This is a genomic window from Nonomuraea sp. NPDC050227, assembly GCF_044459705.1.
In the GTDB taxonomy this organism is placed as follows: Bacteria; Actinomycetota; Actinomycetes; order Streptosporangiales; family Streptosporangiaceae; genus Nonomuraea.
Genome location: NZ_JBITJF010000003.1, coordinates 1 through 53,644, shown reverse-complemented (window position 1 = coordinate 53,644; position 53,644 = coordinate 1). Strand labels below are relative to the sequence as shown.

The 53,644-nt window shown below is 74.2% G+C and carries 57 protein-coding genes (1 of these 57 cut by a window edge); 30 read left to right on the top strand and 27 right to left on the bottom strand.

Going from position 1 to position 53,644, the window contains the following annotated elements; translation table 11 throughout:
- Nucleotides 1-83, bottom strand: the 5' portion of a protein-coding gene (locus ACIBK9_RS12685) for a hypothetical protein (protein ID WP_397157690.1). Its footprint begins 394 nt before the window's first position; the window shows 83 of its 477 coding nt (coding positions 1-83); its start codon is at nt 81-83; its stop codon lies beyond the left edge, outside the window.
- 156 nt (nt 84-239) lie between these two features.
- A complete protein-coding gene (locus tag ACIBK9_RS12680) occupies nt 240-569 on the bottom strand; it encodes a cupin domain-containing protein (RefSeq protein WP_397157688.1) in 330 nt (109 codons plus the stop codon).
- Between the two features lie 112 nt (nt 570-681).
- Between ACIBK9_RS12680 and ACIBK9_RS12675 the strand changes: the two genes are divergently transcribed.
- Genes ACIBK9_RS12675 through ACIBK9_RS12665 form a run of 3 tightly spaced genes read left to right on the top strand, consistent with a single transcriptional unit; the run spans nt 682 to nt 2,354 of the window.
- Entirely contained in the window at nt 682-1,281 is a 600-nt protein-coding gene (locus ACIBK9_RS12675; RefSeq protein WP_397157686.1) for an aromatic acid exporter family protein, read from the top strand.
- 17 nt (nt 1,282-1,298) lie between these two features.
- A complete protein-coding gene (locus tag ACIBK9_RS12670; RefSeq protein ID WP_397157684.1) occupies nt 1,299-1,679 on the top strand; it encodes a hypothetical protein in 381 nt (126 codons plus the stop codon).
- 57 nt (nt 1,680-1,736) lie between these two features.
- Complete coding sequence (locus tag ACIBK9_RS12665; RefSeq protein WP_397157682.1) at nt 1,737-2,354, top strand: GNAT family N-acetyltransferase; 618 nt, start codon at nt 1,737-1,739, stop codon at nt 2,352-2,354.
- Nucleotides 2,355-2,361: 7 nt separating this feature from the next.
- Here the strand turns inward: ACIBK9_RS12665 and ACIBK9_RS12660 are convergent, their stop codons facing one another.
- Nucleotides 2,362-2,958, bottom strand: coding sequence for a TetR/AcrR family transcriptional regulator (locus tag ACIBK9_RS12660; protein ID WP_397157680.1), 597 nt, complete (start codon nt 2,956-2,958; stop codon nt 2,362-2,364).
- Between the two features lie 85 nt (nt 2,959-3,043).
- Here ACIBK9_RS12660 and ACIBK9_RS12655 point away from each other — a divergent pair, with 85 nt between their 5' ends.
- Nucleotides 3,044-4,069, top strand: a complete 1,026-nt coding sequence (locus ACIBK9_RS12655) for a hypothetical protein (RefSeq protein ID WP_397157678.1) — start codon at nt 3,044-3,046, stop codon at nt 4,067-4,069.
- A 1-nt stretch (nt 4,070) separates the two neighbouring features.
- Nucleotides 4,071-4,973: an aldo/keto reductase gene (locus ACIBK9_RS12650; protein ID WP_397157676.1), complete on the top strand. Its 903-nt coding sequence runs from the start codon at nt 4,071-4,073 to the stop codon at nt 4,971-4,973.
- Nucleotides 4,974-4,983: 10 nt separating this feature from the next.
- Here the strand turns inward: ACIBK9_RS12650 and ACIBK9_RS12645 are convergent, their stop codons facing one another.
- The 5 genes from ACIBK9_RS12645 to ACIBK9_RS12625 are packed head-to-tail and all read right to left on the bottom strand — an operon-like array spanning nt 4,984 to nt 10,228.
- Nucleotides 4,984-5,625 (bottom strand): response regulator, encoded by a 642-nt coding sequence (locus ACIBK9_RS12645; RefSeq protein ID WP_387682178.1) that lies wholly within the window; start codon nt 5,623-5,625, stop codon nt 4,984-4,986.
- Nucleotides 5,613-6,803 (bottom strand): histidine kinase, encoded by a 1,191-nt coding sequence (locus ACIBK9_RS12640; RefSeq protein ID WP_397157674.1) that lies wholly within the window; start codon nt 6,801-6,803, stop codon nt 5,613-5,615. The genes ACIBK9_RS12645 and ACIBK9_RS12640 overlap by 13 nt, the downstream gene beginning before the upstream one ends.
- Nucleotides 6,804-6,843: 40 nt before the next feature.
- Complete coding sequence (locus ACIBK9_RS12635) at nt 6,844-9,243, bottom strand: FtsX-like permease family protein (RefSeq protein ID WP_397157672.1); 2,400 nt, start codon at nt 9,241-9,243, stop codon at nt 6,844-6,846.
- Nucleotides 9,240-9,989, bottom strand: a complete 750-nt coding sequence (locus tag ACIBK9_RS12630; protein WP_397157670.1) for an ABC transporter ATP-binding protein — start codon at nt 9,987-9,989, stop codon at nt 9,240-9,242. Before ACIBK9_RS12630 ends, ACIBK9_RS12635 begins: the two co-directional genes overlap by 4 nt.
- Nucleotides 9,986-10,228 carry a hypothetical protein gene (locus ACIBK9_RS12625; RefSeq protein ID WP_397157668.1) on the bottom strand — a complete coding sequence of 81 codons (243 nt, stop codon included), beginning with the start codon at nt 10,226-10,228 and terminating at the stop codon, nt 9,986-9,988. The genes ACIBK9_RS12630 and ACIBK9_RS12625 overlap by 4 nt, the downstream gene beginning before the upstream one ends.
- A gap of 107 nt (nt 10,229-10,335) precedes the next feature.
- Between ACIBK9_RS12625 and ACIBK9_RS12620 the strand changes: the two genes are divergently transcribed.
- The gene (locus ACIBK9_RS12620) at nt 10,336-11,100 is read left to right on the top strand and encodes an NAD(P)-binding domain-containing protein (RefSeq protein WP_397157666.1); all 765 of its coding nucleotides are present in this window, start codon (nt 10,336-10,338) and stop codon (nt 11,098-11,100) included.
- 22 nt (nt 11,101-11,122) lie between these two features.
- Here the strand turns inward: ACIBK9_RS12620 and ACIBK9_RS12615 are convergent, their stop codons facing one another.
- Genes ACIBK9_RS12615 through ACIBK9_RS12590 form a run of 6 tightly spaced genes read right to left on the bottom strand, consistent with a single transcriptional unit; the run spans nt 11,123 to nt 16,747 of the window.
- A complete protein-coding gene (locus ACIBK9_RS12615) occupies nt 11,123-12,328 on the bottom strand; it encodes an alpha/beta hydrolase family protein (RefSeq protein ID WP_397157664.1) in 1,206 nt (401 codons plus the stop codon).
- A gap of 32 nt (nt 12,329-12,360) precedes the next feature.
- Complete coding sequence (locus tag ACIBK9_RS12610) at nt 12,361-13,794, bottom strand: S41 family peptidase (RefSeq protein WP_397157662.1); 1,434 nt, start codon at nt 13,792-13,794, stop codon at nt 12,361-12,363.
- On the bottom strand, nt 13,791-14,861 hold the full coding sequence (locus tag ACIBK9_RS12605) for an ABC transporter permease (RefSeq protein WP_397157660.1): 1,071 nt from the start codon (nt 14,859-14,861) through the stop codon (nt 13,791-13,793). The genes ACIBK9_RS12610 and ACIBK9_RS12605 overlap by 4 nt, the downstream gene beginning before the upstream one ends.
- Entirely contained in the window at nt 14,858-15,745 is an 888-nt protein-coding gene (locus ACIBK9_RS12600; RefSeq protein ID WP_397157658.1) for an ABC transporter ATP-binding protein, read from the bottom strand. Before ACIBK9_RS12600 ends, ACIBK9_RS12605 begins: the two co-directional genes overlap by 4 nt.
- A complete protein-coding gene (locus ACIBK9_RS12595; protein ID WP_397157656.1) occupies nt 15,742-16,146 on the bottom strand; it encodes a GntR family transcriptional regulator in 405 nt (134 codons plus the stop codon). Before ACIBK9_RS12595 ends, ACIBK9_RS12600 begins: the two co-directional genes overlap by 4 nt.
- 55 nt (nt 16,147-16,201) lie before the next feature.
- Nucleotides 16,202-16,747 (bottom strand): class I SAM-dependent methyltransferase, encoded by a 546-nt coding sequence (locus ACIBK9_RS12590; RefSeq protein WP_397157654.1) that lies wholly within the window; start codon nt 16,745-16,747, stop codon nt 16,202-16,204.
- 99 nt (nt 16,748-16,846) lie between these two features.
- Here ACIBK9_RS12590 and ACIBK9_RS12585 point away from each other — a divergent pair, with 99 nt between their 5' ends.
- Genes ACIBK9_RS12585 through ACIBK9_RS12575 form a run of 3 tightly spaced genes read left to right on the top strand, consistent with a single transcriptional unit; the run spans nt 16,847 to nt 18,453 of the window.
- Nucleotides 16,847-17,236, top strand: coding sequence for a hypothetical protein (locus ACIBK9_RS12585; RefSeq protein WP_352330754.1), 390 nt, complete (start codon nt 16,847-16,849; stop codon nt 17,234-17,236).
- Between the two features lies 1 nt (nt 17,237).
- Nucleotides 17,238-17,834, top strand: coding sequence for a TetR/AcrR family transcriptional regulator (locus ACIBK9_RS12580; protein WP_358297399.1), 597 nt, complete (start codon nt 17,238-17,240; stop codon nt 17,832-17,834).
- A 25-nt stretch (nt 17,835-17,859) separates the two neighbouring features.
- Nucleotides 17,860-18,453, top strand: coding sequence for a GNAT family N-acetyltransferase (locus ACIBK9_RS12575; protein WP_397157652.1), 594 nt, complete (start codon nt 17,860-17,862; stop codon nt 18,451-18,453).
- On the opposite strand, the gene ACIBK9_RS12570 is transcribed toward ACIBK9_RS12575, so the two are convergent.
- Entirely contained in the window at nt 18,398-19,294 is an 897-nt protein-coding gene (locus ACIBK9_RS12570) for a polysaccharide deacetylase family protein (RefSeq protein WP_397157650.1), read from the bottom strand. The two genes, ACIBK9_RS12575 and ACIBK9_RS12570, sit on opposite strands and share 56 nt — an antisense overlap.
- A gap of 74 nt (nt 19,295-19,368) precedes the next feature.
- Nucleotides 19,369-20,286 (bottom strand): sigma-70 family RNA polymerase sigma factor, encoded by a 918-nt coding sequence (locus ACIBK9_RS12565; RefSeq protein WP_397157648.1) that lies wholly within the window; start codon nt 20,284-20,286, stop codon nt 19,369-19,371.
- Between the two features lie 118 nt (nt 20,287-20,404).
- Here ACIBK9_RS12565 and ACIBK9_RS12560 point away from each other — a divergent pair, with 118 nt between their 5' ends.
- Both ACIBK9_RS12560 and ACIBK9_RS12555 read left to right on the top strand, forming a co-directional pair.
- Nucleotides 20,405-21,691, top strand: a complete 1,287-nt coding sequence (locus ACIBK9_RS12560) for a cytochrome P450 (RefSeq protein ID WP_397157646.1) — start codon at nt 20,405-20,407, stop codon at nt 21,689-21,691.
- A gap of 105 nt (nt 21,692-21,796) precedes the next feature.
- Complete coding sequence (locus ACIBK9_RS12555) at nt 21,797-23,632, top strand: CocE/NonD family hydrolase (RefSeq protein WP_397157644.1); 1,836 nt, start codon at nt 21,797-21,799, stop codon at nt 23,630-23,632.
- A 73-nt stretch (nt 23,633-23,705) separates the two neighbouring features.
- Here ACIBK9_RS12555 and ACIBK9_RS12550 read toward each other — a convergent pair whose 3' ends face one another.
- Nucleotides 23,706-24,737, bottom strand: a complete 1,032-nt coding sequence (locus ACIBK9_RS12550; protein WP_397157642.1) for a M20 family metallopeptidase — start codon at nt 24,735-24,737, stop codon at nt 23,706-23,708.
- A gap of 90 nt (nt 24,738-24,827) precedes the next feature.
- On the opposite strand from ACIBK9_RS12550, the gene ACIBK9_RS12545 reads away from it, so the two are divergent.
- Nucleotides 24,828-25,217, top strand: a complete 390-nt coding sequence (locus ACIBK9_RS12545; RefSeq protein ID WP_397157640.1) for a PPOX class F420-dependent oxidoreductase — start codon at nt 24,828-24,830, stop codon at nt 25,215-25,217.
- A gap of 22 nt (nt 25,218-25,239) precedes the next feature.
- Here the strand turns inward: ACIBK9_RS12545 and ACIBK9_RS12540 are convergent, their stop codons facing one another.
- Nucleotides 25,240-25,821, bottom strand: coding sequence for a TetR/AcrR family transcriptional regulator (locus tag ACIBK9_RS12540; protein ID WP_397157638.1), 582 nt, complete (start codon nt 25,819-25,821; stop codon nt 25,240-25,242).
- 128 nt (nt 25,822-25,949) lie between these two features.
- Between ACIBK9_RS12540 and ACIBK9_RS12535 the strand changes: the two genes are divergently transcribed.
- On the top strand, nt 25,950-27,098 hold the full coding sequence (locus ACIBK9_RS12535) for an FAD-dependent oxidoreductase (RefSeq protein WP_397157636.1): 1,149 nt from the start codon (nt 25,950-25,952) through the stop codon (nt 27,096-27,098).
- A gap of 44 nt (nt 27,099-27,142) precedes the next feature.
- Here the strand turns inward: ACIBK9_RS12535 and ACIBK9_RS12530 are convergent, their stop codons facing one another.
- Complete coding sequence (locus ACIBK9_RS12530) at nt 27,143-27,913, bottom strand: methyltransferase domain-containing protein (protein ID WP_397157634.1); 771 nt, start codon at nt 27,911-27,913, stop codon at nt 27,143-27,145.
- 157 nt (nt 27,914-28,070) lie between these two features.
- Between ACIBK9_RS12530 and ACIBK9_RS12525 the strand changes: the two genes are divergently transcribed.
- On the top strand, nt 28,071-28,988 hold the full coding sequence (locus tag ACIBK9_RS12525; RefSeq protein ID WP_397157632.1) for an NADP-dependent oxidoreductase: 918 nt from the start codon (nt 28,071-28,073) through the stop codon (nt 28,986-28,988).
- A 92-nt stretch (nt 28,989-29,080) separates the two neighbouring features.
- On the opposite strand, the gene ACIBK9_RS12520 is transcribed toward ACIBK9_RS12525, so the two are convergent.
- Entirely contained in the window at nt 29,081-29,725 is a 645-nt protein-coding gene (locus ACIBK9_RS12520) for a class I SAM-dependent methyltransferase (RefSeq protein ID WP_387683050.1), read from the bottom strand.
- Between the two features lie 119 nt (nt 29,726-29,844).
- Between ACIBK9_RS12520 and ACIBK9_RS12515 the strand changes: the two genes are divergently transcribed.
- From ACIBK9_RS12515 to ACIBK9_RS12495, 5 genes are all read left to right on the top strand, one after another.
- Nucleotides 29,845-30,417: a TetR/AcrR family transcriptional regulator gene (locus ACIBK9_RS12515; RefSeq protein ID WP_397157630.1), complete on the top strand. Its 573-nt coding sequence runs from the start codon at nt 29,845-29,847 to the stop codon at nt 30,415-30,417.
- A gap of 202 nt (nt 30,418-30,619) precedes the next feature.
- A complete protein-coding gene (locus ACIBK9_RS12510) occupies nt 30,620-32,329 on the top strand; it encodes an ABC-F family ATP-binding cassette domain-containing protein (RefSeq protein WP_397157628.1) in 1,710 nt (569 codons plus the stop codon).
- 113 nt (nt 32,330-32,442) lie between these two features.
- Complete coding sequence (locus ACIBK9_RS12505; RefSeq protein ID WP_397157626.1) at nt 32,443-33,405, top strand: alpha/beta hydrolase; 963 nt, start codon at nt 32,443-32,445, stop codon at nt 33,403-33,405.
- Nucleotides 33,402-34,709, top strand: a complete 1,308-nt coding sequence (locus tag ACIBK9_RS12500; protein ID WP_397157624.1) for a sensor histidine kinase — start codon at nt 33,402-33,404, stop codon at nt 34,707-34,709. Before ACIBK9_RS12505 ends, ACIBK9_RS12500 begins: the two co-directional genes overlap by 4 nt.
- Nucleotides 34,706-35,377 carry a response regulator transcription factor gene (locus ACIBK9_RS12495; protein ID WP_358297365.1) on the top strand — a complete coding sequence of 224 codons (672 nt, stop codon included), beginning with the start codon at nt 34,706-34,708 and terminating at the stop codon, nt 35,375-35,377. The genes ACIBK9_RS12500 and ACIBK9_RS12495 overlap by 4 nt, the downstream gene beginning before the upstream one ends.
- A gap of 2 nt (nt 35,378-35,379) precedes the next feature.
- Here the strand turns inward: ACIBK9_RS12495 and ACIBK9_RS12490 are convergent, their stop codons facing one another.
- Nucleotides 35,380-35,685, bottom strand: coding sequence for an antibiotic biosynthesis monooxygenase family protein (locus ACIBK9_RS12490; RefSeq protein WP_397157621.1), 306 nt, complete (start codon nt 35,683-35,685; stop codon nt 35,380-35,382).
- Between the two features lie 31 nt (nt 35,686-35,716).
- Here ACIBK9_RS12490 and ACIBK9_RS12485 point away from each other — a divergent pair, with 31 nt between their 5' ends.
- Both ACIBK9_RS12485 and ACIBK9_RS12480 read left to right on the top strand, forming a co-directional pair.
- Nucleotides 35,717-36,301, top strand: a complete 585-nt coding sequence (locus ACIBK9_RS12485; RefSeq protein ID WP_397157619.1) for a TetR/AcrR family transcriptional regulator — start codon at nt 35,717-35,719, stop codon at nt 36,299-36,301.
- A 167-nt stretch (nt 36,302-36,468) separates the two neighbouring features.
- Nucleotides 36,469-37,212, top strand: a complete 744-nt coding sequence (locus ACIBK9_RS12480) for an SDR family oxidoreductase (RefSeq protein ID WP_397157617.1) — start codon at nt 36,469-36,471, stop codon at nt 37,210-37,212.
- 21 nt (nt 37,213-37,233) lie between these two features.
- Here ACIBK9_RS12480 and ACIBK9_RS12475 read toward each other — a convergent pair whose 3' ends face one another.
- Nucleotides 37,234-38,724, bottom strand: coding sequence for an FAD-dependent oxidoreductase (locus ACIBK9_RS12475; RefSeq protein WP_397157615.1), 1,491 nt, complete (start codon nt 38,722-38,724; stop codon nt 37,234-37,236).
- A gap of 47 nt (nt 38,725-38,771) precedes the next feature.
- Here ACIBK9_RS12475 and ACIBK9_RS12470 point away from each other — a divergent pair, with 47 nt between their 5' ends.
- The 3 genes from ACIBK9_RS12470 to ACIBK9_RS12460 all read left to right on the top strand — a co-directional run bounded on the left by ACIBK9_RS12470 (nt 38,772) and on the right by ACIBK9_RS12460 (nt 42,721).
- Nucleotides 38,772-39,428: a TetR family transcriptional regulator gene (locus ACIBK9_RS12470; RefSeq protein WP_358297351.1), complete on the top strand. Its 657-nt coding sequence runs from the start codon at nt 38,772-38,774 to the stop codon at nt 39,426-39,428.
- A 78-nt stretch (nt 39,429-39,506) separates the two neighbouring features.
- The gene (locus ACIBK9_RS12465) at nt 39,507-41,894 is read left to right on the top strand and encodes an ATP-binding cassette domain-containing protein (protein WP_397157613.1); all 2,388 of its coding nucleotides are present in this window, start codon (nt 39,507-39,509) and stop codon (nt 41,892-41,894) included.
- Nucleotides 41,891-42,721 carry a sugar nucleotide-binding protein gene (locus ACIBK9_RS12460; RefSeq protein ID WP_397157611.1) on the top strand — a complete coding sequence of 277 codons (831 nt, stop codon included), beginning with the start codon at nt 41,891-41,893 and terminating at the stop codon, nt 42,719-42,721. Before ACIBK9_RS12465 ends, ACIBK9_RS12460 begins: the two co-directional genes overlap by 4 nt.
- Nucleotides 42,722-42,732: 11 nt before the next feature.
- Here the strand turns inward: ACIBK9_RS12460 and ACIBK9_RS12455 are convergent, their stop codons facing one another.
- The 3 genes from ACIBK9_RS12455 to ACIBK9_RS12445 form a co-directional block, all read right to left on the bottom strand.
- Nucleotides 42,733-43,146 carry a VOC family protein gene (locus tag ACIBK9_RS12455; RefSeq protein WP_387683073.1) on the bottom strand — a complete coding sequence of 138 codons (414 nt, stop codon included), beginning with the start codon at nt 43,144-43,146 and terminating at the stop codon, nt 42,733-42,735.
- Nucleotides 43,147-43,223: 77 nt separating this feature from the next.
- Complete coding sequence (locus tag ACIBK9_RS12450) at nt 43,224-43,772, bottom strand: copper chaperone PCu(A)C (protein WP_397157609.1); 549 nt, start codon at nt 43,770-43,772, stop codon at nt 43,224-43,226.
- 130 nt (nt 43,773-43,902) lie between these two features.
- The gene (locus ACIBK9_RS12445; RefSeq protein ID WP_387683077.1) at nt 43,903-44,217 is read right to left on the bottom strand and encodes a hypothetical protein; all 315 of its coding nucleotides are present in this window, start codon (nt 44,215-44,217) and stop codon (nt 43,903-43,905) included.
- A gap of 246 nt (nt 44,218-44,463) precedes the next feature.
- Between ACIBK9_RS12445 and ACIBK9_RS12440 the strand changes: the two genes are divergently transcribed.
- From ACIBK9_RS12440 to ACIBK9_RS12425, 4 genes are all read left to right on the top strand, one after another.
- On the top strand, nt 44,464-45,621 hold the full coding sequence (locus ACIBK9_RS12440; RefSeq protein WP_387683079.1) for an AI-2E family transporter: 1,158 nt from the start codon (nt 44,464-44,466) through the stop codon (nt 45,619-45,621).
- Nucleotides 45,622-45,721: 100 nt separating this feature from the next.
- Entirely contained in the window at nt 45,722-46,195 is a 474-nt protein-coding gene (locus tag ACIBK9_RS12435; protein ID WP_358297330.1) for a hemerythrin domain-containing protein, read from the top strand.
- Between the two features lie 74 nt (nt 46,196-46,269).
- Entirely contained in the window at nt 46,270-46,575 is a 306-nt protein-coding gene (locus ACIBK9_RS12430) for a hypothetical protein (RefSeq protein WP_397157606.1), read from the top strand.
- 124 nt (nt 46,576-46,699) lie between these two features.
- Nucleotides 46,700-48,895: a SulP family inorganic anion transporter gene (locus ACIBK9_RS12425; protein WP_397157604.1), complete on the top strand. Its 2,196-nt coding sequence runs from the start codon at nt 46,700-46,702 to the stop codon at nt 48,893-48,895.
- Between the two features lie 40 nt (nt 48,896-48,935).
- Here ACIBK9_RS12425 and ACIBK9_RS12420 read toward each other — a convergent pair whose 3' ends face one another.
- A complete protein-coding gene (locus tag ACIBK9_RS12420) occupies nt 48,936-49,895 on the bottom strand; it encodes a YbgA family protein (RefSeq protein ID WP_387683091.1) in 960 nt (319 codons plus the stop codon).
- 73 nt (nt 49,896-49,968) lie between these two features.
- Between ACIBK9_RS12420 and ACIBK9_RS12415 the strand changes: the two genes are divergently transcribed.
- The gene (locus tag ACIBK9_RS12415; protein ID WP_387683085.1) at nt 49,969-50,490 is read left to right on the top strand and encodes a hypothetical protein; all 522 of its coding nucleotides are present in this window, start codon (nt 49,969-49,971) and stop codon (nt 50,488-50,490) included.
- A gap of 37 nt (nt 50,491-50,527) precedes the next feature.
- On the opposite strand, the gene ACIBK9_RS12410 is transcribed toward ACIBK9_RS12415, so the two are convergent.
- On the bottom strand, nt 50,528-50,935 hold the full coding sequence (locus ACIBK9_RS12410) for an ATP-binding protein (RefSeq protein WP_397157601.1): 408 nt from the start codon (nt 50,933-50,935) through the stop codon (nt 50,528-50,530).
- 313 nt (nt 50,936-51,248) lie between these two features.
- On the opposite strand from ACIBK9_RS12410, the gene ACIBK9_RS12405 reads away from it, so the two are divergent.
- Nucleotides 51,249-53,249 carry an endo-1,3-alpha-glucanase family glycosylhydrolase gene (locus ACIBK9_RS12405; protein WP_397157599.1) on the top strand — a complete coding sequence of 667 codons (2,001 nt, stop codon included), beginning with the start codon at nt 51,249-51,251 and terminating at the stop codon, nt 53,247-53,249.
- The last annotated feature ends 395 nt before the right edge of the window (nt 53,250-53,644 follow it).

The window sequence follows — 53,644 nt, the reverse complement described above, 5'->3', positions numbered from 1 at the left end:
GTGTCGCACAGCGAGCGCACCTCGGCGGCGAGGTCCTGAGCGCGGCGCGCGAGGTCGCGCAGCTGGGCGGGGGTGACAGTCATGAGGGCTCTCATCTCGTCAGGGCCGGGCGGCAACGGTGGGCGACGGTCACGCGACGGGACGGCCGGCCGGCCGCTCCCGCCCTCCAGTCTCCTCAGCGCGGCGCGCTCGTGGCGCGCTCGCGGCCCGCGAGTTCGCCAGCCTGACGGCGGGGGGCGTCAGGACGTGGGGACGCCGCTGTAGGCGGGCCCGAAGAACACCAGCGTCACCAGGTCCTCGGTGACGTCGTGGAAGCGGTGCTCCTCGCGGGCCGGGACGAACAGGCTGCTGCCGGGGCCGACCTCGATGGTGACGCCGCCCGAGGTGAAGGAGGCGCGCCCGCTGGTGACGACGTAGATCTCGTCCTCGGCGTGCGGCGACTGGCCGTCGACGGCGCCGGCCGGGATGGAGTACGTGCCGAAGCTGAGCGCGGGCACGCTCAGGTGCTCGGCGAAGTTGGCGGAACCGTCCGGGGCGGGCTCGAACCGGCCGCTGTCGATGATCTCCATGGCCCGTGATCCTCTCATGCCGGCGCGGGCGGGCTCTCCGGCGTGGAGATGCTTGCGGCTTGCCCTAAATGTGAGTAAATGTCACGTCATGTGGCGTGGCTGGAGTGGCCGGTTGTCCGCGGCCGTCAGGCGTGAGCTGTCGTACGTGCGCGGGCAGGCCGCCGGGCTGGCCAAGCCGGGGTCGTACCAGCGGTTGCAGGCGTTGCAGATCGCCAAGGCGACGCTGGCGGCGGTGCTGGCCTGGCTGACGGCCAGCCGGCTGCTGGCGCTCGGCGCCACCTGGATCGCCCCCGCCACCGCGGTGATCATGGTGCACGCCACCGTGTACCGCACGCTCACCAACGGCCTGCGCCGGGTCGCCGCGGTCGGCGCCGGGGTCATCCTGGCCGGCAGCATCGGGCACCTGCTCGGCCTGGGCGTGCTCAGCCTGGTCCTGGTCGTGCCGCCCGCGCTGGTCGCCGCCCGCTGGCACCGCATGGGCAACCACGGCTCCGACGTCGCCACCACCGCCGTGCTGCTGCTCTCCTTCGCCGCCGCCTCCCAGGAGCGCTACCTGCTGGCGTACGTGCTGGCCACGGCCATCGGCGCGCTGAGCGGGGCGCTGGTCAACAGCGTGCTGTGGCCGCCGCTGTACCGCGACCGGCCCGACGCGGCCGTGCGCCGCCTGGCCCGCGAGCCGCGCAGGACCACGAGCAGCTGCTGCGCCGGCTGACCACGCTGGCCGCGCACGTGCACACGATCGTGCACGCCCTGGCCCACCTGGAACACCACGACGGGCCCTCGACCGACGTCAGCCCCGACTACGCCCGCGACTACGCCGACCTCCTGGACGTCCTGGGCGACGCCCTGACCGCCACCGTACGCCGCGACCCGGACCTCGGGAGGGCCCGCACCCTGCTCGGCCGGGCGGAGGCGCAGGCGAGCCGCATCCACGACCAGATGACGACGGAGATCCAGAAGGGCGAGGTCGCCCACCCGGCCGGCTGGGCGCTGAGCGGCAGCCTGCTCACCGACGCCGAACGCATCCTGACGGTCCTGACCGACATCCTGGCGGCCACGCCCGGCGGCCAGGACGACGACAACCGCCCCTCGCCCGCCACCCACCCCTGACCCGTCCGACCGGCCCCCGTTTGCCCGGAGAGCCGTCGCACGGCACACTCGGGAACCATGCCCATCAGGTCGTTCCCCGAGCCGGACGTGCCCGCGCACCTGCTGGCCCAGGTGCGCGACCTGCAACGGGAGGCCTGGCCCGGCCACGACTTCCCCGCGCCCGACGGCGGCGGCCCCGCGCACGACCCCGCCCTTGCCCCCCGCACCATGCTCCTCCTCGACGAGCGCGACGGGCGGGACGAGGGCGACCGGCGCGACGAGGGGACGGTCCTGGCCGCCCTGGACATCCTGTCCAAGACCCTCACCCATGCCGGCCACCGGTTCCGCGCCGCGGGCCTGAGCACCGTGGTGACCAGGAAGGCCGCCCGCGGCCGGGGGCACGGCCGCCGCCTGGTGGGCGCCGCGCGCGCGGCCATCGCCGAAGCGGGCTTCGACGTCGCCCTGTTCACCTGCGACCGGCCGCTCCAGGGCTTCTACGAGAGCGCCGGCTGGTCGGCGATCCCCGGCGCGGTGCTGGTCGGCGGCACCCCGCAGGCGCCCTTCCCCAGCGACCTGCCCGGGTTCGACAAGGTCACGATGGGCGACTTCCCCTCACCCCACGGCCGGGCGCACCGGCTGTCGTTCCACCACGCGCGCATCGCGCTCCATCCCGGGGAGATCGACCGGCTCTGGTGAGCCCGCCTCAGGCGTCCCGACCTCGCCGGACCAGCGGCAGGAAGACCTCGTCCACGATCTCCACGAGGACGTCGTCAGGCGCGCTGGGCGCCCCTCGCACCACGAACTCGTTGCGCAGCAGCACGATGGCCACCGTGGCGACCCTCGGGCGCAGCGACTCGGGTGCGGCCTCGCCGCGGGCCACCGCCCGTTCGAGGACGGCCAGCCAGGGCGCGGCCACCGCGTCGTGCGACTGCTCCTGGAGCTGGGCCAGCAGCTCGGCGGCGCCGCCCGCGGCGGCGATCAGGTCGCGCAGGATCGCGCCGAGCGGCGAGCTCCAGTAGCGGTTGGCCCGGCGCAGCAGCTCCAGGGCGTCGCCGCGCAGCTCGCCGGTGTCGGGCGGCGAGACCGTCGTGGCCAGCCGTTTGTAGGCGGCGACGCCGAGGGCCAGGCGGCCCGGCCAGCGGCGGTAGATGGCGTTCTTGTTGGTGCCGGCGCGGGCGGCGACCTTGTCCATGGTCAGCCCGGCGAAGCCCGACTCGGTGAGCTCGTCGGCCGCCGCGCTCAGGATCGCCTCCTCCAGCGCCACCCCGCGCCGCCGTGTCCGCCCGCCTGCCTCGGCCATCGCCACCCTCCTCGATCTGAGGGTACCGACCGTACCTCATATAGGCTAAGGTACGGTCAGTACCGTAAATGAGAAGGGAACGCCCATGCGTGCCAAAGGCATCAGCTACGACACCGGGTTCGTCGTCAACGGGACGATCGGCCACCCGGGGTTCGACCCCGACGTGGTGGCGCGCGAGATGCGCGTCATCCGGGACGACCTGCACTGCACGGCCGTCCGCGTCATGGGCGGCGACCCCGACCGCCTGGAGATCGCCGCCGGTCATGCCGCCGACCTCGGGCTGGAGGTCTGGTTCTCGCCCTATCCGCTGGAGCTGACCGAGGAGGAGATGCTGGCGCTGTTCGCCGACTGCGCCGAGCGCGCCGAACGGCTCAGGCGGCGCGGCGCCGAGGTGGTCTTCGTCACCGGCGCCGAGCTGTGCCTGATGAGCAAGGGCTTCCTGCCCGGGGACGACATCGACGAGCGGGTCGCCCTGCTGAGCCGTCCGGAACGGGTGCGCGAGCTGGTCGGCGGCGTGCGCACGCGGGTCAACGACTTCCTCGGGCGGGCGGTGGCCGTCGTGCGCGAGCGGTTCGGCGGCCGGGTGACGTACGCCTCCGTGCCGCTCGAAGGCGTCGACTGGACGCCGTTCGACCTCGTCTCCGTGGACCTCTACCGGTCGGCCGAGATCGTGGACGTGTTCGAGCAGGGCGTGCGCGGCCTCGTCGCGGAGGGCAGGCCGGTCGCGATCACCGAGTTCGGCTCGGCGACCTACCGCGGCGCGGGCGACCGGGGCGCGCTCGGCCTGGAGATCGTCGAGTACGCACCGGGCACCCGCGAGCCCCTCCGGCTGACCGGCGAGCACGTCCGCGACGAGGAGGGCCAGGCCGCGTACGTGCGCGAGCTGCTGGAGCTCTTCGAGGCCGCCGGCGTGGACAGCACCTTCGTGTTCACCTTCGCGCTGCGCGACCACCCGCATCGCCCCGACGGCGACCCCCGCGACGACCTGGACCTGGCCAGCTACGGCGTCGTCAAGGTCTACGAGGACCGCTCCGGCGCCGCCTACCCCGGCCTGCCCTGGGACCCCAAGGCCGCCTTCGCCGCCGTCGCCGGCCACTACGCCAAGCACTGACATGACGCTCCCTGCCACCACACTGGGCCGCACCGGCCTGCGCGTGAGCCGCCTCGGCTACGGCGCCATGGAGCTGCGCGGCCCTCGCGCCTGGGGCCCGCCGGTGTCCGACGACGCGGCCCGCGCCGTGCTGAACGAGGCCCTCGACGCCGGCGTGAACCTCATCGACACCGCGCCCGACTACGGCGACGCCGAGGAGCACATCGGCCGCTGGATCGCGCACCGCCGCGACGAGTTCGTCCTGGCGGGCAAGTGCGGCTGTTCCCTCACGGACGGCGACCCCGCGCACGACTACACGAGGGCGAACGTGCGCGCGGGCGTCGAGCGGAGCCTGCGCCGGATGCGCACCGGCCATCTCGACGTCCTGATGGTGCACCTCAGCCCGAGCGTCTCGGTGATGGCGGCCGAGGACACCGTCGCCGGGATGCGGGAACTCCAGGACGAGGGCCTGATCCGCTTCACCGGCATGTCGGGGGAGCTGCCGCACCTCCCCGAGCACATCGCGACGGGCGCGTTCGACGTGTTCCTGCTGCCCTACTCGGCGCTCGACCGCTCCCACGAAGGGCTCGTCGGGGCCGCCGCGGCGAGCGGGGCGGGCACGATCGCCCGCGGGGCGGTGGCCCGCTCGCTCGCGCCGCCGCCCGAGGCCGTGCCCGAGCCGGTGCGCCGGCCGCTGGCGCAGCGCCACGCCCGGCTCGCCGCCGCCCGCCTGGAGGAGCTGGCGGACGGCGCGCCGGTGACCGAACTGCTGCTCCGGTTCATCCTCGGCCATCCGGAGCTGCACTCGGTGATCGTCGGCTCGGCCCGGCCGGAACACCTGCGGGCCAACGTCGCCGCCGCCCGCAAGGGCCCCCTGCCGCCCGACGTGGAGGCGGCCGTCCGCGCCCGCCTGGGCCCGGCGTAGGGGAGGCGGGTCACTGGTCGTCGAGGAAGGTGAGCACGGCCATGACCCGGCGGTGGCCGCCGTCGGAGACGGCCAGGCCGAGCTTGGCGAAGATGCTGCCGATGTGCTTGTGCACCGCGTTGTCGGTGATCGTCAGCCGTTCGCCGATCTCGGTGTTGCTCAGGCCCTGGGCCATCCAGGACAACACCTCCCGCTCCCGGCCGGTGAGGCTGTCCAGGCCGTGGCCCCGCCCGACCATGAGCTGGGCGATGACCTCGGGGTCCATGACCGTGCCGCCCGCGGCCACCCGGCGGACGTCCTCGACGAACTGGCTCACCCGGCTGACCCGGTCCTTCAGCAGGTAGCCGACGCCGCCGGAGCCGTGCGCCAGCAGTTCGCGGGCGTAGATGCGCTCGACGTACTGGGACAGGACCAGGATGGGCAGGGCGGGGTCGGCGCGCCGGAGGGCGACGGCGGCCCTGATGCCCTCGTCGCGGAACGACGGCGGCAGCCGCACGTCGGCGATCACCAGGTCGGGCCGGTGCTCGGTGACGGCGTCCAGCAGGGCGCCGGCGTCCGGCACGACCGCGGCCACCTCGATGTCCTTGCTGGTCAGGAGCAGTTCCAGCCCCGTGGACAGCAGGACGTTGTCCTCAGCGATCACGACGCGCACGGCAGCTCCACGACGAGACGGGTGGGCCCTCCTGGAGGGCTGTCGATGGACAAGGTACCGTCGAGCGCGGCGGCCCTCCTGCGGATGCCGGTGACGCCGGTGCCGCGGCTCTCGTCCACGCCGCCCCTGCCGTCGTCGCAGACCTCGATGCGCAGCACGCGTCCGGACGCCAGCCGTACGGTGACGTGGCCGGCGCCGCTGTGCTTGGTGGCGTTCGTGACCGCCTCGGCCACGATGAAGTAGGCCGCCGTCTCGACCGCGGCGGGCACGGCGCCGAGGCCGCTCACGTCCGTCTCGACGGGCAGGCCGGCCTTGGCCGTCACGGCGGCCACCGCGCCGGCCAGCCCCCTGTCGGCCAGGACGGGCGGGTACATCGTGCGGATCACCTGCCGCAACTCGGTCATCGCCTCCTCGGTGCCCTCGTGCGCGTCCTTCAGCAGCCGGCCGACGGGCCCGCCGTCGTCGTCGAGCGCCTCGCGGGCCATGGCCAGCCGCATCGCGATGGCGACCAGCCGGGCCTGGGTGCCGTCGTGCAGGTCGCGCTCGATGCGGCGCAGCTCGGCGGCGTGCGCGTCGAGGACGTTCGACCTGCTCTCGGTCAGCTCGCCGACCCGCTCGGCCAGCCGGTCGGCCTCCGAGGGGGCGAGCGCGGCCAGGCAGGCGCGGGCGTGCAGCCGGGCCAGCCGCGGCAGCGCCCACCAGGCCAGCGGCGCGGCCAGCACGATTTGCGCGACGCCCATGCCGATCGCCTGCTCCCATCCGGTGACCGGCAGGGCCACCAGCAGCCGCAGCGGGTCGTCCGCGGGGAACAACCACCACAGCGGGGCCTCCAGCACGGGGTTCACCAGCAGCCCGGCCACTCCGAGCGCGGCCAGCGCGGCGGGCAGGCCCACGACGACGTGCAGCGCCGTCCAGCGCAGGTCACGCCTGGCCCGCGTGCCCATCAGGAGCTGCCGCCACTGGTCGCGCACTCCGGTCACGGCGGGCGGCGCCGGACGCGCCGGCACGGCGACCCCCAGCACCGCGCCGGCCTGCACGCGCTGCCACTCGGTCCACCGGTGGAGCACCGCCATCATGCGCGGCACCAGGACCAGCCCCGCCCCGCCCACCGGGACGAGCGCGATGCCCACGGCCAGCAGCGCCAGCGAGACCATCGCCGCCAGGGCCGACGCGAACACGATCAAGTGATACCGAACGAACCGCCACAGAGCTTTCACGTCACGTCATGATCTTCCGGGCGGGTAGCTCCATGGCGAGGGACACAATCGTCATCACTGCCAGGATAGAGGCCGGGACCAGCCACAACGGCCCGGCAGGCAGCGGGCGGGCCAGGAAGCCCACGCTCAGCAGCACCAGCGGCACCGCCGACAGCACCAGCCCCGACAGCGACGCCCCGGCGCCCACGAGCAGCGCCTCCCAGCGCACCACGCGCCGGAGCTGACGCGGGGTCAGGCCGATCGCGCGCAGCCCGGCGAACTCCTCCCGGCGCGCGGTCGTCGTCGCCACCAGCCGGTTGGCGACCGCCACCAGCACGTAGCCCAGCAGCACGGCCAGCACGGCCACGTTCACCAGCGTCTGGGCCGAGGCCATGGCGGCCTGCGGTCCGGCGGCGTGGTCGTCGAAGTGCAGCCCGGGGCGGCTCGCGAGGTCGCCGAAGTCGGCAGGACGGGCCAGCACCGCGCTGTCCAGGCCGGTCGTCGTGTGCGCGGCGGCCAGGTCGCGGGAGACCACGATCGGGCCGAACCCGAGGCCGCGCCGGTAGGTGGCGGCCACCCGAGCCCGCACCCGCGCGCCGTCGCCCATGATCATGTTGATGCTTCCGCCGACCCGGCCCAGGCCCTCCTCCACCGCGACGGCCGCGCCCTTGAGGCCGGACAGGCCGCCGTCGGCGAGGTCCAGGTCGACCAGGCCCTCGGCGTCCGGGCCGAGCGCCATGGCGGGCGTGGCCATCAGAGCGGGGCTGTCGCCGGTCAGCATCGGCTCGGTCACCACGGTCGTCATCGCCATGCCCGCCGCCTTCGTCCGCGAGCGTACGTCGGCCAGCAGGCCGCGCGGGACGCCGCCGAGCTCAGGAGCGGTGATCGTGACGAGACCGCGCAGGCCCGAAGCGACCTCGTCGGCGCGCGCCTTGGCCATCGTGGTCTGGGAGAGCACCACGCTGAGGCCGAGCGTGAGGACCATGCCGAGCGCGGCCACGGCCCCGGCGGTGCGCAGCGCGTACCCGTGGGAGTTGTGCACCGCCATCCACAGCGAGCCGGGCAGCCGCGTCATGAGCCGCGAACCGGCCACCGCCCCGGCCGCCCCCTGAACCAGCCGCGGACCGGCCAGCGCCAGGCCGATCACCGCGACGATCGACGCGATGCCCGGACCGATCATGCCCGCCTCGCCCCGCATGAACAGCGGCGTCACGGACAGCGCCAGCGCGCCGAGCATGAGCACCAGCCCCGCCCGGGTCCGCCCCGGCGACGGCATGCGCGGCTCGGGCAGCCCGGAGACCACCGGCATGCGCGAGACCCGCAACGACCCCGCCCAGGCGGCCACCCGCGTGACGCCGAGCAGCAGCAGCGTCGCGGCCACGGCCGGCAGCGGCCCGTACACCAGCGGCTGGTCCGCGCGCACCAGCCCGATCCCGGCCAGCAGCTCACCGAAGCGGGCGGCCAGGAAGTAGCCGAGCGCGGCCCCGAACGGCACAGCGGGCAGCGCCGCCGCCGCGGCCTGGATGGTCACCAGCCTGCGCACCTGACGCGGCGTCGCGCCGGCCGCGCGCAGCAGGGCGAGGTCGCGGCGCTGCCGGTTGACCGACAGCGCCAGGCCGCCGCCCACCACGAACCCGACCACCAGCAGGCTGACCCCGCCGATCGAGGAGGGCAGGACCAGCAGCAGCCCGCGGCCGGCCGCCGCGCCCGGCGACTCCGCGTCGGCCCGGTCCAGGCCCGTGGCGTACGCGTAGCCGTCGCCCAGGCGGGCCTTCAACCGGGCGGCCAGCGTCTCGGGGGAGACGCCGGGCTCCGCGCGGACCGCGACGAGGTCCACCGTCCGCGCCCGGCCCGCCGTCCTGGCGGCCAGGGCGGTGGCGACGGCGTCGGTGAAGTACACGCCGGGGGCGTCCACCACGGCGCTCACCCGGTAGGTGCCCGGCGTGCCGGCCGCCGTCAGGCGCAGCCGGTCGCCGACCCGCGCGCCGCTCACCGCGATCTCGTCGGCGGCGCGCGGCGCCCGTCCGGCGGTGATGCGGCCGCTCAGCGCCAGGGACGACCAGCCGTGCCCGGCGGTGGCCGGGTCGGCGGTCCGCCCGGCCGTCCCGGACCCGACGGCGGCGGGAAAGGCGACGTCACCGGCCACGGCCGCGACGCCGGGCACCCCGGACGCCGAGGCGACCAGCGAGCCGGGGATCCTGGCGCGTTCGGGGAGCGCGATGTCCGGCTCCTCCTTCAGCGGGATCGTCTGCGGGGCCGAGACCAGCACGTCCGCGCCCGACAGCCGCAGGGGCGGCTGCGCGCGGAAGGCCGAGTCCACCAGCACGCCGGTCCCGGTCACCAGCGCCATCCCGCCCAGCACCGCCGCGAACACCACGACCAGCCCGCCCGCCTTGGCGAGCGCAAGTGCGAGCCTGATCATGCGACCCGCTCCGCGCTCAGCCGCGCCAGCCGTACGGCCAGGTCCTCGGCGGTCGGGGCGGGCAGGATGTCAAGGACCCGCCCGTCGGCCATGAGCACGGTGTCGTGCGCGCGGGCCGCGGCGGCCGGGTCGTGGGTGACCATGACGACGGTCTGGCCCAGGTCGTCGACCAGCTCGCGCAGCAGGTCCAGCACGTGGGCGGCGCTGCGCAGGTCGAGGGCGCCGGTGGGCTCGTCGGCGAACACCACGTCCGGGCGCGCGGCCAGGGCCCGGACGATCGCCGCCCGCTGCTGCTGGCCGCCCGACAACTCCGTGGGCAGGTGCCGCATCCGGTCGCGCAGGCCCATCCGGTCGACCAGCTCGCCGAGCCAGGCCCGGTCCGGGCGCACCCCGGCCATCCGCAGCGGCAGCGTGACGTTGTCCTCGACGGTCACGGTGGGCAGCAGGTTGTAGGACTGGAACACGTAGCCCAGGTGCTTCCTGCGCCACTCCGTGCGCCGGGTCTCCGACATGCGGGTGACCTCGACGCCGCAGATGGTGATCTCGCCGGAGGTCGGCGGCTCCAGGGCCGCGGCGGCCTGCAGGAGGGTGCTCTTCCCCGAGCCCGACGGCCCCATCACGGCCACGAACCGGCCGCGCGGGAAGGCCAGCGAGACGTCGTCGAGGGCGACCACGTCACCGTAGGTCTTGCTCACGCGCTCCAGCGTGACGACGGCCTCCATGACGGGCCTCGCGACCGCGCTCATGACCGGCCCCCGGCGAAGCGCAGGATCAGCAGCCCGGCGATGCCCGCCACGCCCACCACGCCCGACGCCAGCCCGACGGCGGTCAGATCGCCCCGCATGACGATGTTGGCCGCCACGTTCACCGACGCGCCGCACACCGCCATGATCCACAGCAGGGGGCGCGACGCCGATCGCCGCGGCCGGGTCCGCGGGCTGTGCGCCGCCCGCTCATATGTGTCAATTCTGTACGGATCGCTCATGAGGACAACGCTATGGACGCAGGTCTCCGCGCTGAATCCCGCCAGCAACCGAAGTAACGGTACAGACTGCTGTAGTACGGACGACCACGGATCGGGAGGAAGACTTGGTGCAGCGGATCGGGGTCATCGGGGTGGGCGAGATCGGCCGGGCCATCGTGACGGGCCTGTGCGAGGGGCCCGGCGAGCGTCCCGAGGTGTTCCTCTCCCCGCGGGGCGCCCGCGCGGCGGCGGAGTTGTCGCAGCGCTACGCCGACGTGCACGTGTGCGCCTCCAACCAGGAGGTGGCGGACCGCGCCGAGCTGGTCGTCATCGCCGTGCGCCCGCCGGACCGGCACGACGCGCTGGCCGGCCTGCGGGTGGCCGACGACACGATCGTGGTCAACGTGATGGCCGGCGTCGCCGTCGAGGAGCTGCGCAAGCTCCTGGACACCCGGGCCGCCCTGGTGCGGGCCATCCCGCTGCCCGCCGTCCGCGACCGCGACTCCGTCACGGTGACCTGGCCGTCCCACCCGGTGACCGACGCCCTGTTCGAACGGCTGGGCGGCGTGCTCGCGGCCGAGGACGAGGCGGCCTTCAACGTCTTCTCCGCGCTGACCGCCACGCTCACCACCCACCTGTCCTACCTGGCCACGCTCAGCACGTGGGCCGCCGGGCACGGCGTGCCGCCCGAGGTGGCGGAGGGCTACGTCCGCGGCCTGTTCCAGGGGCTCGGGCGGGCCCTGGGCGACGAGAGCCGTTCGCTGGCGCGGCTCGCGGCCGACCACGAGACCCCGAACGGCAGCAACGAACGCGTCCGCACCACCTGGTTCACCCCGGCCAGCTCGCAGGCCCTCGCCGGGACGCTCGACGACCTGCTCGACCGCCTCAGCTGACCGCGGGCTCCCGGCCGGGCGGTCACCGGCAGTCCTTGCTCGCGGGCGCGCAGAACCGCACCTCCGGGTAGCGCGCCGACGGCCCGTCCAGCAACGGTTGCGGCCTGCCGCGCAGGTGCAGGTCGAGGAAGGCCAGGACGTACGCGCGGACGATCTGCGTGGGCCGGGGCGCGTCCGGGGAGCCCGGCGCGCCCAGGCCGAGCGCCCGGGCCAGCAGCGGCACGTCGGTGAAGGACTGGTGGTCCGCGCCGGGCAGCGTCAGCCACCGCTTCCAGCCGGACAGCAGCTTCCAGTCGCGGTCCCAGGAGGTGTCGCGCCCGCCCGGCGGGTGGCCCGCCGACCCCAGGAACAGGAACGGCCGCGACAGCCCGCCCCTGGGGATCCGGGCGTACGTGGTGCCGTCCATGTCGAGGCCGGCGCGGATCCGGCGGTCCTTCAGCATGGCCTCCACCGCCGCGGCCCCGCCGATCGAGTGGCCCGCCATCGCGATCCTCCTCCGGTCGATCAGCCGCGCGCCCGGCCACGCCGGGTCCGGGCCGGTCAGCCGGTCGAGCACGAAGGAGACGTCGGCCGCCCGCGCCGCGGTCACCCTCGGCCCGAACCCGGGGTCGGTGTCGCTGTCGCACGCCACGCACGTCGCGATCCGCCCGTCCGGGAAGGTCGTGGCGTAGTTCTCGTAGGCGTGGTCGACGCCGGCCACGACGTACCCGTGCGAGGCCAGGTCCTCGGCGAGGGCGGTCAGCGTGCCGCGCGGCAGGGTGAAGCCGGGGGAGAGCACCACCAGGGGCAGGCCGCCCGCCCGTCCGGCGGGCTCGGCGCCGGTGCGGGCGTTGGTCCGCACCTTGCTGAGCACGTCGGAGGGCGCACTGGTCACCCGCTTGCCCTTCAGCGTCAACTCGGACTCCTCGGCCGACATGTAGGGCGCGGGGGTGCCCGTCCGCGTCCGTGCCGGGTACCACAGGGTGACCATCAGCTCCCTGGCCTTCGCCTCGGGGGCCCACGGGTCGGCGCGGGAGGCGTCCTTCAGGTACAGGACGGTGGCGCCGACCGGCCGGCCGCCGGTCGGCGGGGGCAGCGCCGGGGGAGCGGCGGGCGCGGCGGTCGTGGCGGACGGGCGGGCGGCGGCCCTCGGCGGCGCGGGCGCGGCGCACGCCGACAGCAGGCACGACGCGGTCAGGAGGGTCGACACGGCGCGGGTGATCGGCTTCGGTACGACGGCATGGCTCATGAGATGGTCCGTCCTCGTCGGCACGGGAATCGTCAGGGGTGCAGCAGGTTCAGCGCCGCGGCCAGGGCCGGGTCGCGCCCGGCGGCGGCGTCGCGCGGGGTCAGCGGCACGTGCACGTCGGGCGGCACGCCGACCCGGTCGATCACCTCGCGTCCCGGCGCCAGGTGATGCCTGGACGGGAACGCGAGAACGGTGTTGTCGCCCAGCGCGTACGGCTGCGCCGGCCCCGACACCGCCCCGGCCGTCCGCGTCCCGACCAGCCGGCCGAGCCGCAGGTCCTTGACGGCGGCGCTGAAGTGCTCGCACGCCGAGGCGCACCCCCGGTCGGTCAGCACCACCAGCGGCAGCCCGACCAGCGGGACGGTGTCGTCGGTCCGCATGGTCTCGCACGAGCCGTCCGCGGCGCACTGGTAGGCGGTCACCGCGCCGTGCGCGAAGCCGCCCAGCAGGCGGTTCACCTCCTCGGGGCTGCCGCCGCCGTTGCCGCGCAGGTCCAGCACGATCCCGGCGAGCGTCCTGCCGGTCCGCAGCCTGGCGATCGCCCGCAGCACCCGGTCGGCGGAGTCGGGCGCGAAGCCGCTCATCCGCACGCGGGCGACGTCCCCGGCGAGCAGGCCGGCCGCCACGACCGGCAGGGTGTCCGGATCGGGCTGGAACAGGCGGGGCTTCAGCGTCACGGTGCGGCGGCGGCCGGTGTCGGGACGCAGCAGCCGCAGCCGGACCGGGGCGGCCTGCGGGTAGCGCGGGTGGAGCGCGGCGACGACGGCCGGGGTGACCTGCGTGCCGACGAAGGGCGCCGAGCCGTCGACCGACTCGACGACATCGCCGGGGCGCACTCCGGCGGCCCGCGCCGGTCCGCCGGGCACGGCGGTCACGAACAGCGGCGGCAGCGCCGTCCCGGGGGCGTCGGCCGGGCGGGCGCTGGCCGTGAGGCCCAGGCCGTACTGGTCGCCGTCGTAGGCTTCGGGCGGGCGTGGCCTGCCGTGCTCCCAGCGGGCGTGGTCGTCGCCGAGCGCGGCCACGATCGCCTCCAGCGCGGCGGCGGCCAGCCGGGCGCGCAGGGCGTCGTCGCGCGGCAGCCGGTCGGCGACCCGCCGGTAGGCCGCCTCGAACGCGGCCCAGTCGGCCGTCCTGTCGCCGGTCAGCGCCGGCATCGTGGCCTCGGGCAGGTCGCGGCCGGCCCGGTTGAGTTCCGTGACGAAGGCGGCGAACCCGGCGGTGAGCAGCGTCCGGTGGTCCAGGGTGGCGGCGCCGTAGTAGCGGGCGAGGACACACCGGTACGCCTGCCCCACCACGTCGATCGTGGTCGGCCGTTCCGCGCCGGGGGGAGCGCCGCCCTTCGGCGGCGCGCACACGGCCGGGGCGGCCGCCGCCGCCCCGCCGGGCCGGGCGCGCGGCGGCGTCTGCCCGGCGCAGGCCGTCGCCAGGACCAGGACGAGCCCCGCCGCCAGCGTCCCGCCCCTCATGACAGCCTCCTTCTGAGCCGGTCGAAGCAGAACGCCGTCAGGCCCAGGGCGAGCAGGGCGTAGAGCCCGGTCTCGATCCACTGGAACGGCCAGAAGCGCTCGAAGGGCTGGTACACCGCCCGCTGCCGGTACCCCAGCCGGTTGACCTCGGCCAGGCACGTGCTCATGGCGCCCTCGCCCTGTTCCCGCATCGCGGACGGCCCGCAGGGCCCCGAGGTCAGGGACACCGGGATGAGGACCCCGTCGCCCTGGTCGCCGAGCACGCGCCCGGAGCCGTCCACGAGCCGGCCGGACAGCACCCATGCCCCCGGACGGCCGGGGATCGCCGGGGCCAGCGTCACGTGCGCACCGGCGCCGCCGACGTCGCCGCCGGGCACCAGGAAGTCGTCGACGTTGTCGTGGCCGAGCTCGAACGACGCGCTGACCGGCGGCAGCAGGTGGGGCCTGACCAGCAGCGGCACGGCGATCTGCAGCGCGGCGAAGACGGCCAGCGTGATCGCCATCGCCGGCAGCGTACGGCGGACCAGCAGACCGACGGTCACGCCCAGGACGAACGCGAAGGCCGCGTACCCCATCGGGACGATCCCGCGCGCCCCGAACACCAGCGGGTCCATCAGCCCGAACCCCGGCGCGGCGGACCTGTCCAGCGGGCCGGACCACCAGGTCACCACGAGGCTGCACAGCCCGGCGGCGGCCACCGCGGCCAGCCCGAGGAGCCCGAGCTTGACGGCCAGCCACCGGCCGCGGGTGATGCTCTGGTTCCACACCAGCAGGTGGGTGCCGCTCTCCAGCTCGCGGGTGATCAGCGGCGCCCCCCAGAAGAGCCCGACCAGGGCCGGCAGGACCAGCACGACGGCCGTGGCGGCCAGGAAGGGGCCCTGGTGCTCGTCGAAGAACCGGTCGAAGAAGCGCGCGCAGTCGCCGTCGGCGGCGCAGTCGGCGACGCCGGCGGAGTAGTCGCCGGCCAGCTCCGGCCCGGTCACGGCCAGGACGGCGGCGAGCACGGCGAGCGTCCCGGCCGTCATCGCGGCGGCGGCGCGGAACTGGCGCCAGGTCAGCCAGATCATCGCTGCACCTCCAGGGCGAGCGGACGGACGGCGGCCGGCCGTTCCATGTAGGCCAGCACCAGGTCCTCCAGGCTGAGTGGGGTGACCGTCCAGGCGGGGTCGTGGATCGGCGCGTCCGTGCGGACGATCAGGGTGCTCTGCCGGTCGGTGTGGCGCGCGGAGATCACCTGCTGCTCGCCGGGGAGCCGGCCGGGGTCGCGGCGCGGCCCGGTGAGCCGGTGGTGGGTGGCCAGCAGCTCCTCGACCTCGCCGGCGACCCGCACCAGCGAGTCGGCCAGCACGACCACGTAGTCGCAGGTGCGTTCGAGGTCGGCGACCAGGTGGGAGGAGAGCACCACGCTCAGCTCCTGCTCGGCGACGGCCTCCATCAGGCCCTGGAGGAACTCGCGGCGGGCCAGCGGGTCGAGCGCGGCGACCGGCTCGTCCAGGAGCAGCAGCTCGGGCCGCTTGGCCAGGCCCATGGTGAGCGCGAGCTGGGCGCGCTGGCCGCCCGACAACCTGCCCGCCCGCTGCCCGGGGTCGAGCCCCAGCCGCCGGACGCGGTCATCGGCGAGCGCGGCGTCCCAGCCGGGGTTGAGCCGCGCGCCCAGGCGCAGGTGCTCGGCCACGCTCAGCCCGGCGTAGACGGGGGCGTCCTGGGCGACGAACCCGATCCTGGCCTGCTGTCCCGGCGCGTCCGGCGGGTTCCCGCCGAGCACCGTGATGCTGCCCTCGGACGGCCTCAGCTGACCGCCGGCCAGCTTCAGCAGCGTGGTCTTGCCGACCCCGTTGGGGCCGACCAGCCCGACGACGTGACCGGCCGGCACGTCGAGCGCGCAGTCGCGCAGGGCCCAGCGCCTGCCGTACCTCCTGCCGAGCCCCTGGGCGGTCAGGACGCCGCTCATGCCGTGCCCCGCCGCGCCGCGGCCCGGAAGGTGCTCATGAACAGCGCCTCGATGCTCTCGTCGTCGAGCCCGGCCAGGCGGGCCTTGGCCAGCCAGCGGCGCAGGTCCTGGCGGAGCGGCCCGTGCGCGGCCAGGGAGGCGTCGGCCAGCGTCCTGGTGACGAACGTGCCGACCCCCGGCCGGGCCGCCGCCAGCCCCTCGTGCTCCAGCTCGCGGTAGGCCTTCAGCACGGTGTTGGGATTGATCGCCAGCGCGGCGACGACCTCCTTGACCGTGGGCAGCCGGTCGCCCTCACGCAGCAGGCCCAGGCGCAGCGCGTGCCGCACCTGCTGGACCAGCTGCAGGTACGGCGACACGCCGGACCGGGCGTCCAGATAGAAGTCGATCAACCCTTCCTCCATTTATCTAGGCTCCTAGTACTATGAACCTTTGGAGATCAAGGGCGTGTAAGGAAACTCAGCCGGGCCGGTGCGCGACGGTCAGCCCGGCCTCGGCGAACTCGGCGGCCACCTCGTCCGGGTGGTGGAAGTAGGCGGTGAATCCGCGCCTGGGGGAGAGCATGACGCCGTCCGCCGCGGCGGCATGGGCCGCCTCCCGCTGCCGTTCCTCCAGGTAGGTGCCGAGGTTGACGGTGTCGAGCACGGCCGCGTACCGGTCGGCCAGGTGGTAGAGCGGGCCCAGCAGCAGGACGGCGTCCGCGCCGCCGTCGGGCACGGGCAGCCGCCGCGCGTCGCCGACCCGGGCGCGCAGCCCCGGCACCCTCGCCGCCCGCTCCACGTGCAGCGGCACGGGGTCCAGCAGGTCCACCTCGTAGCCGTCGGCCAGCAGCCATTCGGCGTGCACGCCGGTGCCGCCGCCCACGTCGAGGACCCGGGCGGGGGGCGGCGGCAGCGTGCGGCGCAGCACGTCCCGGGTGCGCCAGAACTCCAGCCGGCCGCGCCCCTCGCGCAGCCGGTCGTGCTCCAGATCCTGTGCGTAGTAGGCGAGCACCTCGCGGGTCACGTCATGATCGATCGTGGCCGCCCCGCCCGGCCGGCGGCAACGAGTTTTCCCCGGCGGATCCCCGCGCAGTTTTTTATCCGGGCGTGTAAATTTATCCTCATGGATAACAATCAGGTCTGGCGGCTCGTCCGGATCCTCTTCGCCGCCGTGCTGCTCCTGTCGATCGCCACGCTCGGCGTGGCCGCCGTCGTCGGCGGCAACTGGGTGGTGTGGCTGCGCGCCGCCGCCGTCGCCGCCGCCTCCGCCTGGCTCGTCTCCCTCGCCGGGCAGGCCGCCCGCGGCAGGCGGGCCGCCTACGTGCGCATCCGGTTCGTCTCCGTCGCCGCGCCCATCGGCGTGGTGCTCATCCTCCTCGCGCCGGACAGCGGCTACCCGCTGTGGATGAAGGCCGAGCAGGCCGTGGTCGGCGTCCTGGTCGCCGCCGTCGCGGTCGTCGTCAACCGCCGTGCCGTGCGTGCGGCGTTCCCGAAGCGTGGCAAGCTGGGCTGACATGGAGAGCTCCGGAACCCGTCAGGCGGCCACCGAGGCCCGCAAGGCCCAGATCGCCTCGGCCGCGATCGCCGTGCTCGCCGAGCGGGGTTACCCGGAGACCACGTTCGAGGCCATCTGCCACCATGCCGGGCTCAGCAGCAAGAGGCTGATCTCCTACCACTTCTCCACCAAGGAGCAGCTCTTCGAGGCCGTCGTCCGGCAGGTCGTCTCCGACGCGGCCGCCTTCATGCGGCCGGCGATCGAGGCCGCGTCCGGAGCCCGCGCCCAGCTGGAGGCGTTCATCAGGGCGAACATCGCCTTCATCGCCGCCCATCCGGCCCACGTGCGCGCGGTCCAGCAGATCGCGTTCAACCGCGCGCCCGTGGGGGGCGGCGAGCGGGACGCCGCCATCGCCAGGCTGGTCGCCCTGTTCGACGACGGACAGCGCAGCGGCGCGTTCCGGACGTTCGACAGCGTCCTGATGGCCACGTCCCTGCGCGCCGGCATCGACGCGGTGGCCGACCGGGTCGCCGGCGGCCTCGACCCCGACCACTGCGCCGACGAGCTCGCCGAACTCTTCGACCGCGCCACCGCGAGGACACCCCGCCCGTCCTGACCGGCCGTCGGGCATCATGGTCGGCATGCCGGTCCTCGTCGATCCCACGCCCGGGTTGCGGGCGTCGTTCCTGGAGGCGGTGGCCGAGTTCCGGGCCGACCGTGACTTCCCGCTCCCGTGGTTCGTCCAGGACGTCGATCCCGCGGCGCTGACCGATCCGGCGGCCTTCGCGGCCTACGTCCGGCGGCTGCTGGGCGAGCGCACCCCGGCGGGCGTGCGCGCGGGGTTCGTGCCGATGACCACGCTGTGGTGGGCCGACGGCGACCGGTTCCTCGGCAGGCTGGCCGTCCGCCACCGGCTCACCCCGGAGCTGGAGCGGCTCGGCGGCCACATCGGCTACGACGTGCGCCCGGGCGCCCGCCGTCTGGGCCACGCGACGGCGATGCTGGCCGCGGCGCTGCCGATCGCCCGGCGGCTGGGCGTCGACCCCGCCCTGGTCATGTGCGACCGGACGAACACCGCCTCCCGGCGGGTCATCGAGGCCAACGGCGGCCGGCTCCTCGACCTCACCGAGCGCAAACGCCGCTACCTGGTGCCCACCGGGCCCGGACAGCGGCCCGAGGTCACGGGCGTTCGCCGCGCTGCGCGGCCCGCAGGTCCAGCCAGCCGATCAGCTTGACGTCCTCGGCGTCCAGGACCTCCCGGACGTCGGGGTCGGTGAACAGGGCCAGCTCCCAGCCGCGCTTGGCGGCGCCCGGCATGATGGCGCGCAGCTCGTCGGTGTCCTCGAAGGGATGGATGTAGATCTCCGTCACGCCCGGCCGCAGCGAGCGCAGCAGCCCGATCATGTCCTTCTTGAGCGAGTCGTAGTCCTCGCCGTCGGACTGCTGGAAGGGCAGCGACCACAGGCGGTCGAGGATGACCACGCCGGCCTCGTCGGCCATCGCGGCCAGGGCCCGCGCCACGGGCTCCAGCTCCTCCGGCGCGCCGGTCCCCTCCAGCGAGCGGGGCAGGCGGAAGGGCAGGCCGAACTCGGCGCACACCGGCAGGACGACGTCCAGGAAGTGGCGGCCGGTGGCCAGGCCGTACAGGCTGCCCATGTGGTTGTCGGCGTGCGAGGGGTCCAGGCCGAGCGCGACGGCCTTGCGGATCTGGTTGACGATCTCGACGCGGACCTCTTCGGGGTCGGCGGACCGTTCGAAGGAGGCGCAGTCGCGGAAGAAGCAGCCGGTCTCGTCCACCAGCGTGGGGACGGGCCGGTCGCGGGTGACCGGGCCCCAGCGGTACCCCTCCCACTCGCTGGTCAGCGTCAGGTGCACCCCGACGTCGAAACCGGCGGCCTCGGCGGCGGCCTGCGGCGCCCACGGGCAGGGCGTCATCACCGTGGCCGAGCTGATCGCCCCGGCCCGCAGGAGGGAGGTGATGCCGAGGTTGGCCGACCGGCTCATGCCGTAGTCGTCGGCGTTGACGATGAGCAGCCGGTCGTCGGGGGCGTGGCCGAGCCGGGAGGCGAGCGTCATCAGCGAACCCTTCGTCGGTGGCGGCCGGTGGACGACCCCGCGCGACCGATCGTGCAGCACCGCGGCGACCTTCGTCAATCACCGTCCGGCGATCGGCGCTCCAGGGGCGTGAGGTCGAGGACGGCCAGCCGGTCGGGGTCGGCCAGGATGTCGATCGCGGCGATCCGGCCGTCGCTGACGGTGAAGCTCATGACCGAGTACAGCCTGCCCTCGACGGTGTTGACCAGGCCCGCCAGACCGTTGACGAGCGCCGGACGGGCCACCGCGCCGATGGGCGAGCGGCGGAAGGCGACCGCCTGACCGGCCACGTCCGCGGCGCCGCGGACGACCTTCATGCCGCCGGTGAGCAGGCCGCGGTCGGCGCGCAGCACCACGTCCGGATCGAGGACGGCCAGCAGCGCGCCGAAGTCGCCCTCGCGGGCCGCGGCCAGGAACGCCTCCACCACCCGCCGCTGACCGGCGAGGTCGGGATCGGGGGTCGGGGCCGCGCCGCGCACCCGCTGACGCGCCCGGCTGGCCAGCTTCTTGGCCGCCACCGGCGTGCGCTCCACGATGGGCGCGATCTGCTCGAACGGCAGGCCGAACATGTCGTGCAGCACGAACGCCAGTCGCTCGGCCGGTGCCAACGACTCCAGCACGACCAGCAGCGCCAGGCCCACCGAGTCGGCCAGCAGCGCCTCCTGCTCGGGGCCCGCGGCCGGGTCGGCGGTCTCCGCTCGTCCGACCACCGGGTCCGGCAGCCGCGCCTCCAGCGGCTCCTCTCGCAGGGCCTTGCGGGCGCGCAGGACGTCCAGGCAGACCCGGCTCACCACGGTGGTCAGCCAGGCGCCCAGGTTGTCGATGTCGCCCGAGTCCGAGCGCGCCAGCCGCAGCCACGCCTCCTGGACCGCGTCCTCGGCCTCGGTCAGCGAGCCGAGCATGCGGTAGGCGACCGCCTTCAGACGAGGACGATGCCCCTCGAACCGGTCAGCCAGCAGGTCATGGGGAGTCATGGCGATATTTCCTCTCAAAGTGGCGTGCTCATTCTGCTGACGCGGCGAACCGGAGAAAGGTGACCGCGGCCGGTCCGGGACACTTGCCGGGCGGGCGCGTCCGCGAGACGGTGGCCGGATGCGTGACATCCCCGGCCCTCCTCCCGCGGCGGACGGCGGGCTGAGCGCCGTCGCGGCCGCCGGCGGCCTGCACACCTACCAGCTGCGGCTGCACGAGCGGTACGGCCCGCTGGTGCGCTTCCAGCTCCCCGGCGCACCGGCCGCGATCTCGGTGGCCGACCCCGTGCTGCTGGAGGCCACGGCCGCGATCGACGCACGCCCCGACGAGCTCTTCGCGTTCCTGGCGCCCCTGTGCGAGGCCGGCAACCTGCAGACGCTCCCCGCCGACGAGCACGGCCCCTTCCGCCGGGTCCTGCTCTCGGTGCTCGCCGGCCGCCGCTCGCACGAGGCGCACTTCGCCGGCTTCGTCGCCCTGGCCACCGAGCTGGCCGACCGCTGGGAGCGCCGCGCCGCCGACGGCCCGGTGGCGCTCCAGCAGGACCTGAGCGAGCTGTCCCTGCGCATGATCGCCCAGTACGCCCTGGGCGGCGGCCTCGCCGACCCGGCGCGGGTGGTGAGCGCGTTCGAGACCGTGCTGACCGTCCACCTGGGCCGCCGCTACGAGCGCGACGACGACCTCGCGCGCGGCGACCGGGCGCTGGCGTACCTGCGCGAGGTCGTGGACGGGGTGCTGGCCCGCGGCGGCAGCGAGCTGGTCGCCGCCCTGGCGCGGGCCGACATGTCGCCCGCCCGGATCAGGGACACCGTACTCATGATCATGCTCGCCGCCCACCACACCACCGGCGTGGCCGTCTCCTGGACCCTGCACCTGCTCGCGCGCAACCCCGGCCCGGCCGCGCGGGTGGCCGCCGAGCTGGCCGACGTGCTGGGCGACCGCGCCGCCCCCGAGTACGCCGACCTGCGGCGCCTGCCGTACCTGGAGATGGCGCTCAAGGAGTCGATGCGGCTCTACCCGCCCGGCCCGTACGGCGCCCGCGAGACCACCGAGGACCTCACCCTGGACGGCCACCACGTCCCGGCCGGCACCACGATCTTCTACCCCTTCTGGGCCGTGCACCTCGACCCCCGCCACTGGCCGGACCCGCACGCCTTCCGGCCCGACCGCTTCACCCCCGAGGAGCAGGCCGCCCGCCACCGCTACGCCTACCTCCCCTTCGGCCTCGGGCCGCGCGGCTGCGAGGGCGCGAGCCTGGCCATGGTCGAGGCCGAGCTGGTGCTCGCCGTGCTGCTCAGCAGGTTCGCCTTCAAGCCGGTCGAGGACCATCCCGTGACGCCCGTCGAACGTTTCGTGCTGTGGGCCGAGCACGACATCCGCATGCGCCTGACCCGCCGCCTCCCCCGCTGACGTCCCGGACGGGTGTGGCGGGGCTTGCCTGGGCGTGCCCGCTGGCATATGAGTGATGCACGCTCGTTCGGACGCCGCCGGCACACCTATGCACGGGGAGAGTCGATGAACATCCGCGGGAAGGCGACGGCCACTGTGGCGGCCGGCGTCCTGGTCACGATCACCACCCTCGCCGCGGGCGGCCCGCCTGCCTCGGCCCGGACCACGGCCCGGACCACGGCCGGGACCACGGCCGGGACCACGGCCCCGGGGGTGACGCACGAGGAGAACCCCCGCGTCCCCGCGGGCGCCGCGTGGTCGGAGGCGTACTTCCCCTCAGCCGACGGCAGCGGCGTCGAGCTGCACGCCGACGTGCTGCGCCCGGCGCACCTGCCGGCCGGCGCGCGGACGCCGGTGATCGTCTCGGTCGGCCCCTACTTCGCCCACGCCGGGCAGACCGGCCCGGAGGGATGGGACCAGGTCGGGCCGTCGGCGCGGTTCCGCGACTTCGTGGACGGCGCCGGGCTGATGGCCCGCGGCTACACCTTCGTGATGGTCGACCTGCGCGGCTTCGGCGGCAGCACCGGCTGCCTCGACTGGGTCGGGCCGGGCGAGCAGGCCGACGTGCGGGCCGCCGTCGAGTGGTCGGCGGCCCAGCCCTGGTCGACCGGCAAGGTCGGCATGTACGGCAAGTCGTACGACGCGGTCACCGGCCTGGTCGGCAACAACCTCAGGCTGCCGAGCCTGAAGGCGGTCGTCGCCCAGGAGCCGGTCTGGAACATGTACAACTACCTGTTCAGCAACAAGGTCCCGCGGCCCAACGTCACGGGCACGCCGGAGGCGTACAACTCGATCGCGACGATGGCGCCGATGGCCGGCGACAGCGACCGGTACAAGGCGAACGCCCAGTACGAGACCGCCCACCCCGCCTGCCTGTCCGACAACATCACCAACAACAACGATCCCGACCTGCGCTCGGCGTACTGGCGGGCGCGCGATCTGGCCGACCGGGCGGCCGGCACCAGCACGCCGCTGCTGGTCACCCAGGGCTTCATCGAGCCCAACACCAAGCCCGAGGACATGGAGGTCTACCTGGACAACCACCGCGGGCGCGAACGCGGCTGGCTCGGCCAGTGGGAGCACGTGCGCGGCAACGACACCGACGCCCAGGGCCGGCTGCTGCAGGGACGGGCCGGCTGGTTCGACGAGGTGATGCGGTTCTACGACCAGTACCTGCGCGGCGTGCGACCCTCGGCGGTCGACCCGGCGTACGCGATCGAGGACAGTCTCGGCGGGTGGCGCGCCCAGCCGACCTGGCCGGTGGTCACGACGTCGTACGAGGCCCGGCTGTCGGCCGGCGCGTACCTGGACGACGGCGGCGGCGCCGCGGCGACGGCGACCACCGCCCCCTCCGGCCGCTGGGACATGGAGCACGCGCCGCCGCTCGAACCGCTCTCCACCGCCGAGAAGAGCTCGGCCAGGCAGAGCGCGGCCGCCTCGGGCAGCTTCTGGACCTGGTCCACGCCCGCCGCCGAGCGGCTCAGGCTCACCGGCACGCCGCGGATCAGGCTCGACGCGAGCACGAACGGCAACGTCATGGTCCGCCTGTGGGACGTCGCCCCCGACGGCAGGGCGACGATGTTCGACGAGAACGTGGCGCTGCTGGAGCGCCGCGGCCCGGTCGCGTTCGACCTGAAGTCGGCCGACTGGACCTTCGAGCCGGGCCACCGGCTGGGCGTGCAGATCGGCACCATCGAGTCCAACGGCTGGCTGGACGTGCCCTCGGGCAACACGATCAAGGTCTCCGGGGCGCGGCTGAGCCTGGACCTGCTGGCCACGCGGCACGACGTGCCCACCCAGGGTGACCGCTCGCCGTACCTGGACCGGTACCTCGCGGCCTACACCGCCACGCTCGGCGGCGTCGGGCCCGGCACCTTCCCGCTGCGGCTGTCCCGCCGCTGACCCGCTCGTCCCCGGCCCGTCCCCGGCCCGTCGCACGCCCGATCCGCCGGGCCGGGAGACGGGCCGGGGAACGTCAGAGCGCCTCGCCGCGGGCGCGCAGGAACCCGGCCATCGCCTCGACGCCGAGGGCGATCGCCCGCTCGTCCGGCACGAAGTCCGGGTCGTGCGGCACGCCCTGCTCGCCCACGCCGAAGAAGAACATCGCCCCCGGCGCCCGCTCCAGGAACAGCCCGAAATCCTCCCCGTTGAACGGATAGGACGCGTGCAGCAGCAGGGCGTCCAGGTGCCGCGCGCCGGCCCTGGCGTGCTCCGGAGAGTTGACCGACGACGGGTGATGGTCGAGGAACCGCAGGCGGGACCCGGCCTCGGCGCGCAGCAACGCGCGGATGTCGTCGTACCGGCTGTCCGGCCAGGCCCGGACCCACCCCTGCACGGCGTCGTGCTCGCGGTGGACCTGGGCGTACACGAAGGTCGCCAGGGGGCCGTCCGGGGTCTGCAGGTCGGCCTCCAGCTGTGCCATCTCCTCCGGGGTGGCCGGCGGCGTCACCGTCGACAGGTCCGCGACCAGCGCCTCGAACCGCCGGGCCGCCGCCGGCGACAGGCCCTCGATGCGGAAGACGTCCTGGCCGGGGTGCCCGAAGCCCGGGGCCACCGCGAACGTTCCGGTGGGCAGGGGCGCGCAGTGCAGGGCGTACACCTCGCGCGGCGGGACCGGATCCATGGCCCCGTCGGCGATCATGGCGCGGGCGCCCTCGCAGGTCTCCTCGGCGGGCTGGAAGAAGAAGACCGCCCGGCCCGGGGGCCGCTCGCGGGCCAGGGCCCGCGCGACGCCCACGCCTATCGCGGTGTGCACGTCGTGCCCGCACAGGTGGTCGGCGCCGCCGGGCACGGCGACCGCGTCCAGGTCGGCCCGGTAGCCGATCGCGGGGCCGTCGCCGGCGTCCAGGATCGCGACCACGCCGTGGCCGCCGACGCCGGTCCGCACCTCCAGGCCCGCCTCCCGCAGCGCCGCCGCCACCAGGGCCGCGGTGCGCCGCTCCTGGCCGGCCGGTTCGGGGTGGCGGTGGATCTCGCGCCGTAACTCGATCAGATCGTCGTCGCTCATGGCCGAATGCTGGCACATCGTCCCGCACTCGAACTGATGGAATGGGTGGGTTTGGGGTGACGCCGGTGTCAAGGTTGCATACTTCCCCGCATGATTTTCACGCAGGCAGAGCTCGACTACCTGGCCGGACAGCACCTCGGCCGGCTGGCCACCGTCTCCCCCTCCGGAGACGTGCAGAACAACCCCGTCGGCTTCTTCGTGGACGCCGCCACGGGCACGATCACCATCGGCGGGCACGCGATGGGCGCCTCCAAGAAGTTCCGGAACGTCCAGCAAGGCAGCACCGTCGCCCTCGTCGTGGACGACCTGGCCTCGGTCGACCCGTGGGTGGTGCGCGGCATCGAGATCCGGGGCACGGCGGTGGCCCTGGCCGACCGCGAGCCGCCGGTGCCGTACTTCTCGCGGGAGGTCATCGTGATCACGCCCGTCAGGATCGTGTCGTGGGGGATCGACGGCGGGCGGTCGTCCCGGACCGTCTGAGGGCGCGGGCCGGCGCCGGTCGCTAGCGCGGCGGGCGCCAGCCGTGCGCGAGGAGGTCGAAGACCTGCTCGACGGCCCCGCGCAGGTCCTGCCGCCCCCGCGTGAGCGCCGGGATGTCCAGGACGAACCGGGCGAGCGCGTGGCAGGCGACGTCGTCGGGGGCCACGCCCGCGTCCTCGGCGATGGCCGTGCCGAGGGCGGCGGCGTGCCTGGTCCACATCCGTTCGTAGTACTCCAGCAGCGCCGGCGTGGACTCCACCAGCTCGGTGAACCCGGCCCGCAGCGGATGGGCCGCGACCTGCGGCCAGGACGCCAGCACGTGCCGGCGCAGCGCCTCGACGACGCTCTGCCCCTCCGGACGCCCGCGCACCGCCGCGACCAGCTCCGCCTCCCGGTCGGCCTCCTCGTCGAAGACCAGCGCCTCCTTGCCGGGGAAGTGCTTGAACAGCGTGGTGGTGGACACGTCGGCCGCCTCGGCGACGTCCCTGACGCTCACCCGGTCGTAGCCGCGCTCCAGGAACAGGCGCAGGGCGGCGTCGGCGATGGCTCGGCGGGTGGCGGCCTTCTTGCGTTCGCGGCGGCCGGCGACGGGTGGCGTGTCCATGCCGCCCACCCTACCAAAAGGTGGCATGAGTGAATTAGTTGACCAGTTGCACTTTTATACTCGTTCTGCTTCTCTGGAACGGCGGCGCTCGCCGTACCCACCCCTGATCACGAACGAGAGGTCCCGTCATGCGCTCACCCGCACCCGCCACCGCGCGCATCCACGTCGTCGGAGCGGGCCCCGGCGGGCTCACCTGCGCCCGCGTCCTGCAACGGCACGGCATCCCCGTGACCGTCCACGACCGCGACGCCCACCCGCGGGCCCGCGACCAGGGCGGCACCCTCGACCTGCACGCCGACGACGGCCAGGTCGCCCTGCGCGAGGCCGGCCTGCTCGACGACTTCCTCCGGCTGGCCCGCCCGGAAGGGCAGGAGATGCGGCTGCTCGACCCGTCCGGACGGCTGCTCGACCACCACGTCCCGGCCGCGGGCGAGCTCTTCAAGCCCGAGATCGACCGCGGTGTGCTGCGCGACCTGCTGCTCGGCTCGCTGGAGCCCGGGACCGTGCGGTGGGGCGCCGCCGTCGAGCAGGTCACCGGCCCGCCCGGCGGCCCGCGCCGGGTGCACTTCCGCGACGGCACGTCCGTCGAGGCGGACCTGGTCATCGGGGCCGACGGCGCGTTCTCCCGGGTGCGCCCGGCGGTCTCGGCCGCGACGCCGCGCTACACCGGGGTCACCTTCCTGGAGGCGTGGTTCCACGACGTCGAGAACGCCCACCCTGCCCTCGCCGCGCTCGTCGGACAGGGCGGCGCCACCGCGGCCGACGGCGACCGCGCCCTGTTCGCCCAGCGCAACGGCGGCGACCACATCCGCGTTTACGTCATCCAGCGCCTGCCCGCCGGGTGGATCGCCGCGAGCGGCCTGAGCGCCGGCGACACCGCCGGGATCCGCGCCCGGCTGCTCGACGCGTTCTCCGGCTGGTCGCCGGACCTGCTCGGGATGATCACCCGCAACGACGGGCCGTACGTCGATCGCCCGCTGTTCGCGCTGCCCGTGCCGCACGTGTGGGCGCGGTCGTCCAGCGTGACCCTGCTCGGCGACGCCGCCCACCTCATGCCGCCGCTCGGCGTGGGCGCCAACCTGGCCATGCTCGACGCCTGCGAGCTCGCCCTCGCGCTGGCCGGCTCCGCCACGGTGGCCGAGGCCGTGGCCGCGTACGAGAGCACGATGCTCCCGCGCGCGGCGGACGCGGCCCGCGCCCTTGAGCACGGCGCCGAGGCCCTGCTCGAACGGCACGAGAGCGGCGAGCTCGCCGCCTTCGCCCCGCCCCGCCGCTGACCCGGCCCCGGCCCCGGCCCTGACCCGGCTCTGCCCCTTGGGGCCTACCGCGTGGCCGCGGTCACGAACAGCGGCAGGGCGAGGAACAGCCGCCCGGCCCGCGCCCGTTCCCGCTGCTCGGCGAGCCAGCCCTCGGCCTCCGCCGCACTGACCGCCCCGGCCGAGCGCGCCTTCCCCGCCAGGTCGGCCAGCACGGCCACCAGCGTCGCGTCGGTGACGACGCTGGTGTGCACCTCGACGGTGACGTCGGTGAAGCCGGCGTCCAGCAGCAGGTTGCGGGTGCCGCGGACGACGCGGGGCGATGTGACGAGGTCGGCGCGGGCGTGCACGATCCGGCGGGTGAGCGCGGCGTCGCCGGAGTCGATGACGATGGTGTCCCAGTCCTGCCCGAGCAGCACGATCCGCCCGCCGGGCGCGAGCACCCGCCGCGCCTCGGCCACGGCGCGGGCCGGGTCGTCCAGGACGTGGTACACCTTCTCGGCGCGATAGCCGCGCAACTCGCCGTCGGCGAACGGCAGCGCGTACGCCTCCGCCACCCGGAACTCGGCGGCGGGCCACCGCCCGGCCGCCACGCCGATCATCCGCTCGTCGGGGTCGACGCCGATCGCCCGCGCGCCCAGCCCGGCCAGCTCCGCCGCCGCGCGGCCGGAGCCGCAGCCGACGTCGGCCACCGCCGCCCGCGGCGCGAGGCCGAGCAACTCGTAGGAACGCGCCCGCAGCTCGGCCGCCCCGGGCAGGTGGTCCGCGAGGTCGAGCAGGGCGATGAGCGCGTCGGTCTCCTCGCCGGTACGGCCTGTCGTCTGGTTCTTGGTCATGTGCGGGATCCTGCGGCTTCAAGTGCGCTTGAAGTCAAGCCGCTTCCTGGGATCGGCGGTCCTGGGAAGAGCGGTCCGTTCCGGCGCCGGCGCGGGAGCGGCAGGGTGGGCTGCGGCCGCGCGAAGGGCCGGTCCGGACGAGGAGGGTGATCACGCGATGAAGGCTGTGCGGTTCCACGAGTACGGCGGGATCGACGTCCTGCGGGTGGAGGAGGTCGAGCGTCCGGCGCCGGGGCCCGGTCAGGTGCTGGTCGAGGTGCGGGCGGCCGGGATCCAGCCCGGCGAGACGATGATCCGCCAGGGGGCGCGGCACGGGCGCTGGCCGGCGACGTTCCCGTCCGGGCAGGGCAGCGATCTGGCCGGCGTGGTGGTGGCGGCCGGTCCGGAGGTGCGCGGGTTCGCGGTGGGCGACGAGGTGCTCGGCTTCACCCATCGCAGGGCGAGCCACGCGGAGTTCGTCGTGGCCGACGACGTGGCGCTGACCCTGCGGCCCGCGGGGCTGCCCTGGGAGGTGGCCGGGTCGTTGTACGTGGCCGGCACGACGGCGTACGCCACGGTGTTCGCGGTCGATCCGGGGCCGGGGGAGACGGTGGTGGTGTCCGGGGCGGCGGGCGGGGTCGGGTCCATCGCCGTGCAGCTCGCGCGGCGGCGGGGGGCGACGGTGGTCGGGCTGGCGAGCGAGGCCAACCACGCCTGGCTGCGGGGGCGCGGCGTGGTGCCGGTCGCGTACGGGGAGGGCGTGGCAGAGCGGATCCGGTCGGCCACCGGCGGGAAGGTGGACGCGTTCATCGACACCTACGGGGACGGGTACGTCGATCTGGCGGTCGAGCTGGGCGTGCGGCCCGACCGGATCGACACGATCTGCGACTGGGCGGGCGCGGCCAGGGTCGGCGCGCGGACGTACGGGGAAGGGGCGGCCGCCTGCGCGGTCGTGGTCGGGGAGCTGGCCCGGCTCGCCGCGCGGGGCGAGCTGGAGGTGCCGATCGCCCGCGTGTACCCGCTGGAGCAGGTCCGGGACGCCTTCGGCGAGCTGGAACGTCGGCACACCCACGGCAAGATCGTGCTCACGCCGTAACGACGGCCTACGGACGGGTCGGGGTTGCCCCCGACGTGGAGCAGGGCGCGCGGCTACGGACGAGTCGCTCTCACGTGGAACAGCGCGTGCGGCTACGGACGGGTGGCGCGGATGTGGAACAGCGCGTGCGGCAGGTCGCCTTCGGCCTCCACCCGGAACCCGGCGCCCGGGATCAGCGTGCCGAGCAGGGCGCGCAGGTCGTGGCGCATCGCGGGACCGGCCAGCGCGCCGACGACGCGGCGGGCCAGCGGGCCGGTCGGCGGCCGGAACTCGGCCACGAGCAGCCGCCCGCCCGGACGCAGCACGCGGAACATCTGGCGCAGCGCCTCCGGCCTGGCCGCCACGGGCATGTGGTGCACCGCGAAGCTGGAGACGACCAGGTCGAACGAGCCGTCCGGGAACGGCAGGTCCTGGCCCTCGCCGACCACGTAGTCGCAGTTGGCGGGGGCGCGCCGGGCGGCGTACCCGATCATCTCGGGGGACGGGTCGAGGCCGGTCACCCGGCCGCTCGGGGTGACCACGGGGGCGATGATCCGGGTGAGGTAGCCGGTGCCGCAGCCGACGTCGAGCACGCGGTCGCCGGCGCGCGGCCCGGCGGCGGCGGCCAGGCGGGTGAACGCGGCCCGGCGCCCGCCGAGGAACGCGACCGCGCTCAGCAGCTCGTACCGGCGCGGGTAGTCGATGGTGCCGCCGGACTCGGCGTGCTCTTCGTGGTGGTGCAGAAGCCTTCCCAGCATGACGGTTCCTCCGGTCAGTTGCCGAACAACCTGTTCGGTAATGAATGATGTGTTCATACGGGACGCGGGTCAACGAGCAGATCGGCCGTGGCGTCCGATAGCGCACAGGGAGGGGGAAGGTGTCCGGAGACCGGCGGGTGCGGCGCACGCGGCGACAGGTCCGGGAGGCGCTGGTGTCGCTGATCCTGGAGAAGGGCTACGAGGCGGTGACCGTCACCGACATCATCGAGCGGGCCGACGTCGGCCGCTCCACCTTCTACGCCCACTTCTCCGGCAAGCAGGAGGTGCTGCTCAGCAACCTGGCCGAGCTGGCGTTCCTGCGGCGTCCGCCGGGCGGCGGCGCGCCGGGGGAGTTGTTCGCGTTCAGCCTGCCGATGTTCGAGCACGTCCGCGAGCAGGAGCGGCTGGTGCGCGCGCTGCTCGGACGGCGCGGCGGCGGGCCGGTGTACGCCCGGGGCGAGCAGGTGGTCGCCGACCTGGTCAGGGCCGACCTGCTGGCGGCGGGCGCGCGGGAGCAGGCCGGGCTCGACCTGCTGGTGGTGTGCGTGGTGGGGGCGTTCATGGGGCTGATGCGGGCCTGGCTGGACGGCGTGACCGCCGCCTCGCCCGCCGAGCTCGACGCCGCCTTCCGCGCGGCGGTGACCCCGGGCGTCCGGGCCGCCCTGGGCCCGTCCGCGGGGTGCGGCACGTAGGCTACGGTGGGAACGTTTGTGATCTACGGCCAGGAGACCGGACATGGCAGGTGACGACGACATCTCCGGGTGACACCGGAGGGTGATCGGCCCCGGCGTGCGCGCGTGAGCGCCGCCGACATGGGCCTTTTCGTCGTTCCCCGAAACCCTGTCCCCTTCACCGGGCGGCTTCGGCGCGCCCGCGCCCTCCTCCGAGGTTCACATGCTCTCCAACCCCTGCCCGCCGGCCGGCGACGTCCTGCTGGCCCACGATCTCGTCCGGACGCTGGGCACGCGGCGCGTGCTCGACGGCCTCTCGCTCACCGCCGCCCCCGGCCGCCGGATCGGGCTCATCGGCGAGAACGGCGCGGGCAAGTCCACGCTGCTGCGCCTGCTGGCCGGCGTGGACGAGCCCGACTCCGGGACCGTCGTCCGCCCCGCCGACCTGGGCTTCCTGCACCAGGAGCTGCCGTTCGCGGCTGGCGACACGCTCGCCGACGTGCTCGACGACGCCCTGCGCGAGGCGCGCACGGACCTGGCCGAACTCGACCGGCTCACCCGCGAGCTGGCCGGGTCGCCGGAGGACGCCGCGCTGCTCGAAGCGTACGGGGCCCGGCTCGACCAGGCGCAGCAGCACGAGTCCTGGGACGCCGACCGGCGGGCGGAGATCGTCCTCGACCGGCTGGGCCTGGGCGGCGTGCCGGGGACGCGGGCGCTCGGGTCGTTGTCCGGCGGGCAGCGCGGCCGGCTCGCCCTGGCGGCGCTGCTGATCAGGCGGCCCGCCGCGCTCCTGCTCGACGAGCCCACCAACCACCTCGACGACGACGCCGCCGTCTTCGTGGAGGAGGAATTGCGCGGCATGACCGGCGTGGTCGTCGTGGCCAGCCACGACCGGGCCTTCCTCGACGCGGTCTGCACGGACCTGCTCGACCTCGACCCCGCCGTGGACGGCCCCGTCCGGTACGGCGGCGGCTACAGCGCGTACCTGACCGGGAAACGCGCCGAGCGCGAACGCTGGGAGCGGCGACACGCGGCCGAGCAGGAGGAACTGGACGAGCTGCGCCGCGCCGTCGCGGTGACCGCGCGGCGGGTGGCGCAGGACGGATTGCGCCGCGACAACGAGAAGATGGGCTACGGACACCGCGCCGGGCGGGTGCAGCAGCAGATCTCCCGGCGGGTGCGCGAGGCCGCGCGCCGGCTCGCCGAGCTGGAACGCGACCAGGTCCCCGCCCCGCCGCCCCCACTGCGCCTGCGCCCCCGCCTCACCGCCCCCCTCCCTCCCTCCGAAGGCCCGGAGGGGGACCGGGGCGGCGCGGCGGGCCGGGGTGGCGGGTCGTTGGTGTCGGCGCGGGACGTCCGGGTGGCGGGGCGGCTCGCGCTCGACCGGCTCGACCTGCGGGAAGGGGACCGCCTGCTGGTCACCGGCCCGAACGGCGCGGGCAAGTCCACCCTCCTCGCGGTCCTGTCCGGCGACCTGGAGCCGGCCGGGCAGGTACGGCGGCGACCGGGGCTGACCGTCGGCCTGCTGCCCCAGGACATGGCGTTCGAGCACCCCGGCCGCACGGTGCGGGAGACCTACGAGCAGGCCCTCGGGCCGGAGCGCGCCGAGGCCGTGCCGCTGCGCTCGCTCGGCCTGATCCGCGCCCGCGACGCGAACCTGCGCGTGGGTGAGCTGTCCGTCGGCCAGCGCCGCCGCCTCGCGCTGGCGCTGCTGATCGCCGACCCTCCCGACGTGCTGCTGCTCGACGAGCCCACCAACCACCTGTCGCCGGGCCTGGCCGACGAGCTGGAGGCCGCCCTGGCCGCGGACGGCCCCGGCGCGGTCGTGGTGGCCGGCCACGACCGCTGGCTGCGCGCCCGCTGGCGGGGCCGCCGTCTGCACCTGCCCGGTGAGGGCGTGACGCACGGCCCGCAGGACCTGGGGGAGGGGTGACGTACGTCCCGTAGTACCTGGGAGCTACGCGGGAAGTGAGCTCCGCAGCGGGAGGCGCGCGGCCGGGGGCGATCCGTAGCGTCGGGGGAACCGTCCCCGTCGGAAGGATTCCCATGGGCAACCGCGGCCGCCGCCTCCTGCTCGCCACGCTCGTCGCCGCCTCGGTGGCTGGCCCGGCGGCGTGCGTGTCGGGGGAGGTGCCGGCGCCCGTCCCCGGCGTCGCGCCGCCGCCGTCCGGGCTCGCCGGGCGGTACGCCGCCGGGCGCGCGGCGATCCTGGCGGCCGGGCGCGACGCCGTCCGGCACGGCCACCGGCGCCGGGCCGCCGCGCTGCGCGAGATGGCCGACCCCGCCCGCCGGTTCCTGTCCTTCGACGGCCGCGACGCCGGCCGGGTCGTCGAGGTGTTCGGCGACCTGGCCACCGCCGCCCGGATCGCCGTGCTGGTCCCGGGCGCGGGCATCACCCTCGACAAGTACGGCCTGCTGCGCGGCGGCTCGATGCGCCTGAGCGCCGCGCTGGGCGACCGGTCGGCCGTGATCGCCTGGCTCGGGTACGCCACCCCGAGCAGCGTGAGCCTCCAGGCGCTGACCCTCGACCGCGCCGACCGGGCCGCCCCCGCCCTGCGCGCCTTCCTGGACGAGCTGCGCGCCCTCCGCCCCGGCGCGCGCGTCTCGCTGCTGTGCCACTCCTACGGCTCGACGGTGTGCGGCCGGGCCGCGCCGGGGCTGGATGTGGCCGCCCTCGTCCTGTTCGGCAGCCCCGGGGCGGGCGTGGCCGACGCCGCGGCGCTGCGCACCCGGACGCCGGTGTGGGCCGCGCGCACGGCCGGGGACTGGGTCGGCCGGCTGCCGCACGCGTCCGTCGAGCTGCCGTCCGGCACCCTGGGGCTGGGCGCGGACCCGGTCGCGCCCGGATTCGGGGCGCGGGTGTTCGACGCGGGCGGCGGCGGCCACAGCGACTACCTGGCGGCCGGATCGACGGCGCTGACGAACCTCGCGCGGATCGTGACCGGCTCACCCGTAAGCTGGACCAAGGGTGCAAGCCAGGACAGAACGAACGTGGGCGAGGGCGGATGAGCAGGCTGCGCAAGGCCCTCGCCACGCTGGGCGCGGACCTGGGGACCATGGCCCCCGACCCCCTGCCGCGGATGGGCGGCCCGCGCGCCCTGTCCCGGCTCCCGCACGTCGCCGTCGCCCTGTACGCGCTGGCCATGGGCCTGTACCCGGGCGGGGAGGGCATCGACCCGACCGTCCCGCTGCTGGCCATGGCCATGGCGGCGGCCATGGTGCTGGCGATGTGGCGCCCGCTGGCCGCCTGGTGGGCGACGATCGTCCTCATGGTCGCCGGGGCGCGGTCGGGCATGGTGTACGTGTCGGAGCACCTGAGCCTGCCCTGGACGGTGCATCCCGAGACGTTCGAGCGGCGGCCCTTCCCGCACGCCGACCCGACCGCCTTCCCGTGGACGGGCTCGGGCGTCGCCCTGCAGGCCGGCGTGCTGTTCCTGCTGGCGCTGCGGGTACGCCCCGGCGTCGCCGTCAAGGCGCTGGCGATCACCACGCTGACCGTGGTGGCGATCGTGGTGCTCATGCCGGAGGCCAACGGGGGCGGGCTGGGCGCCACCGCCCTGCTGGCCGACGCGGTCGCGGTCGCCGTCGGGGCCGGGGTGCGCCAGCTGAGAACGACCCGTACCCGGCTGGAGGCCCAGGAGGAGCTGACGGCCGAGGAACGGGCCCGCCGCACGCTGCTGGAGGAGCGCAGCAGGATCGCCCGCGAGCTGCACGACGTCGTCGCCCACCACATGTCGGTGATCTCCATCCAGGCCCAGGTCGCGCCGCACCTGGTGGACGACCCGCCGCAGGAGCTGAGGGAGAACCTGGCCGGCATCCGGGAGAACGCCGTCGAGGCGCTGACCGAGCTGCGCCGGGTCCTGGGCGTGCTGCGCGCGCAGGACCAGCCGGCCGACGCGCCGCAGCCCACGCTCGACCGGCTGGAGGAGCTGCTGGCCAACGTGCGCGGCGCGGGCGTCACGCTCACCGCCGAGATCGCCGGGCAGGCGCGCCCGCTGTCGCCGGGGGTGGAGCTGTCGGCGTACCGGATCGTGCAGGAGGCGCTCAGCAACGCCATGCGGCACGCCCCCGGCGCGGCGGTGGCGGTCCGGCTGACGTACCGGCCCGGCGCCCTGGCGATCCGGGTCGTCAACGAGCCGCCCGCCAGGCCGGCGCGGCCCTCGCCGGGCGCCGGGCACGGGCTGCTCGGCATGCGCGAGCGCGCCGCCATGCTGGGCGGCGACCTCGTCGCCGGGCCCACGCCGGACGGCGGCTACGAGGTCAGCGTGTTCCTGCCGGTCGACTCGCAGAAAGGCGTTCAGGCCACCTCATGACGAGCATCCGCGTGCTCATCGCCGACGACCAGGTCATGGTCCGCCAGGGCTTCACCGTGCTGCTCAACGCCGAGCCCGGCATCGAGGTCGTGGGCCAGGCGGTCAACGGGCTCGACGCCGTCGCCAAGGTCGCCGAGCTGGACCCCGACGTGGTCCTCATGGACGTGCGCATGCCCGAGCTCGGCGGCATCGAGGCCACCCGCCGGATCGCCGCCCGTCCGGACGCGTCGGCGAAGGTGCTCGTGCTGACCACGTTCGACCTCGACGACTACGTCTACGAGGCGCTGCGCGCCGGGGCGTCCGGCTTCCTGCTCAAGGACGCCTCGGCGGCCGAGCTGGCCCACGCGGTGCGGGTGGTGGCGACCGGCGACGCGCTGCTGGCCCCGAACGTCACCAAGCGCCTGATCGCCGAGTTCGCCCGGGTGAGCCGCGCGCCGCGGGCGCCGCTCAAGGAGCGCGTGGGCGACCTGACCGAGCGCGAGACCGAGGTGCTGGCGCTGATCGCGCAGGGCCTGTCGAACGCCGAGATCGCCGAGCGCCTGGTGATCGCCGAGCAGACGGTCAAGACCCACGTGAGCCGGATCCTGGTCAAGCTCGGGCTGCGCGACCGCACCCAGGCGGCGGTCTTCGCGTACGAGACGGGGCTGGTCCGTCCCTCGGGCTACTGACCTCAGGCGGCGGCCAGCCGGACGATCTCGCGCGGCCGGGCCTCGCGCTCGTCGAAGGCCACGTCGACGTCGGCGGCGCCGAGCGCGGCCAGCGACGCGGCGAACGCCTCGTCCGACTCCCAGCGCACGATGGACACCACCGCCTCCGCCGACAGCCAGCACTCCGCCGACAGGCAGCCGGGCATGCTCCGGAACGCCTCGGCCACTCTGCGCACCCGCTCGACGAACTCCTCCCGGTGCGCGGCGTGCGGGTAGTGCGTGGCGATCATGGCGACGTGCACGGGGCTCTCCTCTGTGTTGGTCAACATAGAATACGATTGATAGCACAGAGGAGGTGGCGTGACAACGCGACGGGAACAGACCAGCAACGAGAGCCGCGAGCTCATCCTCAACGCGGCGGCCGAGCTGTTCGCCGAGAAGGGCTACCGGCAGACCACGTTCCACGACGTGGCCGCCCGGTCGGGCATCAGCCGCGGGTCCATCCCGTGGCACTTCGGCGGCAAGGAGGGCCTGCTGCTGGCCGTGCTCGAACGGTCGGTGGCCAGGGTGCGCGACGGCCTCGCCGACGCCCCCGAGGGCGAGCCGGACTTCGGGCCGTTCGACCAGGGCGTCGGCGCGATGTTCGCCCTGCCGACCACCAAGCTGTTCGTCACCCTGCTGGTCGAGGCGCTGGAGCCCGGCTCGCCCATCCGCGACCGCTACGTCGAGATCCACGACACGCTGCGCGACCACTGCAGGCGCTGGCTCGAACGCCTGCCGCTGCCGCCGGGCCTGCCGGCGGAGCCGCTGGCCGTCGCGCTCATCGGCGCCGGCATCGGCATCCACCAGCAGTGGCTGGTCGCCCCCGAGCGCGTCGACGCCGGCGCGGCCCTGGCCGCCCTGCGCGCCCTCGTCGCCGGGGTGCTGCCGCCCGCGCACGACTGACCGCGGGCGCGGGCCGCCCTCCTCGCCGCCCCGGCCGTACGGACATGACAGGACATCGCCGGGTAATGGAGGCGTCACGACGGGTGCCGCCGGGCCGCCGGCTGGACATGACATCAGCCGGCGACCGGACGGCACACGAGGTGCCCCGGGCGATGAGGGAGGTCGTCATGAAGGTTGTCGTGGTCGGCGGGACCGGCCTGATCGGGTCGAAGCTCGTGCGCAGGCTGGCCGGAGAGGGGCACGAGGCGGTCGCCGCGTCCCCGAGCACCGGCGTCGACACCCTCACGGGGGAGGGGCTGGCCGAGGCCCTGGAGGGCGCGCGGGTCGTGGTGGACGTCTCCAACTCGCCGTCGTTCGAGCGGAGCGCGGTGCTGGAGTTCTTCGAGACCTCCACCCGCAACCTGCTGGCCGCCGGGGCGGCGGCGGGCGTCGGCCACCACGTCGCGCTGTCGGTCGTGGGCACCGAGCGCATGCCCGACAACGGCTACTTCGCCGCGAAGATCGCCCAGGAGCGGCTGATCGAGAAGTCGGGCCTGCCGTACTCGCTGGTGCACGCGACGCAGTTCTTCGAGTTCGTGCGGGGCATCGCCGACGAGTCGGCCGCCGACGGCGTGGTGCGCATCGCACCGGTGCTGTTCCGGCCCGTCGCGGGCGACGACGTCGCGGCGGCGCTCGCCCGGGTCGCGCTCGGGACGCCCCTGAACGGCCGGACCGAGGTCGCCGGCCCCGAGCAGTACCGGATGGACGAGTTCTTCCGCGACGCGCTGGCCGGCCTCGGCGACCCGCGCGAGGTGGTCACCGACGAGCACGCCCGCTACTTCGGCAGCGAGCTGACCGAGCGCTCGCTGGTGCCCGGCGACGACGCCGCGCTGGGCCGGACCACGTACCAGGACTGGGCGGCCGGCGAGTAGGGCGCGCTCAGAACCAGGCGGTCAGAACCAGGCGGCCAGCGCCTCCTCCAGCGCGGCGTCCGGCGCGTCGCCGGCCCAGGCGACGACGCCGTCCGGCCGGACCAGCAGGCCGCCGAAGTCGCGGACGTCCGCCGGCTTGGCCGCCAGCACCGGCACCCGCGGGTCGGCCGCCAGACCGGCCCCGAGGTCCAGCAGCAGCCCGCGCCCCTCGTGCAGGTGGTCGCCGACCCGGGTGCCGTCGGCCAGCTCCAGGTCGGGGACGCTCCGGCCGACCAGCGGGTGGCCGCCGGGCAGCTCGTAGCGGTGCCAGACGCCGGAGAGCCGCTTGACGAAGTACGTGGTGCCCGCGGTGGTGTCGATCAGGTCGGACACGACGGCCCGCAGCGCCCGGGAGCGGGCCTCGGGCCGCATGAGCTCCACCTGGGCGCGGGTCCAGTCGAGCACCCACGCGCCGATGGGGTGGCGCTCGGCGGTGTAGGTGTCCAGCAGCGCCTCGGGCGAGCGGCCCCGGACGACGGCGGCCAGCTTCCAGCCGAGGTTGACGGCGTCGCCGATGCCCAGGTTGAGCCCCTGACCGCCGAAGGGCGAGTGGACGTGCGCCGCGTCGCCGGCCAGCAGGACCCGGCCGAGCCGGTAGGTGGTGGCCTGGCGGGCGTTGTCGGTGAAGCGGGTGGCCGTCCTGACGCCGGTGACGGTGACGTCCACGCCGGAGACGGCCCGCAGGCTGGCCTGCAGCTCCTCGGCGGTGACCGGCGCGGTGCGGTCCTCCGGCGGCCCGTCGAACTCCACGGTCAGGATGCGGCCGGGGGTCGGCCCGTTGGCGTAGGTGCCGGTGTCGGTGTGCGTCCAGCCGGTGCCGAGCCCTTCGGCGCCCTCCATCGTCACGACAGCCTGGTGGCCGGTGATCTGCGGGGGCGTGCCGGGGAAGTCGAAGCCGGCCAGGCGGCGCACGGTGCTGCGGCCGCCGTCGCAGCCCACCAGCCACCCGCAGCGGAACTCCCGCTCGCCGGCCCGCACGACCACTCCGTCGGCGGAGGGCTCGAAGCCGGTCAGCTCCACGCCGCGCAGCACGTCCGCGCCGAGCTCGGCGGCCCGTTCGCCGAGCACCCGCTCGATGTCCTGCTGCCGGATGCCGCTCAGGCGGGCGGCCGGCCCGCGGTCGGCGAAGTCGGGGTCGCTCTCGTCCACCCGGTCGGTCAGCAGCCACAGCCCGGCGAAATGCCCGGCGAAGGCCGACATCTTGGGCTGCCCGGCCGCCGCCGCGCCGCCCCGCTGGGCCATGAACGCCTGGACCGCCTTCATGGTCTCGGCCTGGGCCTCCTCCAGCACCGGGAGCAGCCCGCGCCGGTAGAAGGCCTCGGCGGTGGGCGTGTTGATCGAGCCGGCCTTGACCGTCTGGTCGATGTCGGTCAGCCGCTCCAGCACCGCCACGCGCACGTCGTGCAGCCGCAGCTCGCAGGCGAGCATCAGGCCGACGGGGCCGCCACCGGAAATGATCACGTCGTAGTCCATGGCGAAAACTATACCCGACTAAATTTTAAGTGCGATACACTTTTTTCGTGAAAGAGACTCCATCGCTCCGCGAACGCAAGAAGGCCGAGACCCGCAGGCGCATCTCCGACCACGGCTCGATGTTGTTCTACGAACGCGGCTTCGACGAGGTGACCATCGGCGAGATCGCCGAGGCGGCGGACGTCTCCAAGGTGACGGTGTTCAACTACTTCCCCCGCAAGGAGGACATCTTCTTCGACCGCGTCCCCGAGCTGGTCGACCTGGTCACCGGCACCGTCCGGGGCCGCCGGGCGGGCGAGCCGGTGCTGTCCGCGCTGCGGGACATGCTCGTCCGGCACGCGCGCGAGGGCCACCCGCTCGGCGGGGTCGACGACCGGTTCGTGCACTTCTTCCGGGTGGTGGCCGGCTCCGCGGCGCTGCGGGCGCGCGCCAGGGAGATCGCCGACGAGCTGGAGGCCGTGCTCGCGGCCCTGATCGACGAGTCCGGCGAGGGGCTGCCCGGCCGGTTGACCGCGGCGCTGCTCGTCGGCGCCTTCCGCTCGGCCTTCCTGGCCACCGCGGCCCGCCAACTGGCCGGGGAACGGGCCGCCGACGTGCTTCCCGACCACGTCGCGGCGCTCGACCTGGCGTTCGACGTGCTGGCGCGGGGGCTGGCGCCCACCCGGTCAGGATCGGAGAAGCATCCACCCCGCGACCGGCATTAACGTGAGGCCGTACCCGCGTGGCCGGCCGGATTCGGCCCGGCGACGCCTACGGGGGCCCGCGCGAGAGATGGAGAGACGATGAGCACGCACACGCCGCCCGAGCGGCAGATCGCCGACAGCCACGATCTGATCCGCGTCCACGGCGCGCGCGAGAACAACCTCAAGGACATCAGCGTCGAGCTCCCCAAGCGCCGGCTGACGGTGTTCACCGGCGTGTCCGGGTCGGGCAAGAGCTCGCTGGTGTTCGCCACCATCGCCGCCGAGTCGCAGCGGCTGATCAACGAGACCTACAGCACGTTCGTCCAGGGGTTCATGCCGACGCTGGCGCGGCCCGAGGTCGACGTCCTGGAGGGGCTGACCACCGCGATCATCGTCGACCAGCAGCGGATGGGCGCCGACCCCCGCTCCACCGTCGGCACCGCCACCGACGCCAACGCCATGCTGCGCATCCTGTTCAGCCGGCTCGGCCGGCCGCACATCGGCTCGCCCAACGCCTACTCCTTCAACGTGCCCTCGGTCCGCGCCAGCGGCGCGATCACCGTCGAGCGCGGCTCCAGCAAGACGGTCCGGCAGAGCTTCACCCGCCTGGGCGGCATGTGCCCCAAGTGCGAGGGCCGCGGCACGGTCTCCGACATCGACCTCACCCAGCTCTACGACGACTCCAAGTCGCTGGCCGACGGCGCCTTCACCATCCCCGGCTGGAAGTCCGACAGCTTCTGGACCGTGCGCGTCTACGCCGAGTCGGGGCTGCTCGACCCCCACAAGCCGATCCGCGACTTCACCGAGCAGGAGATGCGGGACTTCCTCCACCGGGAGCCGACCAAGGTCAAGGTCGAGGGCGTCAACCTCACCTACGAGGGCCTGATCCCGAAGATCCAGAAGACCTTCCTGTCGAAGGACAAGGAGGGCATGCAGCCGCACATCCGCGCCTTCGTCGAGCGGGCGGTCACCTTCACCACCTGCCCCGAGTGCGACGGCACCCGGCTCAGCCCGGAGGCCCGGTCCTCGAAGATCGACGGCGTCAGCATCGCCGACGCGTGCCGGATGCAGATCACCGACCTGGCCGAGTGGATCCGCGCCCTCGACCAGCCGTCCGTGGCCCCGCTGCTGACCACGCTGGGCCGTACGCTCGACTCCTTCGTCGAGATCGGGCTGGGCTACCTGTCGCTCGACCGGCCGGCCGGCACGCTGTCGGGCGGCGAGGCGCAGCGCGTCAAGATGATCCGCCACCTCGGCTCCTCCCTCACCGACACCACCTACGTCTTCGACGAGCCCACCATCGGCCTGCACCCCCACGACATCCAGCGGATGAACGGCCTGCTGGTCAGGCTGCGCGACAAGGGCAACACCGTGCTCGTCGTCGAGCACAAGCCGGAGGCCATCGCCATCGCCGACCACGTCGTGGATCTCGGCCCCGGCGCCGGCACGGAGGGCGGCACGGTCTGCTTCGAGGGCACCGTCGAGGGGCTGCGGGCCAGCGGCACCGTCACCGGCCGCCACCTCGACGACCGGGCCCGCCTGAAGGACGACGTGCGCAAGCCCACCGGCGCCCTGGAGATCCGCGGGGCGAACAAGCACAATCTTCGTGACGTGGACGTCGACATCCCGCTCGGGGTGCTGGTCGTCGTCACCGGCGTGGCCGGCTCCGGCAAGAGCTCGCTGGTGCACGGGTCCATACCGGCCGGCGCGGGCGTGGTGTCGATCGACCAGAGCCCGATCCGCGGCTCGCGGCGGAGCAACCCGGCGACCTACACCGGCCTGCTCGACCCCATCCGCAAGGCGTTCGCCAAGGCCAACGGCGTCAAGCCGGCCCTGTTCAGCGCCAACTCCGAGGGCGCCTGCCCCAACTGCAACGGCGCCGGCGTCCTCTACACCGACCTGGGCGTGATGGCCGGCGTCGCCACCGTCTGCGACGAGTGCGAGGGCAGGCGCTTCCAGGCCGAGGTGCTGGAGTACCGCCTGGGCGGCCGGAACATCAGCGAGGTGCTGGCGATGCCGGTGACCGAGGCCGAGGAGTTCTTCGGCGCGGGCGAGGCGCGCACCCCGGCCGCGCACGCCATCCTCGGCCGGCTCGCCGACGTCGGGCTCGGCTACCTCAGCCTCGGCCAGCCGCTCACCACGCTGTCCGGCGGCGAGCGGCAGCGGCTCAAGCTGGCCACCCAGATGGCCGAGAAGAGCGGCGACGTCTACGTGCTCGACGAGCCCACCACCGGCCTGCACCTCGCCGACGTCGAGCAGCTGCTCGGCCTGCTGGACCGACTGGTCGACGGCGGCAAGTCGGTGATCGTCATCGAGCACCACCAGGCGGTCATGGCACACGCCGACTGGATCGTCGACCTCGGCCCCGGAGCCGGTCACGACGGCGGCCGGGTCGTCTTCGAGGGCACCCCCGCCGACCTCGTCGCCGCCCGCTCCACCCTGACCGGCCAGCACCTGGCGGCCTACGTCGGCGGCACGTCCGCATGAGGCTGCTCGTGGTCGGCGGCAGCGGCTTCCTGGGCGCCGAGCTCGTCCGGCAGGGCGTGGCGGCCGGGCACGAGGTGACCGCGACCTGCCACACCCGCCCGGGGGAGGCGGCCGGCGTCACCTGGGCGCCGCTCGACGTGCGCCGGCGCGCCGAGGTCGAGGCGCTGGTCGCCGCGGTCCGGCCAGCGGCGGTGGTCAACGCCGCCTTCCGGCAGCACGACTGGGCGACCACGGCCACCGGCGCCGCGAACGTCGCCCTGGCCGCCGCCGCGGCGGGCAGCCGCCTGGTGCACGTCTCCAGCGACACGGTCTTCTCCGGCGCGGCGGTCCGTTACGACGAGACGTGCCTCCCCGACCCGATCACCCCGTACGGCGCGGCCAAGGCGGCCGCCGAGACCGTCGTGGCCGCGGTCGCGCCGGACGCGGTGATCGCCAGGACGTCGCTGATCATCGGCGACGGCGGCTCGTCGCACGAGGCGCTGGTGCACGCCCTGGCCACCGGCACGAGGCAGGGCGTGCTGTTCACCGACGACGTGCGATGCCCGGTGCACGTCGCCGACCTCGCCGCGGCCCTGCTGGAGCTGGCCGCCGAAGGGCCGCCCGGCGTCCGCCACGTCGCCGGGGCCGACGCGGTGAGCCGGTACGAGCTGGGCCTGCTCGTCGCCCGCCGCGACGGGCTCGACCCGGCCCGGCTCCCGGCGGGCCGGCGCGCGGACTCGGGCGTGCCCGGCCCGCTCGACGTGCGCCTCGACTGCGCCGCCACCCAGCGGCTGCTGCGCACCAGGCTGCGCGGCGCGCGCCGGTTCCTCGACCCGGCCCGCTCCTGACCTTGCCCGGCTCAGGGTCGCTGGTTGATGCGGATCAGGTTGCCCGCCGGGTCCCGCACGGCGCAGTCGCGCACCCCGTACGGCTGCTCGGCCGGCTCCTGGACGATCTCCGCGCCGTTCGCCGCCAGCCGGTCGAAGACGGCGTCGAGGTCGTCGGTCGACAGGTTGATGCCGGCGAAGGTGCCCTTGGCCATCATCTCGACGATGGTGCGGCGCTCGTCCTCGGTGATGCCGCAGCCGTCGGGGACCGGCGGCTGGAGCACGATCGACGTGCCGGGCTGGCCCGCGGGGCCGACCGTGATCCAGCGTTTCCCGTCGTAGCCGACGTCGCCGCGCACCTCGAAGCCGAGGGCGTCGCGGTAGAAGGCGAGGGAGGCGTCCGGGTCGTCGTGGGGGAGGTAGCTGGAGTGGATGGTGATGTCCATGCCGGTCACGCTAGTTCCGCCGGTCCGGACGACGCTTCTCGATTCCTGACCGCCGTCCGTCCGCGCTTCCGGTGGCCTCAGCTGTGGCCCGGGACGGGGGTGCCGGCGCCCCGCTCCAGCGGCAGCACCGGGATGCGCAGGGTGGTCGTGCCGGTGGTCAGGCGGAAGGTGACGTCGATCGGCGTGGCCCCGAGCGGGCGGTCGATGTCGAGGATCTCCAGGTGCGGACGGCTCTGCCCCTCCTGCAGCGAGACGGTCGAGCGGGCCGGGACGGTCACGTTGACCTCCTCCTGCGCCGCACCCGGCCCCGCCCGGTAGACGACCTTCCTGGCGTGCACGGTGCTGACGCCGTCGAGCTTCTGGGGCTGGTCGCTCTCGTTGACCAGCGTCAGGTAGAGGCCGAGGTCGTCGCCCGGCTTCTGCTGTTCCACGGACGGGGCCAGGATGTGGACGTGCAACAGCCGCATCGCCCCCACCTGCCCGTCGACCAGCCCCTCCCGGGCCGTGCCCTGCGGAAGGGGCGACTCCCGCTGCCCCGGGTTGCAGGCCGGCAGCAGCGCCAGCACGCACAGGGCCGACAGGAAGGGCAGCAGCATCGCGCGCGGGCCCCGTGGTGATGTCCTCATGTTCGTGCCTTCGTGTGGTGTGAGGCCGGTGACGAGGCCACAGCGCGGGCCCGCTCGCACGAGCGCCGCCTGCGGGGGGTTGACCGCAACCACGATGTACCCCCTTGACCGGCCCCCATGCCGGACCCGCCTACCCGCCGGAGTCGCGGTAGAAGCTCAGACCGGCGTGCTCGGGATCGGTGTAGACCTTCACCGTCCCGTCCGGGTACGCGGCGAACGGCAGGACGACGCCGTCGGGGCACGGGTGCAGGAACATCAACGTCGGGCCCACGACGACGAACGAGCGGGCCTGCGGCGTGGCGTGCTCGGCGCCGTGCTCGGCCCGCCACCGGGCCACCCGGTCGGCCGCGCCCGGCTGCCTGGCGACGTCCTCCACCTTCCCGATCAGGTCCTCGATGGCGACCTGGTCGAGGATCTCGACCTGCACCTGCTGCGGTTCCCCCATGCCGTTCTTCCTTGGCTCGTGTCCTGCCCGGCCCCCGCGACGGGGGCACCGGCCGGCCGGTGAGCCCGCCGCCCCCGGGATGTGCGGCCTACCCCCTGCCAGGTACGGCGAAACGGCGCAGGTCAGCGCCCTGATCGCCGGGCGCGCGCAGCCCGGCGGCCGCGTCCGGGACACGAGGGGCGGCGGCGACGATAGACCTCGCCGCGGCCGGGCAGAGAAGGGGGTTTCTCAGGTTCAGGAGCCCCCATGTCTGGTGATCAGTTCACTTCCGCCGCCCCGCCGGGCGAACCCGGCGCGGCGTCCGCGGCCGCCCGCGACGGCCACGCCTCCGGCCCCCGCCCGGAGACGACGGGGCTGCCCTTCGGCAGGCCCGGACGCCCGTTCGGCAGCACGCCCTTCGTCTTCGGGTTCACCGCCGCGCTCGGCGTGCTGACCGCCTGGCTGCTGGTCCAGGCGCTCACCGCCAGCGCCTCGATGCTCCTGCTGATCATCGTGTCGTTGTTCCTGGCCGTCGGCCTGGATCCCGCCGTGCGATGGCTGGAGGAGCACGGCCTGCCGCGCTGGGCGGCGATCACCGCGGTGTTCACGGCGGTGATCGTGCTGTTCGCCGGGTTCGCCATGGCGATCATCCCGGCGCTGTCGGAGCAGGCGGGACAGTTCGCCGAGCAGCTGCCCACCTACATCCAGCAGTTGCAGAACAACCCGCAGATCCGCGACCTGGACCAGCGCTACCAGCTCCTGGAACGCCTGCAGACGTACCTGACCAGCGGCGACCTCGGCCGGCAGGTGTTCGGCGGGCTGCTCGGCATCGCCTCGATCGTGGTCAGCGCCGTGTTCTCCACGCTGACCGTGCTCATCCTCACCCTGTACTTCCTGGGCGCGCTGCGCTCCATCACGCGCACCGGCTACCGGCTGATCCCGAGGAGCCGCAGGGACCGGGCCCGGCTGCTCGGCGACGAGATTCTCAACCGGGTCGGCGGCTACGTGGCCGGCAACCTGATCATCTCGCTGATCGCGGGCGTGACCACGTTCGTCTTCCTGTCGATCGCGGGCGTGCCGTACGCGCTGGCCCTGGCGATCATCGTGGCCCTCACCGACCTCATCCCGCTCATCGGCGCGTTCATCGGCGCGGGCATCGCCACGCTGGTCGCGCTGTTCGCCTCGCTCCCGGTGGCCATCGCCACCCTGATCTTCTTCGTCGTCTACCAGCAGATCGAGAACTACCTGATCGCGCCCAAGGTGATGAAGTCGTCCGTGGACGTGCCGGCCGCCGCCACGATCGTGGCCGCCCTCATCGGCGGCGCCCTGCTCGGCGTGGTGGGCGCCCTGCTGGCCATCCCGGTCGCCGCCGCCGTCCAGGTGATCGTCAACCACGTGGTGCTGCCCCGTCAGGAACGTCACTGAACGCGCCGGGTGTGAGCGCCTGACCTCGGGGTACCTGGGGCGGACCCGACGCCCGGCATCCCTCGTCCCGCCGGGCGTCCCGACCCCAGGGAGGCCGTCCATGGACGCGATCGTGCTGCTCAAAGAGGACCACAAGACCGTGGAGAAGCTGTTCAAGGAGTTCGAGAAGGCGGGCCAGGACGCCCACAAGACCAAGCAGAAGATCGTCGCGCAGGTCATCGAGGAGCTGACCGCGCACACCTACATCGAGGAGAAGATCTTCTACCCGGCCGCCCGCTCGGGCACCCCCGACACCACCGACCACATCCTGGAGAGCGTCGAGGAGCACCACGTCGTCGTGTGGATGTTGTCGGAGCTGAAGGACCTCGACCCGGCCGACGAGCGCTACGACGCCAAGATGACGGTGCTCATGGAGAACGTCCGCCACCACGTCGAGGAGGAGGAGAAGGAGTGGTTCCCGCAGGTGCGCGAGTCCATGGGGCGCAACCGGCTGCAGGAGCTGGGCGAGGAGATGGCCAAGGCCAAGGCCGAGGCCCCGCGTGACCCCCTGAAGATCCCCAGCGCCTCCTCCTAGCCACGGCGCGGGATGGAACGGCCTGGAACGCCCCAACGGGTGCAGGCCCACCCGTCCCGACCCAGGGGGAGATCATGACGTACCTGAGAAGAAAGCTGCCGGCGGTGCTGTGCGCGGCGGTCCTGGCCGGTTCCGGGGCCGCCGTCCTGGCGGGCGCCGCCACGCCCGCCACCGCCGCCACGGGCACGCTGTTCGACGGCTTCGGCCGTGACCTCGCCGAGAACGTCGCGCTCGCCGGCGCCGAGTCCGACGCCCGCCGCGACGCGCTGAGCCACGGGTTCACGGACTGCGAGGTGTTCGAGTCGGTGGTCTCCCAGGACGCCCGCACCCACGTGTTCTTCGCCCTGGTCACGGTGAGTTGCGAGGACGCCGCGCGGTAGGGCGGAGCGGCAGGGCGGCGCGCCGGACAGCAGGGACATGTCCGGCGCGTTTTACCGTCGTCCGACGTGGGGTTGATCTGGCACTAAGGTGTGCCGCATGAATATAACTACGGAGAGTAGCATCATGCGTACTCTCAGACACGATGTGCCGGCATCGCTGGTGGTGTTCCTCGTCGCGGTGCCACTCTCACTCGGCGTCGCCCTGGCCGCGGGCGCGCCGCTGGCCGCCGGGCTCGTCGCCGCCGCGGTCGGCGGCATCGTCGCCGGCCGCCTGGGCGGCTCGGTGGTGCAGGTCAGCGGCCCGACCGCAAGCCTGACGGTGGTGATCGCCGGTCTCGTGCAGACCTACGGCTGGCGCGCCACCTGCCTGATCACGATCATGGCCGGCGGCCTGCAGGTGCTGCTCGGCGCGTTCAAGGCGGCGCGGGCCGCGCTCGCGGTCTCGCCCGCGGTCGTCCACGGCATGCTGGCCGGCGTCGGCATCATCATCGCGCTCGCCCAGCTGCACGTCGTCCTCGGCGGCAGCCCCGAGCAGTCGCCGTGGGCCAACCTGGCCGAGCTGCCCAGCCAGATCATGGACCTGCACGGCCACAAGGTCATGGTCGGCATCCTCACCATCACGGTCCTGCTGGCCTGGAGCCGGATGCCCAAGCACGTCCGGATGATCCCCGCGCCGCTGGCCGCGCTGCTCGCCGCCGCCGTCACCGCCGCGGTGTTCGGCTGGAACGTCACCCGCATCGACCTGTCCGGCGCGATCACCGCGTGGGCGCCGCCGGTGCTGCCGGCCGGCGACTGGCAGCACATCGCCATGGGCGTGCTGCTGGTGGCGCTGGTGGCCGGGGCGGAGTCGCTGCTGTGCTGCGTGGCCACCGACAGCATGCACACCGGCCCGCGCTCCGACCTCGACCGCGAGCTGACCGGCCAGGGCGTGGCCAACATGGTGAGCGGCGTGCTCGGCGGGCTCCCGGTCGCCGGCGTGATCGTGCGCAGCACCACCAACATCCAGGCGGGCGCCCGCACCCGCTGGTCGGCGATCCTGCACGGCGTCTGGGTGCTGCTGTTCGCCCTCTGCCTGGGCTGGACGATCAAGCTGATCCCGATGGAGGCGCTGGCCGCGCTGCTGGTCTTCATCGGCATCAAGACCATCAGCCTCGGTCACCTCAGGAAGGTCCACGGCCACAACGAGGTGCCCGTCTACGTCATGACCATGTCCGGCGTGATCCTGGTCGGGCTGGCCGAGGGCGTCCTGGCCGGGCTGGCGCTGGCCGCGCTGCTGGCGCTGCGGCGGCTGACCCGGGTGACCGTGGACAAGCGGCAGGAACCCGGCGGGGCCATGCACGCGACGGTCTCCGGCTCGCTCACCTTCCTGGGCGTGCCCCGGCTGACCCAGGAGCTGCGCGCCATCCCGCCAGGCGTCGCCGTCGACCTCGACCTGAACATCGACTTCATGGACAACGCCGCCTTCGACGCGATCCACTCCTGGCGGCTGGACCACGAGCGCCTGGGCGGCACCGTCACGATCGACGAGCTGCACGACGAGTGGTACACGATGGCGGCCAGCGGCGGACGCATGTTCCCGGCCAAGAGCCCGCCCAAGGCGCCCGGCCGCTGGTGGCTGCCGTGGACCCACCGCGGCCGTCCGCTGTCGGCCACGGCGGCGATCGAGTGCCGCCTGGCCCAGGGCGCGGACGAGTTCCACAAGCGCACGGCCCCGCTGCTGCGGCCCATCTTCACCCAGCTCGCCACCCAGCAGCGCCCCTCGCACCTGTTCATCACCTGCGCCGACTCGCGGGTCGTGCCCAGCCTGATCACCTCCAGCGGGCCCGGCGACCTGTTCACGGTCCGCAACATCGGCAACCTCGTGCCGTGCGCCGGCTCCGAGCCGCACGACGACTCGGTGGCCGCCGCCATCGAGTACGCCACCGGCGTGCTGAGCGTGCACACCATCACCGTCTGCGGCCACTCCGGCTGCGGCGCGATGGCGGCGCTGCTGAAGGGCCCGGCGACCACCGAGGGCCTGCCGCAGCTGAGCCGCTGGCTCCGGCACGGCCATCCCAGCCTCGACCGGCTCGGCGAGGGCGGCCACGACGCCTCCGCCGAGGACGCCGCCCTCGACGCGCTGTGCCGGCTCAACATCCAGCAGCAGCTGGAGAACCTGCGGACCTACCGCAAGGTCGACGAGCAGGTCAGGGCCGGGCAGCTGACGCTGGTGGGGCTGTACTTCGAGATCGGCTCGGCGCGGGTGCACCATGTGCCGCCGCGCGCGTCCGCCGCTCCCGAGCCGGACGGCCCGCTGCCGACCGAGCCCAGCCCCACGTAGGCGCGTCCCCCGCCGCGCCGGCTCGCCCGGCGCGGCGGGGTCACACCACGTGGTTGCGCAGGCCCAGCTCCTCCGGGTAGGGGGAGAAGTACGTCTGGTCCTGGACGTAGGTGGCCGCCTCGCCGCGGGCGTGGTGGCGCAGCAACGTCAGCGGCACGCTCAGCGCCACCCGGTGCGCCGCGTACGAGCCGATGACCTCGACCAGGTCGGCGCGGCGCACCGGGTCGAGCTCGTCGCCGAGCATGCCGAGGCAGTGCTGCAGCACGTTGACGTTGCGCCCGATCGACGCCTTGACCGCCATCGCCCGCCGGAACGCCGTGCCGTACTCCTCGGCCAGCTCCTCGCGCGGCCGGACGCCTGCGGCGGCGACCAGGCGGCCGGTCTCGCGGTAGCCCTCGGTGGAGTGGGCCAGCAGCTGCATCTTGTGCCTGGCCTGGAAGGCGACCAGGTCGCGCGGCCGCCAGTCGCCCTCCAGCAGCTCGCGCAGCCGCGCGTGGGCGAAGATGCGCTCGACGAACGCCTCCCGCAGGACGGCGTCGTTGAGCCGCCCCTCGTCCTCGACGGGCAGCAGCGGGTGGCCCTCGATCACCGCGTCGGCGAACAGGCCCCGGTTGTCGCGGGTCACCGCGTGGTCACCGGCGTACAGCGGGATGCCGTGGATGCCGCAGCTCGGGCTCTTGGCCTTGAACACGTAACCGTCGGCCGCCAGGGCCGGGGAACGTTCGGCGGCCAGCTCGTCCATCGCGGAGGTGAGGTCGCGGCGGCTCTGCCGGGTCATCAGGCGCGGGCCGGCGGGCGAACGCTCCAGGCGCAGCGTCTCGCGGGGCGCGCCGAGGCCGATCTCCATCTCGGGGCAGATCGGCACCCAGTCCACGAACGGCGCCAGCTCCTGCGTCAGGAAACGGGCCCGGCTGTGCCCGCCGTTGTGCCGTACCGGCTCGCCGAGCAGACAGCTCGACACCGCCACCCGCGGCCTGCCCCAATCCTGCGCCTGCGCCATGTCCTGACAGATGCCCAGCTCGCGCCTCCGCACGCCACGAAGATTTGTCGCAACCAGGGCGTAGCGTTCAGGCATGACGAATGCGCACATTCCGCTTGATGGCGAGCAGTGGCAGCCTGGGGACCTCGTCGTCGACGCCGACGGCGGCCTGTTCACGCGCGCGAGTGCGCAGGACGAGGCCGACGGCCTGCCCTGGGGGCGTCCCCGGCACGCGGCGCGGCACGCCGACGGGAGCGCCCACGTGCCGGCGGGCGAGGCGGGGGAGCAGGTGCCCGCCCGTCCGCTGACGTTGCTGCTGCGCGACGGGCGGCCGGCGCTGCCCGCCGTGCCGGCCGACGCGGCGACGGTGCTCGGCACGCAGGCCCGCCAGACCGCGGCGCTGGCCGGCGTCGGCGGCCTGTTCCTGGCCGCCACCGCCTTCGACCCGGACGGCGCCGGCGACCCGAGGGCGGCCCGGCTGCGCGCGGACCTGCTGGACCACGTGGTGGTGGTCGACGACGCGGAGGAACTGGCCGCGATGTTCGGCGGCGCGGCCGACGGGCTGCTGGTCGAGCTGGCCGAATGGCACCGGCGCAGCGTGGGCGAGAGCGCCTGACCGGGGCGGCCGGTCGCCCGTCCGGCCCGCTGTCGGGTCAGGGGCCGGTGGGGCGGACGCGGGCCATGCGGAGGCGGACCTGGGAGGAGGCGCCGGTCTGGGTGATGACGAACTCGTCGCACAGGCGGCGCATCACCCACAGGCCGTAACCGCCCGGCCCGATCTGGGGACGGGCGTCGGGGCAGGCGTCGGGCCCTAGGCGGCCCGCGTGGTCGCCGACGTCGACGGTGAGGAAGTCGTCGTCGGCCCAGATGTGCACCCAGCCGGCCCCGCCCGCGTGGTCGAGGACGTTGGTGACCGCCTCGTTGGCGGCGAGCGCGAGGTCGTCACCGCGCTGGGAGGCGAGCCCGGCCTGGAGCGCGTGACGGCGGACGAGCTCCCGCAGCGCCGCGAGGTCCCGGCTGATCGGCCAGCTTGCGGCAGCGCCGGGGGAAGGCTCGGACATCGATCCCTCCTACCCGAAATCACACACCGTGTGCCCATGATGACATCGACCCGGTCGTGCGCGCAGGCCAAGCGGAGACAGAAAAGGGCTGGTCCATCTTGCCCGAGTCGCGGCTTGCGCGCCATGCCCGACCAGGGGACCGTCCGGAGACTGGCCGTCTGACCGCAATGACGTATCGAGGGGCCGAAAATAGCATCGTTCCAAATGGGGGATTTATCCGGAAGTCCTGGCCGGGGACTCGATCTTGCTCCATCGTTGGCGATGCAACGCGGCTCCGCTGCTGCGGAGGCGTACCGAAAGCCAAGGGAGTTCCATGCTCAACCGATATCGGGCCCTGCCGGTCGCGGTGGCGATGCTCACCGCGCTGGCGGGTGCGGCCGCGCCCGCCGGCGCGGCGGCGCCCGCGCAGGCGTCCGCCGTCGCACCCCTCACCGCACCCCTCACCGCACCCCTCGCCGCACCCCTCACCGTGACGTTCGCCGCCACGGACGACGTGTTCATCAGCCAGGCCGAGCCGGCCAAGAGCTTCGGGACCGCGACCTGGATGAGCGTCTGCGGAGCCGCGTGCGGCAGCGCCGCCGCGGGCCGGCGGGTCGGCCTGACCCGCTTCAAAGTCACCGGGATCCCGGCGGACGCCGAGGACGTCAAGGTCACCCTGGACGTCGTCCCGGCCAGGACGACGGACACCACCGTGTCGGTCCGTCCCGTGACGGGTTCCTGGACCGAGGCGGCCACGACCTGGAACACCCGCCCCGAGCTCGGGGCCGCGCCCGTCGCCTCGCACACCGGTTTCACCGCCGGGACGACGGTCAAGCTGGACGTGTCCGCCGCCGTCGAGGGCGACGGCACGTACGCCTTCGCCCTCACCGGCGACGACGACGCCGCCACCGTGCTGATGTCCTCGCGCGAGACCGGGAACCGCGGCCCGAAGCTCACGGTCACCTACACCGAGGGCGGCGGCCAGACCGACGGGCCGCTGCCGTTCGTGCTGCCGGGGAAGGCGGCCCTGCGCGGGTCGGCCAAGAAGGTGTTCGCGCACTACTTCACGCCGTACCCGGTGTCGCTGGACAACCAGGCCCCGGCCGGCGACTACTACGCCAGGAACTACCTCAAGCCGGACGGCGAGAGCGGCAAGCACGCCGCCTACGGCGGCCTGCTGCGCGACCGGCCGGTCGGACGCGACCCGATCAGCGGCGACTACGCGCTGGCCGACTTCAAGACCGAGGTCAGGCAGGCCATCGCGGCCGGCCTGGACGGTTTCACCGTCGACATCCTGTCGATCACCAGCGCCCACTGGACGCGGGTGCAGAACCTGATCAAGGCCGCCGAGGCCGTGGACCCCGGGTTCAAGATCGTGCTGATGCCGGACACGAACGGCCTGGCCTCGGTGGACAGCGCCGCGTTCGCCGCCGCGATGGCGAAGCTGGCCGCCTCGACGTCGGTCTACCGGCTCGCCGACGACCGTCTGGTGGTGGCGCCGTTCAAGGCCGAGGGGCGCACCGCCGCCTGGTGGGCGGCCTGGATGAAGACGATGGAGACCGAGCACGGCGTCAAGGTGGCGCTGGTGCCCTGCTTCCTCGACTTCAACAAGTACCGGGACGCCTTCGCCTCGATCAGCTACGGCTTCTCCAACTGGGGCAACCGCAACCCCGCCGCCAACGCCGCCCTGGGCGGCAACATCGACCGCGCGCACGGCATGGGCAAGATCTGGATGCAGCCGGTGTCGATCCAGGACGAACGCCCCAACCAGGGCGTCTTCGACGAGGCGGGCAACACCGAGAACCTGCGGGCGACGTGGAAGGGCGCCATCGACGGCAAGGCCGACTGGGTCCAGCTCACCACCTGGAACGACTACTCCGAGAACACCCAGTTCGCGCCGTCCAGGAACGCCGGCTGGACGTACCTGGACATCAACGCCTACTACCTGACCTGCCACAAGCTCGGCTGCCCGAAGATCACGAACGACGCGGCGTACCTGACCCACCGGGTCCAGCCGGTCGCGGCCCAGCCGTCCTTCGCGCAGACCAAGCTCATGAAGCTGCGCGGCGGCAGCACGGCCGCGCGTGACACCGTCGAGGTGCTCACCATGCTGACGGCGGCGGCCAAGGTGTCGGTGACCGTCGGCGGCGCGACGCAGAGCTACGACGCGCCCGCCGGCGTGTCGGCCAGGACGTTCCCGCTGAAGGCGGGGGCCGCGTCGGCGACCGTCACCAGGGGGTCGGCGACGGCGGCCAAGGTGGTCTCGCCGTACCCGATCACCGCGACGCCGTACGTGCAGGACCTGCACTACCGCGCGGCCTCCAGCGAACGCTGACCGCCCGGACCCGGGCCCGCGCCACCGCGCGGGCCCGGCACGACCTTCGGGGCCGGCAGGGCGGCGACGGGCGTTTGGAGTTGACGAGCGCGCCCTGTTGTGAAAAGCTGAAGGCGGCACCGAGGTTGACACTTATAGTAAGTGTGGACATTCGTTTCTCAGTTGAGTTATGCTGCTGCCTCGCGCCGCCCTTCGACGCCCCGGATTTCGGTCCGGGCGTTTGGCGTGCGCGCAGTTCGATTCCGTCCGTGCCCTCCGGAAGGACAACTGTTGGCAGCCTCGCTCAACGCCTCCGCCGTGCCCGCTGGTCCCCGTCGCGTCTCTTTCGCGCGCATCCAGGAGCCCCTCGAAGTTCCTGATCTTCTCGCTCTGCAGACCGAGTCGTTCGACTGGTT

Coding starts and splice junctions, on each gene's coding strand:
- ACIBK9_RS12610 (WP_397157662.1), bottom strand. CDS start 13,794: ATGAGGGGCGGGACGCTGGCGGCGGGGCTCGTCCTGGTCCTGGCGACG.
- ACIBK9_RS12560 (WP_397157646.1), top strand. CDS start 20,405: ATGCGTGACATCCCCGGCCCTCCTCCCGCGGCGGACGGCGGGCTGAGC.
- ACIBK9_RS12410 (WP_397157601.1), bottom strand. CDS start 50,935: ATGTCCGAGCCTTCCCCCGGCGCTGCCGCAAGCTGGCCGATCAGCCGG.
- ACIBK9_RS12460 (WP_397157611.1), top strand. CDS start 41,891: ATGAGGCTGCTCGTGGTCGGCGGCAGCGGCTTCCTGGGCGCCGAGCTC.
- ACIBK9_RS12630 (WP_397157670.1), bottom strand. CDS start 9,989: ATGAGCGCGGTCGCGAGGCCCGTCATGGAGGCCGTCGTCACGCTGGAG.
- ACIBK9_RS12600 (WP_397157658.1), bottom strand. CDS start 15,745: ATGAGCGGCGTCCTGACCGCCCAGGGGCTCGGCAGGAGGTACGGCAGG.
- ACIBK9_RS12545 (WP_397157640.1), top strand. CDS start 24,828: ATGATTTTCACGCAGGCAGAGCTCGACTACCTGGCCGGACAGCACCTC.
- ACIBK9_RS12520 (WP_387683050.1), bottom strand. CDS start 29,725: ATGCTGGGAAGGCTTCTGCACCACCACGAAGAGCACGCCGAGTCCGGC.
- ACIBK9_RS12475 (WP_397157615.1), bottom strand. CDS start 38,724: ATGGACTACGACGTGATCATTTCCGGTGGCGGCCCCGTCGGCCTGATG.
- ACIBK9_RS12500 (WP_397157624.1), top strand. CDS start 33,402: ATGAGCAGGCTGCGCAAGGCCCTCGCCACGCTGGGCGCGGACCTGGGG.
- ACIBK9_RS12465 (WP_397157613.1), top strand. CDS start 39,507: ATGAGCACGCACACGCCGCCCGAGCGGCAGATCGCCGACAGCCACGAT.
- ACIBK9_RS12450 (WP_397157609.1), bottom strand. CDS start 43,772: ATGAGGACATCACCACGGGGCCCGCGCGCGATGCTGCTGCCCTTCCTG.
- ACIBK9_RS12570 (WP_397157650.1), bottom strand. CDS start 19,294: ATGACGCTCGCCTCCCGGCTCGGCCACGCCCCCGACGACCGGCTGCTC.
- ACIBK9_RS12445 (WP_387683077.1), bottom strand. CDS start 44,217: ATGGGGGAACCGCAGCAGGTGCAGGTCGAGATCCTCGACCAGGTCGCC.
- ACIBK9_RS12495 (WP_358297365.1), top strand. CDS start 34,706: ATGACGAGCATCCGCGTGCTCATCGCCGACGACCAGGTCATGGTCCGC.
- ACIBK9_RS12405 (WP_397157599.1), top strand. CDS start 51,249: ATGCTCAACCGATATCGGGCCCTGCCGGTCGCGGTGGCGATGCTCACC.
- ACIBK9_RS12455 (WP_387683073.1), bottom strand. CDS start 43,146: ATGGACATCACCATCCACTCCAGCTACCTCCCCCACGACGACCCGGAC.
- ACIBK9_RS12505 (WP_397157626.1), top strand. CDS start 32,443: ATGGGCAACCGCGGCCGCCGCCTCCTGCTCGCCACGCTCGTCGCCGCC.
- ACIBK9_RS12595 (WP_397157656.1), bottom strand. CDS start 16,146: ATGGAGGAAGGGTTGATCGACTTCTATCTGGACGCCCGGTCCGGCGTG.
- ACIBK9_RS12605 (WP_397157660.1), bottom strand. CDS start 14,861: ATGATCTGGCTGACCTGGCGCCAGTTCCGCGCCGCCGCCGCGATGACG.
- ACIBK9_RS12535 (WP_397157636.1), top strand. CDS start 25,950: ATGCGCTCACCCGCACCCGCCACCGCGCGCATCCACGTCGTCGGAGCG.
- ACIBK9_RS12660 (WP_397157680.1), bottom strand. CDS start 2,958: ATGGCCGAGGCAGGCGGGCGGACACGGCGGCGCGGGGTGGCGCTGGAG.
- ACIBK9_RS12555 (WP_397157644.1), top strand. CDS start 21,797: ATGAACATCCGCGGGAAGGCGACGGCCACTGTGGCGGCCGGCGTCCTG.
- ACIBK9_RS12665 (WP_397157682.1), top strand. CDS start 1,737: ATGCCCATCAGGTCGTTCCCCGAGCCGGACGTGCCCGCGCACCTGCTG.
- ACIBK9_RS12490 (WP_397157621.1), bottom strand. CDS start 35,685: ATGTTGACCAACACAGAGGAGAGCCCCGTGCACGTCGCCATGATCGCC.
- ACIBK9_RS12425 (WP_397157604.1), top strand. CDS start 46,700: ATGCGTACTCTCAGACACGATGTGCCGGCATCGCTGGTGGTGTTCCTC.
- ACIBK9_RS12440 (WP_387683079.1), top strand. CDS start 44,464: ATGTCTGGTGATCAGTTCACTTCCGCCGCCCCGCCGGGCGAACCCGGC.
- ACIBK9_RS12480 (WP_397157617.1), top strand. CDS start 36,469: ATGAAGGTTGTCGTGGTCGGCGGGACCGGCCTGATCGGGTCGAAGCTC.
- ACIBK9_RS12565 (WP_397157648.1), bottom strand. CDS start 20,286: ATGACTCCCCATGACCTGCTGGCTGACCGGTTCGAGGGGCATCGTCCT.
- ACIBK9_RS12635 (WP_397157672.1), bottom strand. CDS start 9,243: ATGATCAGGCTCGCACTTGCGCTCGCCAAGGCGGGCGGGCTGGTCGTG.
- ACIBK9_RS12575 (WP_397157652.1), top strand. CDS start 17,860: ATGCCGGTCCTCGTCGATCCCACGCCCGGGTTGCGGGCGTCGTTCCTG.
- ACIBK9_RS12585 (WP_352330754.1), top strand. CDS start 16,847: ATGGATAACAATCAGGTCTGGCGGCTCGTCCGGATCCTCTTCGCCGCC.
- ACIBK9_RS12510 (WP_397157628.1), top strand. CDS start 30,620: ATGCTCTCCAACCCCTGCCCGCCGGCCGGCGACGTCCTGCTGGCCCAC.
- ACIBK9_RS12625 (WP_397157668.1), bottom strand. CDS start 10,228: ATGAGCGATCCGTACAGAATTGACACATATGAGCGGGCGGCGCACAGC.
- ACIBK9_RS12540 (WP_397157638.1), bottom strand. CDS start 25,821: ATGGACACGCCACCCGTCGCCGGCCGCCGCGAACGCAAGAAGGCCGCC.
- ACIBK9_RS12530 (WP_397157634.1), bottom strand. CDS start 27,913: ATGACCAAGAACCAGACGACAGGCCGTACCGGCGAGGAGACCGACGCG.
- ACIBK9_RS12430 (WP_397157606.1), top strand. CDS start 46,270: ATGACGTACCTGAGAAGAAAGCTGCCGGCGGTGCTGTGCGCGGCGGTC.
- ACIBK9_RS12415 (WP_387683085.1), top strand. CDS start 49,969: ATGACGAATGCGCACATTCCGCTTGATGGCGAGCAGTGGCAGCCTGGG.
- ACIBK9_RS12580 (WP_358297399.1), top strand. CDS start 17,238: ATGGAGAGCTCCGGAACCCGTCAGGCGGCCACCGAGGCCCGCAAGGCC.
- ACIBK9_RS12680 (WP_397157688.1), bottom strand. CDS start 569: ATGGAGATCATCGACAGCGGCCGGTTCGAGCCCGCCCCGGACGGTTCC.
- ACIBK9_RS12550 (WP_397157642.1), bottom strand. CDS start 24,737: ATGAGCGACGACGATCTGATCGAGTTACGGCGCGAGATCCACCGCCAC.
- ACIBK9_RS12650 (WP_397157676.1), top strand. CDS start 4,071: ATGACGCTCCCTGCCACCACACTGGGCCGCACCGGCCTGCGCGTGAGC.
- ACIBK9_RS12615 (WP_397157664.1), bottom strand. CDS start 12,328: ATGAGCCATGCCGTCGTACCGAAGCCGATCACCCGCGCCGTGTCGACC.
- ACIBK9_RS12525 (WP_397157632.1), top strand. CDS start 28,071: ATGAAGGCTGTGCGGTTCCACGAGTACGGCGGGATCGACGTCCTGCGG.
- ACIBK9_RS12655 (WP_397157678.1), top strand. CDS start 3,044: ATGCGTGCCAAAGGCATCAGCTACGACACCGGGTTCGTCGTCAACGGG.
- ACIBK9_RS12435 (WP_358297330.1), top strand. CDS start 45,722: ATGGACGCGATCGTGCTGCTCAAAGAGGACCACAAGACCGTGGAGAAG.
- ACIBK9_RS12420 (WP_387683091.1), bottom strand. CDS start 49,895: ATGGCGCAGGCGCAGGATTGGGGCAGGCCGCGGGTGGCGGTGTCGAGC.